This window comes from Ideonella sp. (genome assembly GCF_041287625.1).
In the GTDB taxonomy this organism is placed as follows: Bacteria; Pseudomonadota; Gammaproteobacteria; order Burkholderiales; family Burkholderiaceae_C; genus Ideonella.
Genome location: NZ_JBGGNH010000027.1, coordinates 169489 through 225612 on the forward strand (window position 1 = coordinate 169489; position 56124 = coordinate 225612).

Genomic DNA, 56124 nt, shown 5'->3' on the forward strand with positions numbered 1-56124 from the left:
GCAGGTCGACCTGATGCGCTGGGGCCACGCGATGAGCATCCCGGTGCCCGGCCTGCGCAGCCAGCCCGCCCGCGAGGCGCTGCGCCTGGCTGGCGGCCGCGTGCGCTTCGCCCATGCAGACCTGGCCGGCTATTCGGTGTTCGAAGAAGCCTTCACGCTGGGCTGGCAGGCGGGTCGCGGGCTTGTGACGGCTGCGCGCCTTGCGTCACCCCGCTGACGTGCTGAAGAGAGGCGATGGGTCGGCCGAATCGCGCGGCACGGGTGTCGGCTAAACGCAGCAGCATCCGCCAGCGGTAGGATGCGGGCGAGGTGCACATGGCGCAGCGCGGTTGGAGTCGTCGGCAGATCTGTGTGGCGGGGGCAGTGCTTGGCACTGCCGCGTCCTCGCGGGCGCGTGCCACCGGCGGGCCCTTGCGGGTGCTGGCCTGGCCAGGCTATGCCGAGCCGGAAGTGGTCGCTGCGTTCGAGCAGCGCAGCGGCGCGCGGGTCGAGCTCAGCCTCGTCGATTCCGACACCGTGCTGTGGCAGCGCCTGGCCCACAACCGCGCGCAGGATTTCGACGTCTTTGCCGCCAACACCGCCGAGCTGCAGCGCTACATCCGCCAGGAACTGGTGCTGCCGCTGGACATCAAGGCGCTGCCCAACCGCCGCCGCCAGTTGCCGCGCTTTCGCGACGCCGCCACGCTGCCCGGGCTGGTGCAGAAAGGCCGGCTCTACGGCGTGCCCTATGCCTATGCCGAGATGGGCCTGATCTATGACAGGGTGCGTTTGCTGGACCCGCCCAGTTCCATCACCGCGCTGTGGGACGAGCGCTACCAGGGCAGGGTGCTGGCCTACAACGATGGCTCGCACAACTTCTCGCTGGCGGCGCAGGCGCTGGGCCTGAAGAACCCGTTCCAGCTCAGCGAGGCGCAGTGGCCCAAGGCGGTGGACAGGCTGATCGCGCTGCGCCGCAACGTGGCCGGGTTCTATACCCAGCCCGAGGAGTCGGTGGCCATGTTCAAGCGCCGCCAGGCTTGGCTGATGTTCGCCAACTACGGCAGCCAGCAACTGCAGCTGGTGCGCCAGGCCGGGCTGGACGTGGGCTACGTGATCCCGAAGGAAGGCGCGCTGGCCTGGCTGGACTGCTGGGCCGTGACCCGTGGCGCACGCGAGCCGGCGCTGGCCCATGCCTGGATCGACCACCTGCTGGAGCCCGAGCCCTCGCGCCTGCTGGTGACGCGCCAGGGCTTGGGCTGCACCGTGCAGGCTTCGCCGGCGGAGCGGCCGGGCGACAAGCTGCTGTGGCTGGAGCCGGTGGAAAACGAGGAGCGCCGCAATGCCTTGTGGGCGCGCATCGTCTCGGGCGACCGGGCGGCCCGGCTGTTGGCGCCATGACGGCAGAGCCGTCACCGCAAAGCGAGACGGCGGCGCTGGCGTCGCCCGCGGTGCTGCAGCCGCCGGCTTTGCCATCGGGGCTCAGCACGGCCGAGTCGCCACCGTCCGCTGCCGCGCCGCCCCGGCCATCGCGCCTGCGCCTGGGCATTGCCGGCCGGCTGGCGCTGGTGCTGGCGCTGGTTGGGCTGTGCGCCGCGGGGCTGACCGGCTTCTACGCCTACCAGGCCAGCCGCAGCCTGCAGGTGGTCTCGGCACGCAACGAGCTGCTCACGTCCACCCAGGTGCTGGCGCGCCGCATCACGCAGACGCGCGAGGAGATCACCCGCAACCTGCAGGTGCTGGTCAACCACCCGGCCACGCTGACGGTGCTGCAGCATGGCGACGCGGCCGATGCCGAGCGGCTGGCTTCGTTGTTCGGCGGCGTGATGACGGCCAATCCGTCCTACCTGCAGCTGCGGCTCATTTCCGCCAGCGAGCATGGGCTGGAGCGGGTGCGCATGGACCGCCGCGGCGCTTCGCCCGTTCGCGTGCTGGGCGATGCGCTGCAGGAAAAGGGCCACTACGCCTACGTCGCCGAAACCCTGCAGATGCCGGCCGGCGCGACCTACCTCTCGCGCATCACCATCAACCATGAGAGCGGCACCGCGGCCGGCTATGACCAGCCGGCGCTGCAGCAGGCCATGCCGGTGATCGACGCGGCGGGCAAGGCGATTGGCGTGGTCGTCGTCAACGTGGACCTGAACAGCATGTTCGCGCTGCTGGCGGCCGACCTGCCCGAGGCCTTCACGCTGTACCTGGCCAATGGCGGTGGCGACGTGCTGATCCATCCCGACAGCAGCAAGACCTTCGGCTTCGACCGCGGCCGCCGCGTGCTGCTGCAGGACGAGTTCGCCGCCACCGCGCCGGTGGTCAACGGGCACAGCGAGCACGTGGTGTTCGATGTCGATGGTGACGCCCAGCCCGGCGGCCCGCCGCAGGCCGGCCTGGTCGCGGCCTTTGTCGCGCTGCCGCTGGAGTCCCCGGCCAACGAGAACCGGCTGGTGCTGGGCCTGGCCCAGCCACTGGCACAGGTGCTGGCCCAGTCGCAGCCGCTGGGCCAGGCCATCACCCGCATCGTGCTGGGGCTGGGGTTGGTGTCATTGCTGGTGGCTGCGGCGCTGGCGCAGGCGCTGACCCGGCCGATCAATGCCGTGTCGGAGGCCGCGCGGCGTTTCGCGGCCGGCGAGGCGCCGGGCGACCTGCCGCTGCGCCGCAATGACGAGATTGGCTCGCTGGCGCGCCGTTTCCAGCAGATGCAGGTGCAGATCACGCGCCAGCTGGCCGACCTGAAGACCAAGCAGCAGGAGCTGGAGCACCTGTCTCACCACGACATGCTGACCGGCCTGCCGAACCGCCGGCTGTTCCAGGACCGGCTGGCGCACGCGCTGGCCCAGGCCAGGCGCAACGGTGAAGCCGTCTGCCTGCTGTTCATCGACCTGAACGACTTCAAGCAGGTCAACGACCAGCACGGCCACGATGCCGGCGACGTGGTGCTGCAAGTCATCGCCCAGCGCCTGCACGCCGCGATGCGCCAGGCCGACACGGTCGCCCGCCTGGGCGGCGACGAGTTCGTGGTGCTGCTGGACACCTCGGCCCACCCGCTGCACGTGGCGCTGATCGCCGAGAAGCTGCTCGACGAGATCCGCCTGCCAGTGCCGCATGGCGCCAGGCAACTCCGGGTCGACGCCAGCATTGGCATCGCCCGCTACCCGCACGACGGCGAAACCGCCAGCGACATCATGGCCAACGCCGACCGTGCGATGTATGCCACCAAGACGGCAGGCGAGGGCGGCTATCGGTTTTTCTCGGTGCCACTGGAGTGAACAAGGTTGGCGCCGCTGGATAAGCTGCGCAGCTCATTCCAAATCCATCAGGAGATCCTCATGCGTTATCGCCGCCTTGGCCGCGCCGGCCTGCAAGTCAGCGAGCTGTCGCTGGGCTCGTGGGTCACGTACCACAACCAGGTCAATGTGAATGCCGCCGTCGAGATGATGGCCGCAGCTTTTGATGCCGGCGTCAACTTCTTCGACAACGCCGAGGCCTATGCCGCCGGTGAGAGCGAAACCGTGATGGGCCAGGCGTTGAAGAAGCTGGGCTGGCACCGGCTGGACTATGTCGTCTCGACCAAGTTCTACTGGGGCCTGCCGGGCCAGCATGGCGGCATCAACCGCAAGAACACGCTGAACCGCAAGTACCTGATGCAGGCCATCGACGGCTCGCTGCAGCGTTTCGGGCTGGAACACCTGGACCTCGTCTATTGCCACCGGCCGGACCCGAACACGCCGATCGAGGAGACCGTGCACGCGATGAGCGACATGATCACCCAGGGCAAGGCGCTGTACTGGGGCACCAGCGAGTGGAGCGCGGCCGAGATCCGCGCGGCCTGGGACATTGCCGAGCGGCATCACCTGCACAAGCCGGTGGTCGAGCAGCCGCAATACCACCTGTTCCACCGCCGCAAGGTGGAGCAGGAGTACGCCCGGCTCTACGACGACATCGGCCTGGGCCTGACGACCTGGAGCCCGCTGGCTTCGGGCCTGCTCACCGGCAAGTACAGCGCCGGCGTGCCGGCCGACTCGCGCGGCGCCTTGCAGGACATGGGTTTCCTGCGCGAGGGCCTGACCGATGCCGCCAAGAACGCCGCGGTGCAGCAACTCGCGCCCATCGCCGCCGAGCTCGGGGGCACCACCGCGCAACTGGCCATCGCCTGGGCGACGAAGAACCCGCACGTCAGCTCGGTGATCACCGGCGCCTCCAAGGTTTCGCAGCTGCAGAGCAACCTCGGCGCGCTGGCGGTGGCGGACAAGCTGACGCCGGAGGTGATGGCGCGCATCAACGAGCTGACATCCCAACTCGCCGACTGAGTCGCCTCAGCGGTTCAGCGCGTCCAGTCGCTCGACAGTGCCAACGTCGGTCCACGGTCCCGTCCACAGGCGGGCGCCGAGGCGGCCGGCGGCAATCGCCGCGTCCAGCCTGGGCCGCAGCGCGAGCCGTGTGCCGGGTGCAATGTCGCTGAACATCGCGGGCCGGAACAGGCCGACGCTGGCCCAGGTGTAGCGCTCGGGCGCGTCGGCCACTGCCAGGCCGGCGGCGCTGATGCCGAAGTCGCCGTGCGGATGGTGCGGCGCGTTCGGCACCAGCCAGAGTTGGGCGTCCAGCGCGCTGCTGGCGAAGGCCGCCACATCGGCCGCGTCAAACGGAAAACCGGGCAGGAACACATCGCCGGAGACGACCCAGAAGGGCTCGTTTCCCTGCGGCGCCAGGAGTGGCAAGGCCTTGGCAATGCCGCCTGCGGTTTCCAGCGCGCCGCCATGGTCGCGGCCTTCCATCGAATGGTGCAGCGTGAGGCCCCAGCGGCTGCCGTCGCCCAAGGCGGCCGGGAACTGGTCTTCCAGCCAGGCGGTGTTGACGACCACCTCGCGCACGCCGGCGGCGGCCAGCGCTTCGAGGTGCCATTCGATCAGCGGCTTGCCGCGCACCTGCAGCAGCGGCTTGGGCGTGGTGTCGGTGAGTGGCCGCATGCGTTCGCCGCGGCCGGCGGCGAGGACCAGCGCGCGCGGCGCAACGGTCGCCAGATTCACTGCAGCACCATGAGCACCGCACTGCCCGGGCCGATGCCGGCCTTGACCGTGCAGTCGCTGACCTCGGGTGCCTTCACTGCGCCGCCGCCTTCACCGCTGGTCCGCCAGACCTGCGTCTGCGCAATCTTGCCGCAGTGGCCGCTGCCGCCCTGCAGGCGGGCGCTGAGCTGGTGGGATTCGTCGCTGCTGTTGCTGATCATCAGGTAACTGTTTTGCGGCGTCTGGAATGCGGTGGCGACCAGGCCGGCGGGCAAGCGGCCTTGCACCGCCGCGATCTTCGCACCGGGCGGCAGCGGCGCGACGATGGTCTGCAGTGCCTGTGCGACCGGCCGGCGCTGGCCGTCTTCGCTGAGCATGCCATGGCCTTGCGTGCCCCAGTTGAAGTCCTTCAGCTGCCAGTAGATCAGCGCGCTGGCGCCGTTGTTCAGCAGCAGCCCGGCCTGGGCGATGGCGCTCAGGCCGTACGCCGGCTCGGTGACCGCGAAACTGCGCGCGCCGACCTTGGCCTTGCCGTCCTGCGCGCCGAATTCGGTGATGACGATGGGACCGAAGTGGCCGCGGCCGAGGAAGCTGGCCATGCCGGGCTGGCGCGGGTCGCTGAGCAGCTCGGGGTTCTCGTAGACGTGGGCCGAGATGTAGCCCAGGTCGTCGGTGGCCTTGGCCTGCTGCAGCGCGCCGATGTAGTGGTCGAACTGTTTCAGGTTCACGCCAGGCCCGGCGATCTTGACCTCGCCCAGGCCGTTCTGCTGCATCGCGGCCCTGGCGGCCTGCACGAGCCGCGCATAGTCCTCGCGGGTGTAGAGCGTGCTCCAGGCGCCGTGCGGTTCGTTGGTCAGTTCCACCGCGTCCGCCGTGATGCCCAGGCCGCGCAGGTAGACCATCTGCGCGGTGACCAGGTTGGCGTAGTCCGCCACCCGCGCCGGGTCGGCGAAGGTCGAGCGGTCCTTGGAGCCGCTCTTGCGCTGCGCGTCGTAACGGGCCCAGGGCTCAGGCATGCGCCAGAAGATCAGGTGGATCTGGATGCCCAGCTGCTTCATCTGCTCGCCAAAACGCGTCAGGCGCTGGCGCTGCTGTTCGCTGTCGTTGGCCTTGATCAGCTTCAGCGCGTCCTGCACCGACATGCCGGGCCGCAGCTGGTTCAGCAGGATCTTCGGCGCCAGGCCCACGCGCACGTAGCGTGCATGCAGGTCGCGCAGCATCTGCATGCTTTGCTCGGGCTTGTTGTCGTTCAGCCAGACCTGCGCGCCAAAGCCGAGGTAAGGGTGGGACTGGCCGAAGTCGAAGCTGGCGTCGGCCTGGGCGGCCAGGGCCGCGCTGCCTTGGGCGGCGAACAGGCCGCTCAGGGCCAGCGGCAGCAGTTGGCGAAAGGCGGTACGGGGGGAAAGCGTCATGGCGACTCCTGGAGCGCAAATGGGAAGCCGGCGCCCGACTGCTGCGCCACCATCCGGCAGTCTAGGCGGCCAGCGGGCCTGCGCGTGTCGGACGACGACGCACTTGCATCTGGCGCCTCAGCGGCTGTCGCCCCGGTGCAGCCGCTGCAGCGCTTGCTGCGCCGGCCGGAACACCGCGATCAACGCTGCCATCAGCGCCTCGGCGCGGGCGCTGTTGTCCTGGCCCAGGTTGCAGACGTAGACGTCCAGCGTCACCGCGCCGAGTTCGGGCCAGGTGTGCACCGCGAGGTGGGATTCGGCCAGCAGGATCATGCCGGTGACGCCTGCGGGTGCGCTGCTGCCTGGCAGTGGCGTGAAGCGGTGGAACAGCTCGCCGACCGGCTGCAGGCCGGCCGCCAGCACCGCGGCGCGGCAGTGCGCGCGCAGGGTGTCAGGGTCGGTCATCGCGGCTGCACCGGCAGGGCAGCCGCGCAGGTCGGCGGTCAGGTGCAGGCCGTGCATGGGGCCTGGATTATCCAGCCCCGCTAAAATCCCGGCTTTCGCGGTTCAGCGCTCCGTCAAATCGGGAGTCCACCGCGTCGTTTCCAGGCCCAGCAGTGCGCTCACCAAGGCGCCAAATGGCCCGCCGCTGACCCCGGCGCTCCTTGCATTTCCCCGGCCCTTCCCCCGACACGGACCCAGCATGCCCCTCGACACCTCCCCCGCCAGCGCCCGTACCGAGCACCCCCAGATGGCCAACGCGATCCGCGCGCTGGCGATGGACGCGGTGCAGCAGGCCAATTCCGGCCACCCCGGCGCGCCGATGGGCATGGCCGAGATGGCCCAGGCCCTGTGGGGCCGCCACTTGAAGCACAACCCGAAGGCGCCGAAGTGGGCCGACCGCGACCGTTTCGTGCTGTCCAACGGCCACGGCTCGATGCTGCTGTACGCGCTGCTGAACCTGACCGGCTACGCGCTGCCCATCAGCGAACTGAAGAACTTCCGCCAGCTGCACAGCCTGACCCCGGGCCACCCGGAAGTCGACGTGACGCCGGGCGTGGAAACCACCACCGGGCCGCTGGGCCAGGGCATCACCAACGCGGTGGGCATGGCGCTGGCCGAAAAGCTGCTGGCGGCCGAGTTCAACAAGGACGACCTCAAGATCGTCGACCACCAGACCTATGTCTTCATGGGTGATGGCTGCCTGATGGAGGGCATCAGCCACGAGGCCGTGGCGCTGGCCGGCGCCTGGAAGCTGAACAAGCTGGTGGCGCTGTACGACGACAACGGCATCTCGATCGACGGCCCGGTCGCGCCCTGGTTCATCGACAACACCGCCCAGCGCTTCAAGGCCTGCGGCTGGAACGTCGTCGGCCCGGTGGACGGCCACGACGTCGGCGCGGTCGACAAGGCGATTGCCACCGCCAAGGCCAGCAGCGACAAGCCCACGCTGGTCATCTGCAAGACCGCCATCGGCAAGGGCTCGCCCAACCGCGCCGGTACCGCGAAGGCCCACGGCGAACCGCTGGGTGGCGACGAGATCAAACTGACCCGTGAAGCGCTGGGCTGGCCACACGAACCGTTCAGCGTGCCGGAAGACGTGCGCGCCGCCTGGGACGCCACCGAAACCGGTGCCGCGGCCAATGCCCAGTGGGACGCGCGTTTCGCCGCCTACGCCGCAGCCTACCCAGAAGCCGCTGCCGCGTTCACCCGCCGCATGGCCGGCGAGCTGCCGGAGAACTTCGCCGAGATCGCGGTTGACGCCGTGGCCTCTGCCCACGACAAGGCCGAAACGGTGGCCAGCCGCAAGGCCAGCCAGATCGCGCTGGAATTCTTCACCGCCGCGCTGCCCGAGCTGCTGGGCGGTTCGGCCGACCTGACCGGCTCGAACCTCACCAACACCAAGAGCACACCCGCGCTGCGCTTCGGCAAGGATGGCGAGCCGGCCCGCAACGAGCTGGGCCAGCTCGGCCGCCACATCAACTACGGCGTGCGCGAGTTCGGCATGGCCGCCATCATGAATGGCGTGGCGCTGCATGGCGGCTACATCCCCTACGGCGGCACCTTCCTGACCTTCAGCGACTACAGCCGCAACGCCATCCGCATGGCCGCGCTGATGAAGCTGCGCGTGGTGCATGTGTTCACGCACGACTCCATCGGCCTGGGCGAAGACGGCCCGACCCACCAGTCCGTCGAACACGCGGCCAGCCTTCGCCTGATCCCGAACCTGGACGTCTGGCGCCCGGCCGACACGATGGAAACGGCTGTCGCGTGGACCATGGCGCTGGCCAACAAGCACCGCCCGAGCGCGCTGCTGCTGTCGCGCCAGAACCTGCAGTACACGCAGAAGGTCGATGCCGACGTCATCACCCAGGGCGCCTATGTGCTGTCCGAGCCGTCCGACATCGGCATGAAGAAGGCCGCCCAGGCCGTCATCATCGCCACCGGCTCCGAAGTCCAGCTGGCGATGGCCGCGCAGGCCGAACTGGCCAAGGCCAAGATCGCGGTGCGCGTGGTGTCCATGCCCTCCACCACCGTGTTCGACCGCCAGCCCATGGCCTACAAGCTCTCGGTGCTGCCGGCCAAGCTGCCGCGCATCGCCATCGAAGCTGGCGTGACCGACGGCTGGTGGAAGTACGGCTGCGCCGCGGTTGTGGGCCTGGACCGCTTCGGCGAATCCGCCCCGGCCGGTGTGCTGTTCAAGCTGTTCGGCTTCACGCCCGAAAACGTCGCGCTGACGGTGCGCAAGGTGCTGGGCAAGTAAGCCGGTCAAGATCCCGCATTCCTTTCTTTTCCCTCTCGTTTCCTTCACGGCTTTTCATCAGACCAGGAGACTCTCATGACCATCAAGGTAGGTATCAACGGCTTCGGCCGCATCGGCCGCATGGTGTTCCGCGCTGCGGTGCAGAACTTCGCCAGTGACATCGAAATCGTCGCCATCAACGATCTGCTGGAGCCGGACTATCTGGCCTACATGCTGAAGCACGACAGCGTGCATGGCCGCTTCAAGGGCGAGGTCGCGGTCGACGGCAACACGCTGATCGTCAACGGCAAGAAGATCCGCCTGACTGCGGTGAAGAACCCGGCTGAGCTGAAGTGGGACGAGATCGGTGCCGACGTCATCATCGAATCCACCGGCCTGTTCCTGACCAAGGAAACCGCCGAGGCCCACCTGAAGGCCGGCGCGAAGAAGGTCATCCTGTCGGCGCCTTCGAAGGACGACACGCCGATGTTCGTCTACGGCGTGAACGACAAGACCTACGCCGGCCAGGCCATCATCTCGAACGCCTCGTGCACCACCAACTGCCTGGCGCCGGTCGCCAAGGTGTTGAACGACGCCTTCGGCATCAAGCGCGGCCTGATGACCACGGTGCACGCCACCACCGCCACGCAGAAGACCGTGGACGGCCCGTCGAACAAGGACTGGCGCGGTGGCCGCGGCATCCTGGAAAACATCATCCCGTCGAGCACCGGCGCTGCCAAGGCCGTGGGCGTGGTGATCCCTGAGCTGAACAAGAAGCTGACCGGCATGTCCTTCCGCGTGCCGACTTCCGACGTCTCGGTGATCGACCTGACCGTCGAGCTGGTCAAGGAAGCCAGCTACGAAGACATCTGCAACGCGATGAAGGCCGCGTCGCAAGGCGCGATGAAGGGCGTGCTCGGCTACACCGAGGACAAGGTCGTCTCGACCGACTTCCGCGGCGAGCCGATGACCTCGGTCTTCGACGCCGACGCCGGCATCGCGCTGGACAAGACCTTCGTCAAGGTTGTGGCCTGGTACGACAACGAATGGGGCTACTCGAACAAGTGCCTCGAAATGGTCCGCGTGGTGGCCTGATATTTCAGGCAATCGCAAAAAGCCCCTTCCGAGGGGCTTTTTTGCGGGCGCTGCAGACGCAATCAGCAACGAGTCGTTTACTTCGAAACGTCTAGACTTCACCCTCTTTTGCCGCGGCACGCTGCTGCCCTTAGCCGGATGACTGCCATGAACCACACGGGTTGGACGAACTGGACACACAAGGCCTGGCTGGCCTGCTCTGCGGCGGTGCTGCTGGCGACGGTTGCGGCGCTGCCGGCCCAGGCGGCCGAGCAAGGCGTGCCGCGCGGCGTCGGCGCTGCGGCGCTGGCAGACACCGGGCGGGTGATCGTCAAGTTCAAGAGCGGTGCCGGCGTGCTGTCGCGCAGCAACATTCTCTCGGCCAATGCGACGGCCAAGGCGGGCCCGCAGGCCGCCTCCACGCTGGCCACGCGCCTGGGCATCGCGTCGCTGGCCGACGGCCGTGTGATGAGTGATCGCATGCAGATCATGACCTCGAGCGCGATGGGCAGCCAGGCGCTGGCGGCCAGGCTGGCGGCGGACTCGGAAGTCGAATGGGCCGTGGTGGACGGGCGCCGCCGCGTGCTGGCCGCACCGAACGATCCGCTGTACCCCAGCGGCCTGTCGTCCAATGTCAATTCGCTGGCCGCCGGGCAGTGGTACCTGCACGCACCGGACAGCACCGTCAAATCTTCCGTGAACGCCGAAAACGCGTGGGCGCTCACGCAAGGCAGCAGCAGCGTCGTCGTGGCGGTGCTGGACACCGGGATTCGCCCGGACCACCCAGACTTTGCCGGCAAGCTGCTGAGCGGCTACGACTTCGTCAGCGACACGGCCACGGCCAACGATGGCGGTGGCCGCGACAGCGACCCCAGCGACCCTGGCGACTGGATCACCTCGGCGGAAGACGCTTCGGGCACCTTCAAGGGCTGCGGCGCCGAAAACAGTTCGTGGCACGGTACCCAGACCGCTGGTCTGATCGGGGCTGCGACCAACAATGCGACCGGCATGGCTGGCATGGCGCCGAATGTGCTGCTGTTGCCGCTGCGTGTGCTGGGCAAGTGTGGCGGCTACGACTCGGACATCATCGACGCGATGCGCTGGGCCGCCGGCATCTCGGTCAGCGGTGTGGCGGACAACACGCATCCTGCCAAGGTGATCAACATGAGCCTGGGCAGCTCCGGCAGCTGCACTGCCGCCTATGAAGACGCGATTGCCGACGTCACTGCCAAAGGCGCCACCATCGTGGTCGCCGCGGGCAATGACGGCCTGGCCGTCGGCACGCCAGCCAACTGCGCGGGCGTGATCGCCGTCGCCGGCCTGCGGCACGCCGGCACCAAGTCCGGCTTCTCGGACCTGGGGCCGGAAGTGTCGATTGCCGCACCGGCAGGCAACTGCGTCAACGCGTCCGGCGCCTGCCTGTATTCGATGCTCAGTACGACCAATTCGGGCACGCAGGGTCCGGGCACCAACACCTATTCCGACGCCATCAACTACGCGCTGGGCACCAGCTTCTCGGCACCGCTGGTGGCAGGCACCGCGGCATTGATGGTGTCCATCAACCCCAGTCTGACGCCGGCAGCGATCCGCTCGCTGATCCGCAGTTCGGCGAGGACCTTCCCGACCACCGCTGACAGCGGCGTGGCGGCCTGCACGCAGCCAACCTCGACCGAGCAGACCGAATGCACCTGCACGACCGGTACCTGCGGCGCCGGCATGTTGGACGCCGGCGCGGCCGTGGTGGCCGCCCAGAATGCGAACTCGCAGCCGGTGGCCGTGATGTCGCCGTCCGCCGTGTCGGCGGCCATGGGCTCGACCGTGACGCTGACCGCGGGCAGCAGCCTGCTGCCCGCCGGCCGCACCATTCAGACCTATCTGTGGCAGGTCACCGGCGGATCGGCGAGCATCGCCTCGGCCACCGGCCGTGCGCAGGCGCTGGCCACCACGTCAAGCAATGCCAGCGTCACCTTGACGGCGCTGGATGAGGGGGAAACCACGGTGCAGCTGACGGTGACCGACAGCTCCGGCGCTTCGTCGGCCGCGGCTGCGCAGACGCTGGCGGTGTCCGCGGTGGCGCCGGCGGCGGCCATCGCCGTCGACATCGGCAGCCCCGAAGTGGGCGATGCGGTGACGCTGAGCGGCACGGGTTCTGCCGCTGCAGGCAGCGCAACCATCGTGTCGTATGCCTGGTCGCTGGTCGGTGGTTCGACCATCGCCACGCTGCAGGGCAGCACCGGCGCCCAGGTGGACCTGCAAGGCAATGCCGTCGGCTCCGTCACGGTGCAGCTGACGGTGACCGACAGCAATGGCCTCACGGGCACCACCACCCGCACGGTGACCTTTGCCAAGGCCAGCTCGTCCGGTGGTGGTGGTGGCGGCGGTGGCGCTGCCGGCTCGCCCGTCTGGGCCGCGCTGCTGCTGCTGATCGGCCTCGCCCTGCCGCGCCGACGCGCGGGCCGCTGAGCCAACAAAGTCCTGTTGAAGGGGCGGTGCGGCCGGGCAGGTCGCGCCGCCCCTTTGTTTTGGCTTCAGCCGGCCGATATCCCGACATCTGTCAAAAAACACGATGTCGGGGTTGTGCATGAGTGGAAGTCGACGCTGTGCGGCGGGCTGGGCCCTGGCCGGGTTGCTGCTGATGGGTTTGTCTGCGGGGTCGCAAGCCGCCAACACGGCGCTGCCGGTGCGCGGCTTGATCGTGCGCGGTCTGATCGTGCAGTTGCGCGACGCGCCTGCGCACCAGGCGATGCTGGACGCGCCGGATGCCCAGGTCGCCAACTCGGCTGGGGGGCCGAGCGCGGCCGAACTCAAGCGCGCCGATGGCCTGCGCTGGGCCAGGCTGATGGGCGCGACCGGGCTGACGCGGCAGGCCAGTGCGCCCAGCCTGCAGCCGGTGGGCCGCGCGGCGCAGCGCCTGCGCTGGGACACCCCCCCTGACGCGGCCACGCTGGCGCGCTGGCAAACCTTGCTGGCCGCCCGGCCCGAGGTAGCCTGGGTCGTGCCGGACACCTTGGAGCCGCGCCTGCAAAGCGAGCCGGCCGTGCCGGACGATCCCTTGTTCGCCGGCCAGGACCAGCAGTGGTGGCTGCAGCCCGTCAGCGGCAGCAACAGCCTGCCGCTCGCAGCCCGACTGCGCGGCGTGCCAGGCGTGCAGACCGCCTGGTCACGCAGCACCGGCGACGCCGGCCCGGTGATCGCCGTGCTGGACACCGGCCTCACGGCCCATCCCGAATTCGACAGCGCCCGCTTGCTGCCTGGCTACGACATGGTCTCGGACTGGGACGCCAGCGCCGGCCGCGGCTATGCCAATGACGGCGACGGCCGCGACGCCGATCCGGCCGACCCGGGCGACTGGGTCGACAGCGCGGACCAATCGGCCGACGCCGGCCGCTTCGGCAGCTGCAGCCTGCAAGGCAGCAGCTGGCACGGCACGACGGTGACCGGCATCATTGCCGCGAGCAGCAACAACGCGCTGGGCGTGGCCGGGCTGAACTGGGGCGTGCGCATCCTGCCGGTGCGCGTGGCCGGCAAGTGCGGCGCGACCGTCAGCGACATCGTCGACGGCATGCGCTGGGCCGCCGGCCTGCAGGTCTGCAAACGCTGGACCGATGGCAACACGGCCAGCGGTTGCGCCGAATGGGCGCCGGTCAACCCGACGCCAGCGCGTGTCGTCAACATCAGCTTCGGCGGTGCCTCGGCCTGCAACGCGGCCTACCAGGGCGCCATCGACGAACTCTGGGCACTGGGCGTGCTGGTGGTGGCCGCTGGCGGCAACGACCACGCCAGCCCCAGCCGGCCGGCCAACTGCCAGCACGTGCTGGGCGTGGCCGCGCTGAACCGCGATGGCTTCAAGGCCAGCTATTCGAACTTCGGCAGCGCTTTGGCGCTGGCCACGGTGGGTGGCGACGACACCAGCGGCCGATGGGGTTCGCTGCTGGCCGACGGCGGGCTGCTGACGCTGGGCAACAGCGGCAGCACCACGCCTGGCCTGCCCGGCTACGGCCGGCACACCGGTACCAGTTTTGCGGCCCCGGTGGTGGCGGGTGTGGCGGCGCAGATGCTGTCGCTCGCGCCAACGCTGGATGCAGCCGGGCTGCTGCAAGGCCTGAGCGCCAGCGCCAGACCGCACGTGGCCTCGTCGCTGATGTCGGTTTGCAGCGCAGCCAATCCTGGCCGCTGCGTCTGCACCACCGCCACCTGCGGCGCCGGCATCCTGGATGCCGACCAGGCGCTGCGCTATGCGCAGCTCACCACGCAGTCACAGGCCTACCAGGCCCCGAACTGGGCCGCGGTGCAGATCGACACCAGCGAGCTGCGCGCCGCGGCGGCGCTGGGCCAGGACCGCGAGGCCGCGACCAGCGAAGACGGCGCGACCAGTGGCGGCACCGGCAACAGCGCTGGCAGTTCATCGGCCGGTGGCGGTTCGTTGGACGGGCTCGAACTGGCAGCGCTCGCGACACTGCTGCTGTTGCAGGCGCTGGGGCAGCGGCTCAAGCCGGCGCGCAAGCGCTCCAGGGCGCCGCCGCCTTCTGAGTCCTGAGCTTGCCGGCCTGCTCGGCCGTCAGCGTCTCCACGCGCAGCTGGTGCTGGACGACGGGTTCGATCAGCGCGACCACGCGTGCGGTGCGCACGCCGCGCTGCTGCAACTGGTTCAGCCGGGCCTCGGCTTCGGGCTGGGTGTTGAACTGGCCCAGCGTCAGCCCCGGGCTCAGCGAGGCGTGGTTGACCAGTTCCTCGTGCGGCAAGCGCAGCCGGCGCACTTCCTCCAGCTTCTTCTGCAGCGCATCGGCGTCGGCAAACCGTCCCATGTAGACCGCCCAGCGGCCGGGCAGCTCGCGCCGGATGTCGACCCAGCCGTCGCTGCGCAGCCCGAGTTGCTGCAGCTGGCGCGTCATCTCGCCATAAGCCTGGTCGCTCAGCGGGCCGGCCTGCAGGCAGGCAGCGCCTGCCGCGGCAGTTGGCACCGCGCTGGCGCTGGCCGGTTCACTGGCGATGGTGGCCGCTGACGCAGCAGTTGTTTCGGCCGCCGTTGACGCAGCGCTTGCCGGTGCCGAAGCTGCGCCGTTGGACAGCAGCTGCAATGCTTGCGGGTTGACCTGGCGCGCCAGCCGTTCGGGCTCGCGCTGTGGGTCCAGCGCATGCAGGCCCAGCTTCTCGGCGATCAGCGGTTGGGTCCAGGCCCAGACGGCCAGGTTGGCCACGACGAGCAGGACCAGCAGCCAGCGCAACATCGGCGGGGCGGGCGCTTCAGCGTGCCGGCGCGGCCAGCGGACGCACGCTCACCTCGCCGCTGACGATGCGCTGCACCTCGCCCTGGCAGCGCACCAGCAGCGCGCCGTCCTCGGCCACGCCCAGCGATTCGCCTTCGGGGCATGCGGCGTCGGTGGTGCTCACCGCATGGCCGCGCAGCAGGTCGCGTTGGGCGTAGGCGGCCGAGATGCCGGCAAAGCCGTCACGTTCGAAGTCCAGCAGCCGTTGCGCCAGCCTGGGACAGATGCGCGCGAGCGCCTGGGGGGCCGACAGCTCGGCCTCGAATTCGCTGACCGAGGCAATCGCGTCCGGCACGTTTTGCGGCAGGTGCAGCGGCCTCAGGTTGATGCCGATGCCGATCACGGCAAAGCGCTGTTCTCCCACCTGCAGGGCCTCGATCAGCACGCCGCCCAGCTTGCGGCCGCGGCCCGGTGCGTCCACGCGCCACAGGTCGTTGGGCCACTTCAGGCCGATCTCCTGTCCGCCAGCGTCCAGTGCCTCGGCCGCCGCCACGCCCACCGCCAGCGACAGGCCGGACCAGTCGGCGCGGTGGATCGGCAGGCTGAGCGAAAAGGTCAGCGAGCTGCCGGGCGCCGATTCCCAGCTGCGGCCCAGCCGGCCCTTGCCCTGGGTCTGCTGCACGGCAACCAGCAGCGAGGGCGCCAGGTCGTCGGCCCGCAGTTCACGGCCCTGGGCCTTCAGTGCAGCGTGGCGCAGCCGGTCCATCAGTGCCTGGTTGGTCGACTCGATGTGGTCCACCACCTCGATCGACAGCTCGGGCAGCATGGGCAGCAGCTGTTCCCACAGCGCGTGGATGCCCCACAGGCTGTGGCGGTCGGCCGGGTTGGGCGCAGGAGGCGGCGGGATCAGCGGGGCATCGGTCATGGGCGGGACGCCTTCTGGCGCGTCTTCGGGCTCAACATCGTGCCACGGCAATCGGCTGCGCCGCAGCGGCACTCGTAGCGTTTTTTCAGCTTCGGGGTGTAGCGCTCGTCGATGGTCAGGCCGTAGTCGTAGAACAGCTCTTCGCCCGGCGCGATCGGCCGCAAGGCCTTGATGAAGACGCGGCCATCCTGCTCGTCGGCCTCGCAGTTCGGGTCGCAGGCATGGTTGATCCAGCGCGCGGCGTTGCCGCCGTACAGCGCGTCGATCACGTTGCCGCCTTCGATCTGGAAGTAGAAGGTGTGCTCGGGGTTGAACGGGTCGTGCGGGTGGCGGCGCAGCGCCTCGGGCCAGTCGATCACCTGGCCGGTGTATTCGATCAGGCGCTCGCCCGGTTCAATGGGCTGCAACGCGAAGACCCCTTTGCCGTGCACACCACTGCGGCGGACCTGGATGCGCCGCCCGTCCGGCTTGGCCTTGGTCTTGGCGACAGGGTTGTTGGCGGGCTTGGCTTGCGTGCGAGGCTTCATTGGGTACATTGGAATCATGGGCGTGCGCGCGTGTACACGTGCATACGCATGTACACACAGGCGCGCGAGTCGCCGGATTGTAGGCACGGCCGAATCCGGCCCGAGTGGAAATCGAAGAACACATGAGCAAGTCACTGATCATTGCGGAAAAGCCCAGCGTCGCGCAGGACATCGTGCGCGCGCTGACGCCCGTCTCCGGCAAGTTCGAAAAAGCCGCCGACCACTTCGAGAACGAGCAGTACGTCGTGACCTCGGCGGTTGGCCACCTGGTGGAAATCAAGGCACCGGAGGAATACGACGTCAAGCGTGGCAAGTGGAGCTTTGCCAACCTGCCGGTCGTGCCGCCGCATTTCGACCTGGCGCCGATCGACAAGGCCAAGGCCAGGCTGCAGGCCGTCGTCAAGCTGGTCAAGCGCAAGGACGTGACTTCGCTGATCAATGCCTGCGACGCGGGCCGCGAGGGCGAGCTGATCTTCCGGCTCATCGTGCAGTACGCCGGCACCGCCAAGGCGCCGATCAACAAGCCCATCCAGCGCCTGTGGCTGCAGAGCATGACGCCGCAGGCCATCCGCGACGGCTTCGACAAGCTGCGCTCCGACCAGCAGATGATGGGCCTGGCCGACGCCGCGCGCAGCCGCTCCGAGGCCGACTGGCTGGTCGGCATCAACGGCACGCGCGCGATGACGGCCTTCAACTCGCGCGACGGCGGCTTCTTCCTGACGACGGTCGGCCGGGTGCAGACGCCCACGCTGTCCATCGTGGTGGAGCGCGAAGAGAAGATCCGCAAGCACGTGGCGCGCGACTACTGGGAAATCAAGGCCGGCTTCGGTGCCGCCGCCGGCGACTACGAAGGCAAGTGGTTCGACCCCAAGTACAAGAAGGACGACCCCGCCGGTGGCGGCGCGCTGGCCGAGATCCCTGTCTCCGACCGCCGGCCAGACCGGCTCTGGAACGAAGCCGAGGCCAAGGCGATTGCCGATGCGGTGCGCGGCCTGCCCGGCGTGGTCACCGAAGAGGCCAAGCCCAGCACCCAGAGCAGCCCGGGCCTGTACGACCTGACCACGCTGCAGCGCGAGGCCAACTCGCGCTTCGGCTTCAGCGCCAAGACCACGCTGGGCCTGGCGCAGGCGCTGTATGAAAAGCACAAGGTGCTGACCTATCCGCGGACCGACTCGCGCTACCTGCCCGAGGACTATGTGCCGGTGGTCAAGGAAACCTTCCAGATGATCGCCACCGAGGACCTGCCCGGCCCGCTGCAGGCGCTGGCCCAGCATGCGAGGAAGGGCTTGAAGGAAGGCTACGTCAAGCCGCTCAAGCGGGTGTTCGACAACACCAAGGTCTCGGACCACTTTGCCATCATCCCGACGCTGCAGGCCCCGAAGGCGTTGACCGAGGCCGAGGCCAAGCTCTACGACATGGTCGTCAAGCGCTTCCTCGCGGTCTTCTACCCGGCGGCCGAATACATGGTCACGACCCGCATCACCAAGGTCAAGACCGCCGCCGGCCCTGAGCATGCGTTCCAGACCAACGGCAAGGTGCTGGTGAACCCGGGCTGGCTGGCCGTCTATGGCAAGGAAGCGCAGGACGAGGATGCGAACCTGGTGGCAGTGCAGCCGGGCGAGACGGTCAGCAACGAAGGCGTGAACCTGCTCGCGCAGCGCACCAAGCCGCCGGCGCGCTACACCGAAGCCACGCTGCTGAGCGCGATGGAAGGGGCAGGCAAGATGATCGACGACGACGAGCTGCGCGAAGCCATGGCCGAGAAGGGCCTGGGCACGCCAGCCACGCGCGCGCAGACCATCGAAGGCCTGATCCTGGAAAAGTACATGCTGCGCGAGGGCCGCGAGCTGGTGCCCACCGCCAAGGCCTTCCAGCTGATGACGCTGCTGCGCGGCCTGGGCGTGGAAGACCTGACCAAGCCCGAGCTGACCGGCAACTGGGAATTCCAGCTGGCCGAGATGGAGCAGGGCAAGCTCTCGCGCGAACAGTTCATGAAGGCGATTGCCGACATGGCCGAACGCATCGTCAAGAAGGCCAAGGAATACGACCGCGACACCATTCCCGGCGACTACGCGACGCTGAAGACCCCCTGCCCGAACTGCGGCGGCGTGGTGAAGGAAAACTACCGCCGCTTCACCTGTACAGGTACCTCTGGCGATTCAGAAGGATGTGGGTTCTCGATCACCAAGATACCCGGCGGCCGCAGCTTCGAGCTGGCCGAAGTGGAGCAGTTCCTGGCCGACAAGAAGATCGGTCCGCTGGAAGGCTTCCGCTCCAAGGCCGGCTGGCCGTTCACTGCCGAGCTGAAGCTGGCCTTCGACGACGAGACCAGGAACTGGAAGCTGGAGTTCGATTTCGGCGAAGACGCCAAGGCCGCCGAAGAAGGCGAAGCGGTGGACTTCAGCGACCAGGAGCCGCTCGGCGCCTGCCCGAAGTGCAAGGGCAAGGTCTACGAGCACGGCAGCAACTACGTCTGCGAACACGCGGTCAGCGCGCCGGTGACCTGCGACTTCAAGACCGGCAAGGTCATCCTGACCCAGCCGGTCTCGCGCGAGCAGGTCCACAAGCTGCTGACCACCGGCAAGACCGACCTGCTGGAGAACTTCGTCTCGAACAAGACCCGCCGCAAGTTCAAGGCCTTCCTGGCCTACGACAAGAAGGAAGGCAAGGTCAGCTTCGAGTTTGAACCGCGCGCGGCCAAGCCGCCGGCCAAGAAGGCCGCCGCCAAGGCATGACGCCAGCGGCATGACGCTGGCGATCCTCTACAAGCTGCTGGCCATCGTGCTGGTGGTGGCGCTGGGCTGGATCGTCGGCCGCTTGCGCTGGCTGGGCGAAGGCACGGCCGACAACGATCCGGCGCGCATCCTGTCCGCCGCGGCCTTCTACCTGTTCGCACCGGCGCTGTTCTTCCGCACCACCGCCCGGGTGGACCTGGCGCACCTGCCCTGGGCCATGCTGGCTGCGTTTTTCGTGCCGGTGACCGGGCTGATGCTGGCGGTCTACGGCGTGCAGCGGCTGCGGCGCGAGCGCAGCGGCCTGGCCGTCGCGGCGCCGGCGGTGCGCGCCGTCACCGCGACCTTCGGCAACTCGGTGCAGATCGGCATTCCGCTGGCCGCAGGCGTGCTCGGCGAAGCCGGCCTGGGCCTGCACCTGACGCTGGTCAGCGTGCACGCGCTGATCCTGCTGCTGGTCTGCACCACGCTGGTCGAGCTGGACCTGGCGCGCGCGAACGCCAAGGCCGACGCCCACCTCGGCCACGTGCTGCTCGGCACGCTGCGCAACGCCATCATCCACCCGGTTGTGCTGCCCGTGCTGGCGGGCCTCGCCTGGAACCTCGCCGGCTGGCCGCTGCCCGAGGCGGTGGACGAAGTGCTGCGCATGCTGGGCTCGGCCGTGGTGCCGCTGTGCCTCACGCTGATCGGCATGTCGCTGGCCTACCTGGGCCTGCCCAAGCGTCTGGACGGTGCCATTGCCGTCAGCGCGCTGAAGCTGCTGCTGCAGCCGGCGCTGGTGCTGGGACTCGCCCACTGGGGCTTCGGCCTCACCGGCACGCCGCTGGCCGTGCTGGTGCTGCTGGCCGCCTTGCCGGCCGGCAGCAACTCGATGATGTTCGCCCAGCGCTACCGCACGCTGGAAGCCGAGACCACCGCGGTCAACGTGCTGTCCACGCTGGCTTTTGTCGGCACCGCACCGCTGTGGCTGGCGCTGCTGGCCAGGCTGGGCTGAACCCGAGCGGCCGTGGCCGGGGATAATCCCGGCATGACCCCGCACGACATTCCCGCCTACATGGACCACCTGGGCGTGGCGGCGCGCGCCGCCGCGACCGCGATGGCCAGCGCCGGCACCCGCGTGAAAAACGATGCGCTGAGCGCGTTGGCCCGCCTGCTGCGCGAAGCCGGCGAGCCGCTGGCCTTGGCCAATGCCAAGGACATCGCCGCAGCCGAGGCCGCCGGCCTGGCCGCGCCGATGGTCGACCGCCTGCGCCTGACGCCCAAGGTCGTCGCCACCGTGGCCGAAGGCTGCGAACAGCTGGCGGCGATGCCCGACCCGGTTGGCGAGATCACCGGCGTGAAGCGCCGGCCCAGCGGCATCAGCGTGGGCCAGATGCGCGTGCCGCTGGGCGTGTTCGGCATGATTTACGAGAGCCGGCCGAACGTGACCATCGAGGCCGCGTCGCTGGCGATCAAGAGCGGCAACGCCTGCATCCTGCGCGGCGGCTCGGAGGCCATTCATTCGAACCTGGCGCTGTGGCAGCTGGTGCAGCGCGCGCTCTCCGAAGCCGGCCTGCCGCCCGAAGCCGTGCAGCTGGTCGAGACGACGGACCGCGCCGCGGTGGGCCGCCTGATTGCGATGCCTGAATACGTGGACGTGATCATCCCGCGCGGCGGCAAAGGCTTGATCGCGCGCATCAGCGCCGAGGCCAAGGTACCGGTCATCAAGCACCTGGACGGCAACTGCCATGTGTATGTCGATGCCGAGGTCGACCTCGAACAGGCATTGGTCGTGACCGACAACGCCAAGACGCAGAAGTACAGCCCGTGCAATGCCGCCGAGTCGCTGCTGGTGCATGCGGCGTCGGCCGCGGCCTTCCTGCCGCAGATCGGCGCGATCTTCGCGGCCAAGGGCGTGGAGATGCGTTGCGACCCTGCGGCCAAAGCCATCCTCGCCGCCGTTCCTGGCGCCAAGCTGGCCGACGCGACCGAGGCCGACTGGGCCGAGGAATACCTGGCGCCCGTCATCAGCGTGAAAGTGGTGCAGGGCCTGGACGAGGCGATTGCCCACATCAACCGCCACGGCTCGCACCACACCGATACGATCCTGACGACGAACCACCCGAACGCGATGCGCTTCCTGCGCGAGGTCGATTCGGCCAGCGTGATGGTCAACGCCAGCACCCGTTTCGCCGACGGTTTCGAATACGGCCTGGGGGCCGAAATCGGCATCTCGACCGACAAGTTCCACGCCCGCGGCCCGGTGGGCCTCGAAGGCCTCACGTCGATGAAATGGGTCGTGCTGGGCCAGGGCGAAATCAGGACTTGATGCCATGAGCGAGCCATCTTCCCGCCATGCCCTGGTGCTGTTTTCCGGCGGCCAGGATTCCACTGCCTGCCTGGCCTGGGCGCTGTCGCGTTTTGCACGTGTCGAGACGCTGGGCTTCGACTATGGCCAGCGCCACAAGGTGGAGCTCGAATGCCGGCAGGTGGTGCGGCGCGAGATCGCTGCGCAGTTCCCGCAGTGGGCCGCCAAGCTGGGTGACGATCACCTGCTGGACCTGGCGCTGCTGGGCCAGATCTCCGACACGGCGCTGACCGATGCGCGCGCCATCGAGCTGCAGGCCAATGGCTTGCCCAATACCTTCGTGCCCGGCCGCAACCTGCTGTTCCTGACCTTCGCCGCGGCGCTGGCCTACCGGCGCGGTGCCTCGGTGCTGGTCGGCGGCATGTGCGAGACGGACTACTCCGGCTACCCGGACTGCCGCGACAACACGCTCAAGGCGATGCAGGTCGCGCTCAGCCTGGGGCTGGACACGCCGATGACGCTGGAAACCCCGCTGATGTTCCTGACCAAGGCGCAGACCTGGGAGTTGAGCGACCAACTGGGCGGCGAGAGGCTGAACGAGTTGATCGTCGAGCACACCCATACCTGCTACCTCGGTGACCGCAGCCAGCGCCACGCCTGGGGCTACGGCTGTGGCCAGTGCCCCGCCTGCGAGTTGCGGGCCCAGGGCTTTGCCGCCTGGCGCGCCAGCCTGGGCGCGGCCACATGAGGGCGGCCTGGCGGGCGCTGCTCGAACCGGAGGCCTGGCAAGGCGTGTTGGCGGCATCGGATCCGGCCAGCGAGCCGGCAGCCAGCGCTGCCTGGCCGAACTGGCTGCAGCTGACGCATGTGGGCCATGTGGGCAGTTGGCTGCTGGAGCTGGCGCTGATCCTGGTGATCGCCTTCTGGATGGTGGGGGCCTACAACCGGCTGATGCGCCTGCGCAATGCGCTGGGCCAGGCCTGGGTGCAGATCGACGAATTGCTGGTGCGCCGCGCCGCTGCGCTGGACATGTTGCTCGCCGCTGTGCGCGAGCCGCTGGCCGATGAGGCCGGCAGCCTGCAGGTGCTGATGCAGGCGCAGGAGCGCCAGCGCCAGGCGGCCCTGGCCATGCGGCCCAGGCCTTACCGCATTTCGCTGGTGGCGGCCTGGGTGGCGGCCGAGCGCGACATGGCGTCCCCGATGGCGCGGCTGCATGCCTTGCTGGAGCAGCAGCCGACGCTGGACGAGCAGCCCGGCGTGCATGCCTCGCGCCAGCAGCTGACCGAGCTGGCCGCGCGGCTGGTCTATGCGCGGCAGTCCTTCAGCGACGCTGCAGCGGCCTACAACCAGGCCTTGACCGAGTTTCCGACCCGGCTGCTGACCCGCCTGTTCGGTTTTCGCGCCGCGGCCAGGCTCTAGCCCGGGCAGCGGCGCGTCAGGCCTGGCCCATCATGGCCGCGGTGGCGACCATCTCGTCGAACAGCGCGGCCATCGCGGCGCCGGACACGGTGTACGGGTCCAGCGTCGCGGTTTCGGAGTACTTGAGCAGCAGGCCGGGATTCAACCGGGTCAGGTTCACCATGCCCATGGCCCAGCCGGCGAAATGCCGCTCGGCGATCTCGGCATAGTTCAGCAGCACGACCTGCTTGTGGCGCGGGTCCACCGCAATGCGGTGGTACAGCTTGTTGACCGCGTCGCGGCCGCCTTCCAGCGTCTGCACGAAGGTGCCGTGCGCAAAGCACAGCGCACCGGTGATGCCTTGCGCCGGATTGGTGGACCGGGCCTGGTGCAGGATGCTGGTCAGCGCTTCCTGGTCCATCTCTGCCGTGGCCCGGCTGGCATACATCAGTCGCACAAGCATCGGGGTTCACCTCTTCTTGGACAACAGGGACAGGAATTCGCGCCGCAGGTTCGGGTCCTTCAGGAACGCGCCCCGCATCACGCTGTTGGTCATGGCCGTGTCATTGTCTTTCACGCCGCGCCAATGCATGCAGAAATGATCCGCTTCCATGACGATGGCCAGCCCGTCGGGCTTGACGCGCTCCTGCAAGGCGTCGGCCAGCATGATCACCGCCTCCTCCTGGATCTGCGGCCGGGTCATGATCCAGTCGGCGATGCGGGCGTATTTCGACAGGCCGATCAGGTTCGAGTGTTCATTCGGCAGCACGCCCACCCAGATCTTGCCGAGGATGGGGCACATGTGGTGCGAGCAGGCCGAGCGCACCGTGATCGGGCCGACGATCATCAGCTCGTTCAAGCGTGAGGCATTCGGGAATTCGGTGACCGGCGGCATCGGCTGGTAGCGGCCACGGAAGACTTCCTCCAGGTACATCTTGGCCACGCGGCGGGCGGTGTCCTGGGTGTTGTGGTCGCTCTCGGTGTCGATCACCAGCGCCTTCAGCACCTCGGCCATCTTGGCGCTCACTTCCTCCTTCAGTTCCTGCAGTTCACCCTCGCGCAGGAAGTCGGCGATGTTGTCGTTGGCGTGGTAGCGCCGCCTGGCCTGGACCAGGCGATAGCGCACCCGCTCGGACACCGGCAGCGCGGCCAGCGCTTCGTCTTGCAGGATGGGCGCACCAACGCGCGGGCTCTTGGGTTCGGCCATGCCGGGGGTCCTTGCGTGGTTCTATGACCTGCGCATTGTCGGCCAGCGGCTGCCGCATGGCGTGTGCAGGGTCAGCCCGCGGCAATCTTCTGGATGGGTCGGGTGGTTAGACTGCCGCGGGTGAACCCTGTCCATCCCTCTCCTCCGTTGTCCCGCCTGCTCGAACTGTGTGCCGACGCGGTGCAGGCCGTGCGCGCCGGCCGCTCCCTGACCGACGTGCTGGCCGGCGTGCAGCCTGCTGCACGGCCGGGCACCCAGGCGCTGGCCTTTGCGGTGCTGCGCCGGCTGGGTGCGGCCACCGCGGCCCGCGCCGTGCTCGCCCCGCGCAACCCCCCGCCCGTGGTGGACGCACTGCTGGTCTGTGCGCTGGCGCTGCTGTGGCCGGACGACTCGCCGCCCTACCCGGACCACACGCTGGTCGACCAGGCCGTGACCGCGGCGCGCCACAAGGTGCCGGCGGCAGCCGGGTTCATCAACGCGGTGCTGCGCCGCTTCCTGCGCGAGCGTGCCGCGGTGGTGGCGCAGGCCGAGCAGCAGCCCGAAGGCGCGTGGAACCACCCTGCGTGGTGGATTCAGAAAGTGCGCCACGACTGGCCGGCCGATTGGCAGGCGCTGCTGGATGAAGCCCAGCGCCGTCCACCGATGACGCTGCGGGTCAACGCCCGCCGCAGCAGCCGCGAGGCCTACCTGCAGCAACTGCAGGCCGCCGGCATCGCGGCCGACCCGGTCGAAGGGCCCGGCCTGGAACACGCGCTGGTGCTGCGCCAGCCCTGTCCTGTGGACCGCCTGCCGGGTTTTGCACAGGGCCTTGTGTCGGTGCAGGACCTGTCAGCCCAGCGCGCGGCGCCGCTGCTGCTGCAGGACTGGGCGGGCGGTTTGCCCGCCGGGGCCCATGTGCTGGACGCCTGCGCCGCACCCGGCGGCAAGACGGCGCACCTGCTGGAGCTGGCCGAGCTGGACCTGCTGGCGCTGGACACCGACGCCGGCCGCCTGGCCCGCGTGGACGATGGCCTGCGCCGCCTGGGCCTGCAGGCCCGCACCCGTGCGGCCGATGCGCGCCAGGTCAGCCAGTGGTGGGACGGCCGGCCGTTCGACGCGATCCTGCTGGACGCGCCGTGCAGCGCCTCGGGCATCGTGCGGCGCCACCCGGACATTCGCTGGCTGCGCCGCGCCGACGACATCCAGGCGCTGGCCCGCATCCAGGCCGAACTGCTGGACGCGCTGTGGCCGCTGCTCAAGCCTGGTGGCCGGCTGGTTTATGCAACCTGTTCCTTGTTCAAGGACGAAGGCATCCGGCAGATCGACGCATTTTTGCAACGCCATTCGCTGGCGCCCGGGGTCATCGCGCCCCTGTCGCCCGGTCACCTGCTGCCGCTGCCGGACAATGCAAAGCATCCCCCGTCGGCCTCGCTGGCTGACGGTTTTTACTATGCCTTGCTGCAACGGCCCGCTGCTGCCTCTGACTGAATGCCGATGGGTTTTGAATGGATGTCCGGCCTGGCAGGCCGCGGCCTGATGCACACGGCTGCGGCCTGCGTGCGCGGGCTGCTGCTGGCCATGTGGCTGGGCTTGCTGGCCAGCGCGGCGGGGGTGCGCGCCCAGGGCATCGAGCTGCCGCAGCTCTCGCTCAGCCGGCAAGAGGGTGGGCTGACGCTGGACTTTGAAGTCAAGCTGGCACTGAGCCGCGCCACTGAAGACGCGCTCCAGCGCGGCGTGCCGCTCTATTTCACCGCGTCAGCCCAGGTCTTTCACCCCCGCTGGTATTGGCGCGACGAGCGTGTGGCCCGCGCCACCCGCACCTGGCGCATCTCCTACCAGCCGCTCACCTCCAGCTGGCGCGTCAGCTTCGGTGCGTTGAGCCAGAACTACCCCAGCGCCGAAGCCGCGCTGGCGATGATCTCGCGTGCCACCCGCTGGCGCATTGCCGAACCCGAGCAGATCGACCCCAGCGAGCGCTATTACGTCGAGTTCAGCTACCGGCTGGACAGCAGCATGCTGCCGCGCCCGCTGCAGCTGGACCTGGCGGTGCAATCCGACTGGCGGCTGTCGGTCGAGCGCACGCTGAAGCTCGACTGAGCCCTTGATCGAGCCCTCCGCCACGCGCCTTGCCACCCGACCCGCGATGAAAAACTCCGTGCGCCTGGGCTGGGGCCTGGCCACGCTGGTGGCAGCGGGCCTGGGCCTGGTGCTGGCGGTCGTGCTGTCGTTGGTGGTACAGGGCCCGCTGGGCTATGGCGGCCACTTCGTCTGGCTGTTCTGGGTCAATGTGGGCGTGGCCGGCGTGCTCGCGCTGGTGCTGCTGGCGGCCGCCATACGGCTGGTGTTCCGGCTCAAGGCCGGCAAGTTCGGCAGCCGGCTGCTGATCAAGCTGGCCGGCATCTTCGCGCTGGTCGGCGTGCTGCCGGGCGCGCTCATCTACACCGTCAGCTACCAGTTCGTCTCGCGCAGCATCGAGGCCTGGTTCGACGCCAGCGTCGAAAGTGCGCTGGACGCCGGCCTGGCGCTGGGCAAGGGCACGCTGGAAGCGCTGGCCTCGGACCTGGTCAACAAGACCCGCGCTGCGGCCGACCGGCTGGCCGAGGTGCGCAGCAGCGACCCGGCCCTGCTGCAACTGGAACGCCTGCGCGAGCAGCTGGGCGCCACGCAGGTGGCAGTCGTCAACGGCAATGGCCAGGTGCAGAGCAACGCCAGCGCCACGGCCGACCTGGGCATCGAGCGGCCGTCCCCGGCGCTGCTGCGCCAGGCCAAGGCGGTGCAGTCGGTCAGCCAGGTCGAAGGCCTGGAGGACGACGGCACTGCGGCCGCCGGCCTGCAGCCGGCCCAGGTGCGCGCGCTGGCGCTGATTCCAGATGCCCGCATCAGGCTCTCCGGCGAGGCCGATCGTTACCTGATGGTGCTGCAGCCGCTGCCCACCGCGCTGACCAGCAATGCGCTGATCGTGCAGGCCGCCTACCGCGAATACCAGCAGCGCCACATCGCGCGCGACGGCCTGCGCCGCATGTACATCGGCACGCTGACGCTGGCGCTGGTGCTGTCGGTCTTTGGTGCGGTGCTGCTGGCGGTGGTGCTGGGCAACCAGCTCGCGCGGCCGCTGCTGCTGCTGGCCGACGGCATGCGCCAGGTCGCGCGCGGCGACCTGACCGCCAAGCAGGTCTTCACCTCCAACGACGAGATTGGCGAGCTGACGCGCAACTTCGCCCACATGACCGAGCAGCTCGGCAGCGCCCGCCAGCAGGCCGATGCCAGCCTGCGCCAGCTCGAAGGCGCACGCCTGCGGCTGCAGACCATCCTCGACAGCCTGACCGCCGGCGTCATCGTGTTCGACCGCGACCACCTGATCGACACCGTGAACCCTGGCGCCACCCGCATCCTGCGCGCGCCGCTGTCCGTCTTCGTTGGCCGCAGCCTGGGCGATGTGCCCGGCATGACGGATTTTGCCGCCGCGATCCACCAGCGCTTCGAGCAGCACCAGAGCAGTCCGGAAGACGGCGAGCGCGACCATTGGCAGGAGTCCTTCGAGCTGCGCCAGAGCGAGCGCGAAGGCGGCATCACGCTGCTGGTGCGTGGCGCGCTGCTGGTTGGCGGTGCGCGGCTGGTGGTGTTCGACGACATCACCGAGGTCGTCTCGGCGCAGCGCAGCGAGGCCTGGGCCGAGGTTGCGCGGCGCCTGGCGCACGAGATCAAGAACCCGCTCACGCCCATCCAGCTGTCGGCCGAGCGCCTGCAGCACAAGCTCGAATCCAAGCTTGAGTCGCCAACGGACCAGGCCATGCTGGTGCGCTCGGTGGCCACCATCGTCAACCAGGTGCAGGCGATGAAGCAGCTGGTCAACGAATTCCGCGACTACGCGCGGCTGCCGGCGGTGCGGCTGCAGGACACCGACCTGAACGCGCTCGTCGCCGAAGTGCTGGGCCTGTATGGCGACGACCAGGAGCGTGGCCGCCTGCAGTCCCGCTGCGCGCCGGCGCTGCCCCAGGTGCGGGGCGATCCGACCCAGCTGCGCCAGGTCATCCACAACCTGGTTCAGAACGCCTTGCAGGCGCTGGCCGGCCGCGAAGGCGGCAAGGTCTGCGTCGAGACCGAGATCGCGCGCCATGAAGACGGGCGCGTGCGGGCCGTGCGCCTGAAAGTGGCAGACAATGGCCCGGGGTTCAGCGACAAGGTGTTGAAGCGCGCATTCGAACCCTACGTCACCACCAAGAGCAAAGGCACTGGCCTGGGACTTGCGGTGGTGAAGAAAATTGCCGACGAACACGGCGCACGCGTTCGCATCGTCAACCTGCCCCCCCAAAATGCAGGCAGCGATGCGCCGTCGGGTGCGCAGGTTTCGCTATCATTTTCCAGCTTCATTGAACAGAAGGATCCTCCAGCGCATGGCCCGGCCCACCCACCCGTCGCCTGAACGCTGTCCCGGACATCCATGGCAACGATACTTGTAGTCGACGACGAGATGGGCATCCGTGCCTTGCTGTCGGAAATCCTCACCGATGAAGGGCACGCCATCGAGCTGGCCGAAAACGCCGCCCAGGCCCGTGCGGTGCGCGAGCGCCTGCGGCCGGACCTGGTGCTGCTCGACATCTGGATGCCCGATGTCGACGGCATCACCCTGCTCAAGGAGTGGGGCGCCAGCGGCCAGTTGACGATGCCGGTGGTCATGATGAGCGGCCACGGCACCATCGACACCGCGGTCGAGGCCACCAAATACGGCGCCATCGCCTTCCTCGAAAAGCCCATCACGCTGCAAAAGCTGCTGCGGGCCGTCGAGCAGTCGCTGGCCCGCACGCCTGCACGCCCGCCGGCCCCGGTCGGCGCACCCACCGCCTACCGTGGCGAAATCGGGTTGACGGTGGAGTCCGCCATGACCGGCGGCATCGGCCTGCCCACGCTGCCGGTGGACCTTGGCCCGCAGCCCGAACAAAGCTTCGACCTCGACCGCCCGCTGCGTGAAGCCCGCGACGCCTTCGAGAAAAGCTACTTCGAGTTCCACCTCGCCCGCGAGAACGGCTCAATGACCCGCGTCGCCGAAAAAACCGGCCTCGAACGCACCCACCTCTACCGCAAGCTCAAGCAGCTCGGCGTCGACCTGACCCGCAACAAACGTGGCAGCATGGCCTGAAGCCATGCTATAGTGTCTGACTTCGCTGATCGCACATCAACACGCTTGATTGCCCCAGCAAAGTGATTGGCCTGGTAGCTCAGTTGGTAGAGCAGCGGATTGAAAATCCGCGTGTCGGTGGTTCGATTCCGCCCCAGGCCACCAGGAACGCTAAGCCCTTGATTCTTAACAGGATCAGGGGCTTTTTGCTTTCCGGAGCATGCCTAACCCGCTTGGATTGGTACACCAGGCAGGTACACCGTGGCATCAATTCCCACTGCGTCTAGACTCGCTGGCACCCGCATCCCGCGTCGTCGTTCGTTCATGGCTCAGCCGTTCAAGCATCCCGCCTCCGGCATCTACTATCTGCGCCGCAAGGTGCCTCCCGAATTGAGGGCGTCTCTCGGGCGTGAGTTCAAGCAGTCACTGAAGACCCGCGAGCCCGCGGAGGCCAAGGGGCTGTTTGCAGAAGCTTGGGCCAAGTCGGAAGCAGCCTTCGCATCTGCGCGAGCCCAGCTTGCCGGCATCGAAGTGATCGACAGGGCAGATGCGTACCAACTGGCCGCGAGGTGGTTCAGGGAGGAGCAGGAGCGGATTGAGCGGGCAGGCGCGTTCGCGGAAATGCTCGTGGAGGGCTCTAGAACGCTCTGTGAGCGCGGCGATGAGGCGGGTGAATGGGTGACCAGCTACCTCACTCTTCGGGAGGCTGCGGAGCAGGACATCGGGCCGCCGGACGACGATTGGGCGGCGCTGGTCGCGCCCCACATCGCCACGTCACTGCGTCAAAACAATCTGCCCCGGCCTGCCCCTGGTGGTCTGGCGGCTGAGCTTCTCAACGCGGCATTCCTAGAGCACCTACACAAGCTCTCCGAATGGGCAATGCAGCGATACGACGGTGTGTATGCCGCCCTCGGTGTCAATGTAGCTCCGGTCCTTCCCCTGCGCTCTGAACAGAGCAAGCCTACACGGCCAAGGGCAATCAAGCTCATGGCTCTCTTTGGCTTGTATGCAGAGGACAAGACCCTCAACGATGGCGACACGCGGGCGACTCGCAAGACCCTGGCGAGCTTTCAGGCGACGGTGCAGCGCTTCACAGAGTTGATGGGCGACTTGGACGTCACTGCTATCAACCGCGAGGTTGTAGCCCGGTATCGTGCCGAGCTTGCTCGCCTGCCTGCCAAGGGGGAGGGGACTCGGGGACTCAATGCTTCTCAGCTGATAGCAAAGGCCGAGAAGGAGGGGCTGCCGCGTCTGTCTGAGCCGACGATCCGCAACCACATTCGAGCGGTGTCGGCGGTGCTGAGTCATGGTGTGCGGCTGCAGCGGCTTACCGAGAACCCAATCATTGCTGGGGGCGTCGGTCGTAGTGCGGCCAAGGCTGCCACACGCCGAGTGGCCGGAATCAGGCGGCGCAAGGACTATTCGCCTGATGAACTGCGGGCCATCTTCACTAGCCCTGCCTTTACGGAGACAGATTGGGCACCGCCGCGTGCTGCGTTCGGCAAGGCTTGGTACTGGCTGCCGCTGTTGCTGTACTACACCGGAGCACGCAGGGAAGAGCTTGCGCAGCTGAAGGCATCCGATGTCAAGAAGTCGCCTGATGGCATCTGGCACCTGAACATCCTTGCGGCAGAAGACGAGGAGGACGGTGGCCGCGGGGTCAAGACTGAAGGCAGCCGGCGTTTGCTTCCGCTACACCCGGACTTGGTCAAGCGAGGGTTCCTGGACTATGCATCGTCGTTGCCGACAAAGGGGCAACTCTTCCCGGACTTGAAGCCAAGCCCCAGTGGCTACTTTGGTGCGAACTTCGGCAAACGGTGGGCGGTATACCTGAAAGAGACTGTGAAGCTGGATAGCTCAGTCAGTCCCATTCACGGATTCCGCCACACCTTCAAGACGCTATCCCGCGATGTTGGCATCCCTGAAGACGTGCATGACGCGATCACAGGCCATGCGGGAACCGGAGGCATTGCTCGGGACTATGGCTCTATGCCGCTATCCCGGATGGCTGAAGAACTAGCCAAGTTCCCGCTGGTACCACGATAGGTTGGAAGCGTCCTTGCCTCTCCGACTGCGGTAAGCCTCTCACGAGATTTGCTGTACGGAGAGAGCGAAGAGCACTCTCTGAGGAGCAGATCAGACGGCTAGTCTTCAAGCTTCTAGTAGGCCTTCTTGGGATCCTACTGTTCGAGGTCCAACTCCCTTCTGCCTCTCGGTCTATTCAGTCCGACTGGCCTGCTGGCTTCCAGGTTTTCTAAGCCGTCCCGCCCTGCACCAACCTCCAGGGCATCTGAGGGCTTGGGCCTTTCCGGAACCTAGGGCCTCACGGGCTCTCACTTCTTCCGAGCTTCCGAGCTTCCGAGCTTCCGAGCCTGGAGGGCCTCCAAGCTTCTTTCCGGGGGGGGGGGGGGCTCTCTGGGGGGGGGCTATAGAGGGCTTCTGACTTCGGCAGGCATAGATGCACGAACAAGTACGCGGCTCGGTCCCTCTGTTAGTAGGGTACCGAAAGTTCGCTGTGATGGCTTGCGGGCGTCGGGGGGGGGCTTGATGTGGGGGCATCGCACCCGCTGCCTCGGATGGAAGAAAAATTTTTCGCTTTGCAAGGCCGAATGGCGGACCCGCTTCAATTGCTTGGTGTTGTCCCAGTCGGTGCATTGCTTTGGCCGAAAGCGTCAATGCAGCCTAATTAAGGTCGCCTTGCGCGCTCCGACAAATCTGCCGGGGCAGGTAACCCTTTGATGTCGAAGATGACCACGAATATCACAACGACAATCGCGAGCAGGATATAGGTTGCAATATTCCCTTTTTTTTCAGAAGCGTTGAAGGCTTTACTTGCCTTGGACAGCAGAAGAAAGAAAATAGAGGCGACTCCGCAGAACACCATGAATTTTATGCCATTGAGCATCTGATTAACCGTCGTTGCGCTTGTGAGTAAGCAGCCTGTACGCGAAGAACATCAGTGCTAGGCTCATCAGAGCCAGTGTCGCTCCGGGGAGTGTCAATAAAATCCGTGTATTGAATGGAAAGACACCAATCCCAAGAAGTGCCAAAATCAAGGCGCCTAGAATCTTCAAGATTTGCTCTCCTGCGTAAATCGTTTAAAACTATCTGTTTGCTTGCTGGGTGGTATTTTTCTGAGCATCTAGTCAGCGTACGTCCCCACTAAGTTGATGTCGCAAAGTGCCAAGCTGACCATTTCCTTCTTTAGTTCGATCAATGCAAGGTAGATGTGATTTGCCACCTCTGGTGAGCATTCGTAGGCGATCTTTTCAGGCCGGCCCTGGTTGGAGATGCATACTTCTGCTGTGCTCCCCTGTGGGGTATGGTTTGTATAAATATTAATGTGCTGTGTCACTAAGGTTTTCTCATTGGCTGTGCCGTGCAATGCTGGAATTGGCGGCGGCAATGAAGGCCGAGTCCACAAACATGGCACTCACTGAGATGGGCGTCTGTTGGTCCCTTCGGAACACCGTCAAGTCTAGCAATGAAATCTAAAGGTTGTAGTCCTAAAGATTGCGGATTGGTCCACTGCCGCGGTGGGCGTCTCAAACACATCCGACTTCGGGGCAGCAGTCCTTTTCGCGCGCAAGGCGGTAGGCCTGACCCAGGAAGACTTCGATGAGGTGTCCAGCCGGGTCTACGTCAGCGCGCTAGAGCGAAAGATCAAGAAGCCAACTCTCCCCAAGGTTGATGCGCTTGCGGGGCGAATGGGCTTGCATCCCCTGACCGTGTTGGCCCTTGCCTACTGTGTGCATCCCGGCGATCAAGGCGAGGTCGAAGAGTTGCTTGCGATGGTGCAGCAACAACTTCTAGCCTTGACCGAGCGTTGACTTACGCCCGCGCGCTGCAAGAACTTTTGCAAGAACCTCGCGATGAGGGGATGGCACGCGGTCAGAGTTCTTGCAGAAGCACGCAACCTTGCCGCTTCGTCTAGACCTCACGCCCATGCGCTTCAGGGCGATGACGAGGATCCTGGCTGGCTTGTGTGACTTGGATAAGGCATCCCGCAGTCGGCGAGCGCCTACCGCTCGGCCGGCGCAACACGGTTGTAGCTTGGCTGGTACCTTTAATTGGTACACTCATGAACATCCGCAAGACTTCAAAACTCTGCTGATTCATAGGGTTAGGCTTCTGAGGTGTCGTGTCGGTGGTTCGATTCCGCCCCAGGCCACCAGGAATGCCAAGCCCTTGATTCTTAACAGGATCAGGGGCTTTTTGCTTTCCGAAGCAGGCCTGTGCCGCGCGTGCCTTCCGAGCACAGGCGAGCACGGGCCGTTGCCCCGGCGCGCATGAAGATGTCGGGATCAACCAGCAAGGCGCTTCGCTGCCTCTTGCATCCCGTCAAAAATCGCGTCTGCCACCCGGGCGGCAAATCCCTTCGGCAAACCCGCTCCGACCTCCGCGATGACCGCCGGTGTTCGCGCGACGATGTCTTCGATCAGGTGGTCCACTTCCCGCCCATCTTCCGTCAGCACGCCATGCCGCCTGCCGAGCGCCAGCCAATGTCGTCGCAGGATGTCGCGCATCTTCCAGTGCTCGTTGGTTGACCGCACGGCCATGGCCATCCTGGCCTTGAATGGTGAGAGGTGCGATGACCCCTTGCCCAGCACCGGGTACGCCGACAGCACGTCGTACCGCGGTGTCAGCTGGTAGCGGCCGCCGGGGCGCAGGAACAGGCTGAAGTTCTTGGCGTGGCCGTCGGTGGCGCACAGCATCCAGAAGAGCAGTTGCGCCTTGAAGAAGGCGCGACGGTCCTGCTCGCGGGTCATCGAGCCATCGAGCACATCGAGGATGCGGTCCATGCCCGGTCCGCCGTCTGCCTCGTACTTTGCTTCGGGCGGCGCGCCGGTGGCCTGGCACATGTCTTCCTGCGGCAGTCGGATGAGGCGGTTCTCCCCGGAAGGATGCGTCCACCAGGCGCGGTCGAAGCGCTCGACGACCAAGGCCTTCACGTCCTCGAACTGCAGCGGGTGGCAGGTCGCAACGGGCAGCCCGAACTCTCGCAGGATCAAGGAGCACAGCCACTCGTTCTCGACCGAGTCGTGCATGTCGAGCTTCATGCCGCCGATGAGGCCCAGCGGCAGCTTGAAGATGTGCGTCGTAGGTGTGCTGCCGCGTGGGAGGCACCACTGGCCGTCTTGCAGCAGCAGGGCCGTCTTCTCCTGGGCGCCGGCAATCGAGATGCGGAAGTCGTCGTCATCGCCGCCCCAGCCCATGGCATTCATGGTGGTGGTCCCGCGCAGGACTTGGGCGACTTGTGCCTCGCTCAGGGACTCGGCCTGCAGAGGCGAGGCGCCGGTGGAGCTTGCGCCCTCGGGCAGGATCTCCAGCGCACCGACGCAGTCCCGACCGATCTCGGCCAGCAACTCGAACGCTCTGGTTGATCCGGTGTTGAAGCGGCGCGCCAGCCGCTCCCGGATGTCCTTGCTGTCGGGCAGCAGGTTCTCGAAATAGGCGCGGACCTTGTCGCCACGGTGCGGCGCATTGCCTGGCGTGAAAGGCAATGACAGGGACAGCGGGCGCCCTTGCTCGGACTGGGTCCAGGCCGCGTCGTACTGAAGGGTGTCTGGCGCGTTCGGCGCCAGGCTCCAGTTGCCGACGTAGGCCCCGTTCATCCAGAGGCCCAGCGTTCGGGTGTGTGAGCGGCGCCCCATGGCTTACCAGGCTGGCTTGTCGGTAGCGGCGCGCTGACCAGGTGGGACGGGTGCCGGCGTGGGGGAGGGCTTCCCGAGCGCCAATTCGACGCCCAGGATGTTGAGTAACTTCAGCAAGCGTGCGGCGCCCACCTTGTCGGCGTTGCGCTCCATTGCCGAGTAGGTCTGTTGGGAGATACCCAGGCGCAGGGCAACCTCGCCCTGGGTGAGGCAGGCTTCCTTTCGGAAGGCCTGCAGCAGTGAGGGCAGTTGCTCGGCGGTGCGTACGGTGAATTGGGCCATACAGGCTGAATGCTGTAAATTGACAATACAGGCTTTGATACGTGAATCGAGCTTACGCGCTAGAAGCTGTATTTGCAATCTACTGCTTGTGGGCTGTTTTCCTCGGGACCTGCCCAACGGCCAGAGCCGCGCGAGGTTGGCTGGCATCACGCAGCGCGGCTGCCAGTCACAGGAACTCGCGCTTCATCTTCGCGGCGTCATCGGCCAGCTGGGTCAGCCGCGCGGCCTGTCCCACGATGAAATCTCGCAACTGGGCTGCGAAGGCACGCTCGGCCTCGTCGATGTACTCGGGGGCCTGCGCCTGCAGCGGGGCATGCTCGGTTGCGAGTTTGGCGAACCGCCTTGCCTCGCGTTTGAGGAGTTGCCGGTCCACCCCGCAACGCTGCGCAAAGTCCGCCAACGCAAACGCCGTCACGTCTTCCAGCCTGAATGCATCGCCCCAGGCCATGGCCAGCTCATGGTCGATGCCGGGGTACTGAACAACGCTGACCAGGTCATACCAGGGAGCCGGCTCCAGGCCCTCGCGATGGACGAAGAACGAGAAGTTCTTGCCGTGAGCATCGCTGTTGCCAATCAGGAACTGGAACAGGGACCACCTGAGCAAAGTCATGCGCGCTGCAGCCTTGTTCACAGTTTGTTCGACCCGGTGGAAGAGGACCTCGAAGCTCACGCCGTCGCGAACGTGGCGCACATGCTCGCCGCTGCCGAGGTTGCGCTCGTACTTGTAGGTCGACGGCAGGTCCGATGCCTGGCAGGCGTCGATGATGTGCAGTCGCTGGACGACAGCGCTGGCTTTCACTTGCGATGCGATGCGGTCAAAGCGTCGCACGAGCAGTACCGGCCGCGGTGTCCTGCAGAGGGTGACATCGGCCACTGGCAACTTCATGCGCCGGGCAAGCGTCATGCAATAGTGTTCGTTGACGACGAGATGTGGCGTCAGCTCCCGTTCGGGCTCGGGCTTGAGGATGTGTGTGGAGGCCAGCGGCGGCTCGACGAGGAACAAGCGACCGCCCTCATCCAGCGGCAGGTCGAGGTAGACCATCAACTTGTCCTGCACGCCCGCGATGGACATGCGGACCTTGCCGTCCCATACGGCCAGAGGCATCAGGTCGCGCTCAGCGAGCCGCTTGTCGAGTTCATCGAGTGCCACCTCTCGCGGCGGTGTTGTTGCGATGGCCGGGGGAGCTTGGTCCGCTGGCCAAAAACGGAACGCGCCCGTGGTCTCCGCGCCGAGGGCGCTGATGAGCGCGTAGATGTTCGACTTCGATACGTGGAAGGTCGAGGCGGTGACGTCGAGCGCACGTCCCTCGGGCAGCAGGTTCTCCACGAAGCGCTTCACGGCTCCGGCGGCGTAGCCGGCAGCGGGAGGGCGGAAGGCAAGCGCAGGCGACAGCGGAAACGCGCCTGGCTTGGCCACCCATGCCGCGTCGTAGTCCAGCGACCATTGGTCGTGCAGGGGCACGTGCCTCAGCGTCGCCGCCTTCTGGCCTTCGGCCCAAAGATTCAGTGCGTGGTGCGCGATGACCGTTGGGATGCCGAATCCGCTCATCACTGCTCGGACCCCTCGTTGCCAAGCTCCCGTGCCACCTCCACTGCAGGATGGCCTTTGGGGCCCAGCATCAGCGCGAGGCCCAGGCTGTCCAGCACGGTCAGCAGCTTGTCCACCCGTACGGAACCTTTGCCATTCTCCAGACGGGACAGCAGATCCACGGAGACGCCGCTCAGCGAAGCAGCATCGTCAATCCTGAGCGATTGCTCGCGGCGGCGAGCGCGTATGGCGGGGCCGAGGTCCGCAGTGGAATTGATGCGCAGGATGTCATTGGTGGCAGGGATGCGCAACATTTCGGAATTCCAAGAATTCTGCGTTTAGAGGCGAGCTACAGGATTTATTTCTGTAATTCCGAAATAGTACGCCCATGAGCCTCCACTGAAAAGGAATTCCTGGAACTCCGAAATACGGTGTCGCCGACGCTTGTTGAAGGCCGAAAAGCTGAAATTCCGAAACCATCGGCTGTATTTGCCGCCCAGTGCGGCGCGGCTCAGTCGATGAAGCCCGCCAGTTCATCTGGCGACCCTGTCGGAAACGACGCCTTCAAGAACTCCAGGAAGGTCGATACACGGGCGCTCAGCAGCCGGCGAGAGGGGTACAAGGCCCACAGCGCAATCTCCGGGCCTTCGACGTCGCCCCAGCACACCAGCCTCCCGGCGGCCAGATCCTTGGTCACCAGAGAGATCGGCACGCGCGCCACACCGACGCCCGCGCGAACGGCGTCCCGCACCATGAACAACGAGGCAAGACTCAAAGCGGGTCTCACGGTGATGCGCTTCTGCTTGCCAGACGCGCCGGTGTACTCCCAGGAAGATGTCGCGGCGCCGAAGCTGCCGCCTCGCATGACGGCTGGCACCGTCGCCTGGCCTGCAGGTGGCTTGAGTTGCGGACTGGCGACCACAACCAGGCGATCCCTCACGATGATCCGCCCCACCAGCCTCGCATCCGCGTCGGGGTTGACGCGGATCACGAGGTCGTAGCCTTCCTCCACCATGTCCACCGCCCGGTCCTCGGTGGTGACCTCAAGGCGGATCTCGGGGTACTGCAGCGCGAACCTGGCTGCGAGCTTCCCCATGGCGGCCTGCGAGAAGAGCAGCGGCGCGCTCACCCGCAAGCTGCCTCGCGGCGTCGCGCCGCCCGACGTGATCGCCGCAGCTGTTTCGTCGATTTCGAGCAGCAGCGCCGAAGTCCTCTCGTACAGGGCGCGTCCCTCTTCGGTGAGTTTCAGCGCCCTCGCGCCCCGCTCGAACAACCGCAGGTTGAGGCCGCTTTCCAGATCTGCCACGCGCCGCGACAGCGTGGCCTTTGGACGACCCGATTCGCGCGCTGCACGCCCCACGCCCCCGTGTCGGGCAACCAGGTTGAAGTCAGCCAGCGCAAGCAAATCCATCTGTTCCACCCATGAGACGAAGTGTCCAAATATAACGGCTATCGGCCTTCATGAGGAACGAAGAAGATCTGGTCTCGCTTCAACCACACACGGAGTTTTTCATGACCATCCTGATCACCGGCGCCTCTGGCGCCATCGGCCGCCAAGTCGTTCAGCAACTCGTGGACCGGGGCGCCGCCGTGCGGGCACTCGTCCGCGACCCGGCCAAGACCCAGTTCCCTGCCGGCGTCGAAGTCGTTCAAGGTGACCTGCTCGACGTCGAGTCGCTGCGTCGAGCCTTGGCCGGCACTTCCACGCTGTTCCTGCTCAACGGCGTGGTTCCCGACGAGTTCACGCAGGCCCTGGTCACGCTCAACCTGGCGCGCGACGCCGGCATCGATCGCATCGTCTACCTGTCGGTGATCCACAGCGACAAGTACCTGAACGTGCCCCACTTCGCCGGCAAGTTCGGCGTGGAGCGGATGCTCGAGCAGATGGGCTTCGGCGCCACCATCCTGCGGCCTGCGTACTTCATGCAGAACGACCTCACGGTCAAGGACGTCATCACCGGCTACGGCGTGTATCCGATGCCCATCGGCAGCAAGGGCCTGGCCATGATCGACACGCGCGACATCGCGGAAATCGCGGCCCTCGAGCTGCTGCGCCGCGAACAAGCACCGGGGTCGCTGCCGCTCAGCCGGATCAACCTCGTGGGCCCGGACGCGCTGACGGGAAGCGACGTCGCCGGCATCTGGTCGGACGTTCTGGGTCGCCCGATCAACTACGGCGGCGACGACACCGCAGGCTTCGAGAAGAACCTGCTGAACTTCATGCCGGGCTGGATGGCCTACGACATGCGCTTGATGAGCGAGCGTTTCCTGACCGAAGGCATGAACCCCGACGCCGGTGACGTCGAACGCCTGACGACGCTGCTGGGCCGGCCGCTGCGCTCCTACCGCGCCTTCGTTGCCGAGACCTCGGCTTCGGCCTGAGCTGCCACCTCCGAAGAACGCCAGGTCTTTGGCACAGAGCAGAACGCATCTCTGAAAGGAACACCGAAATGAAAACCACGCAGAACACCATCCTCATCACCGGCGGCGGAACCGGCATCGGCGAGGCGCTTGCGCATCGCTTCCATGACCTCGGCAACACCGTGATCATCGCGGGCCGGCGCATGGAAACGCTGAAGAAGGCGGTCGGGGACCGGCCGCGCATGCACGCGCTCACGCTTGACATGGACGACCCCGTGAACGTCGCGGCGTTTGCGGAGAAGCTCATCAAGGACTTCCCCGAAGTCAACGTGCTGGTCAACAGCGCCGGCATCATGCGCATGGAGCCTGGCCTGGACAAATACCGAGACCTGAGCGATGCCGAAGCCAGCGTCACCAGCAACCTGCTCGGGCCCATCCGCCTCACGAACGCACTGATCGAGCACCTGACCCGCCAGCCCGATGCGGCCATCGTCAATGTGAGTTCGGGTCTCGCCTTCGTGCCCCTGGTCATTGCGCCGACCTACTCGGCGATCAAGGCAGCGATCCACAGCTACACCGTGTCGCTGCGTGCGGTCCTCAAGGACAGGGTCGAAGTGATCGAGTTGGTGCCGCCCGCGGTGCAGACGGACCTGACCCCTGGCCAGAAGACCAATGAGCGCTTCATGCCGCTCGACACATTTGCCGATCAGGTCATGGCGATCTTCCAGCAGACGCCCACGCCGCACGAGATCCTCGTGGAAGGTGTCGACTTCATGCGCAACGCCGAGAAAGAGGGCCGATTCGACGATGCCGTGGCGGCCATCAACCCGTTTCTACCAAAGCGCTGAGGCGCTCCTTACGCAGCTCGCGCCCAGCGACGTGCGCCGCGCGCTCCCGTGGCGAGCGACAAAGGTTCAAGTCGAAGACTGCAGGCAAGTTCAGCATGTTCCGCGCATGGGACGAGCCGTCCAAATTTGACGGCTATCGGAACGAAATGGGAACAACGACCATCGAGGCCTGTTTCAACAAACCGGAGTTTTTCATGAGCACTCACATCGCCACCGGCGGATCGCCGGCCCGTCCCAAGCTTCTGGTTCTCGGTGCCACTGGGAAAACCGGTCAGCTGATCGTCAGGCAGGCGCTCGCGCGCGGACATCAGGTGCGCGCGCTGGTGCGCTCGCCGGAGAAAGCCAATGGACTGGAGGGCGCGGAAATCATCGTTGGAGACGCGCGTGACGAAAGCGCACTGCGCAAGGCCCTGAAGGGCATTGATGCGGTCGTGAGTGCGTTGGGTACGCCGGCCAGCCCGTTCCGGGAAGTGACGCTGCTTTCGACCGCGACCCGCTCGCTGGTCAATGCGATGCAGGCGGAAGGCATCACCCGCCTGGTCTGCATCACCGGCATGGGTGCGGGCGACAGCGCTGGACACGGAGGCTTTCTGTTCGACCGTGTGATCTTTCCCGCTCTTCTGCGAAAGGTCTACGCCGACAAGAACCGTCAGGAAGCCGTGGTCCGGAACAGCGGGCTGGAGTGGGTGCTGGTACGGCCATCGGTGTTGAACGACAAGGCAACTCGGCCTGCCGTCCGCGCACTGACGGATCTTTCTGGGTTCCATGGCGGCAGCATCGCGAGAGCCGACGTCGCCAGCTTTGTGCTTGACCAGGTGCAAAGCGATGCCTGGCTGCATCGCACGCCGCTGATCTCGTGGTGATGGCACGCATCTGGGATAAGGCGCTCGATGGCAGCGGCGCGCGGTGTGCGTTTCAGGAAGGGCCAACGGCCTCCAGTGGCCGCAGGGTCAAACCTGCAGCTCAGCCCGCGTGGGCAGGCCGTCGCAGTCTCCCGGGAATTGAACGACGCGCGCCCCGATGGCGCAGCCGCGTTGCGCCGCCGCTTCCAGCGTCAACCCCTCGAGCAGCGCGCTGACGACGCCAACCGCGAAGCCATCGCCTGCACCCACGGTATCGACCACTCGCTGCACCCGGACGCCTGGGACGTGTGCGCGAAGTCCCTGCTGGTTGGCGCAATAGGCGCCGTCCGGGCCCAGCTTGACCACGACGGCTCCTGCGCCCAGCGCCAGGTAGAAAGCGGCGATGTCGTCGGGCTGTGTTCGGCCTGTCAGCAGCTGCCCTTCCGCCAGGCCGGGCAGCACCAGGTCGCTGATGGCCGCGAAACCGTTGATGGAGCGGATCATCTGCTCGCGGTCCGGCCACAGGCGCGGGCGCAGGTTCGGGTCGAACGACAGGCTGCTGCCCTGCTTGCGCGCGCGCTCGGCGAGCCTTTGCGTCAGCTCGCCGCAGCCAGGCGACAGCGCGGGCAGGATGCCCGTGAGGTGCAGGTGGCGTGCCCGGGTGCCGTCCAGGCGGGCGAGATCCCCTGCGTGCATGCGGCTGGCCGCAGAACCGCGGCGGAAGTATTCGATCTGCGGATCGGTGCCGTCCGCTTCGAGCGACTTCAGCATGAAGCCGTTGGAGCTGCCTTGATCGACGCTCGCGAAGTCCGCGACGATGCCTTCGCGCTGAAGGACTTCGGCGAGGAAGCGACCGAAGGCATCGTCGCCCAGCCGGGTCAGGTAGCCGACGCGCAAGCCGAGGCGCGCCAGGCCGATTGCCACATTCAACTCCGCCCCGGCGCTGAACCGGCGGAACCGCTCGACGGCATGCAGGCTGCCTGTCTCCTCTGCCGCCAGCAAGACCAGCGCCTCGCCAGCGGTCAGGACGTCCAACGTTGCGCTGGCGCTCACATCACGGCCCCGAGTTGCCACGGCACGAATTCGTTGTGGCCAAGGTCGTGCTGCTCGCTCAGCGTGTGCTGTCCCGAGGCCGTGGCCAGCATGAGCTGGAACAGGCGCTCACCTGCCTGCGCGACATCCAGCGTGCCGTCGACGATCTCGCCGGCATTGAAGTCCATGTCCATGCGCATGCGTTCGAACATCGGGGTGTTGGTGGCCAGCTTGATGGACGGCGTGGGCTTGCAGCCGTAGGTTGAGCCGCGCCCGGTGGTGAAGCAGATCAGGTTGGCGCCGCCGGCGACCTGGCCGGTGGCCGAGACCGGGTCGTAGCCGGGCGTGTCCATGAACACCAACCCGTGCGCGGTGACCCGCTCGGCATACTCGACCACGTCCATCAGCCCGGTGTTGCCGCCCTTGGCGACGGCGCCGAGCGACTTCTCGAGGATGGTGGTGATGCCGCCTGCCTTGTTGCCGGGCGACGGGTTGTTGTTCATGTCGCCGCCGTTCTTGCCGGTGTAATCCTCCCACCACCGCAGCCGGGCCATCAGGCGTTCGGCGATCTCGGGCCGCGCGGCGCGCGCCGTCAACAGGTGCTCGGCGCCGTAGATCTCGGGCGTCTCCGACAGGATCGCGGTGCCGCCATGGCGCACGAGCAGGTCGACTGCAGCGCCGAGCGCGGGGTTGGCGCTGATGCCTGAATAGCCGTCCGAGCCGCCACACTGCAGGCCGACGACAAGCCGGCTCGCGGGCAGCGTCGTGCGGCGGGCGGTGGCCGCGAGATCCAGCATCTCCCGCACGATGGCCTCCCCCTTGGCGATGGCCTCGCGGGTGCCGCCTGCATCCTGGATGGTCATCGTGCGCAGCCGCCCGGGAATCGCCGCGAGCCGCGGGTCGACCAGGCCGTCGACCTGGTTCACCTCGCAGCCCAGCCCGATGATGAGCACGGCCGCGAAGTTGGCATGGGCAGCGTAGCCGCGCAGCGTGCGCTGCAGCAACTCGATGCCCTCGCCGCTTCCGCTCAGGCCGCAGCCGCCGCCGTGGGTGATCGCGACGACGCCGTCCACGCCCGGCCACTCGGCCATCGCAGCGCCCGAGAATGCCTTCTCGATGGCCTTGCACACCGTCGCGGAGCAATTGACGCTGGACACCACGCCGACAAAGTTGCGCGTGCCGACACCGCCGTCTGCGCGCAGGTAGCCCTCGAAGGTGGCGGGCACCTCCACGGGCCGGGTCGGCACGTAGGCATGGCCGACGCCATGCAGCGGATGCGAGTCGCCCATGTCCAGGTTGTGCACGTGCACATGCTCGCCCGCGGCGATGGGCGCGGTGGCCGTGCCGATGACTTGGCCGTACTTGCGCACCACGGCGCCCGCTGCGATGTCTGCGAGCGCGATCTTGTGGCCCGCGGGAATCTCGTTGCGAACCGCCATCAGCACGGCGCGGGCCACGGCGACGTTGTCGTCCGGATGCAGCACCAGCACCGCCGGAGCCTGGGTCTCAGCCGACATGGCACACCTCCGCCCCGCCGGGCACCGTTCCCATTCGTTTCATGACGGATCCTGATTGGTTGGGCCGGACGACGCGATGGCGCCGAGCAGCCAGGGTTGGGCAAGCGCCGGCGCGTGCTCGCGGGCCGCCGCGACCACGGGCGCCAGGCGGCGCGCCTTCTTCTGGTCGTGGTTGCCCGCGATGTCAGCCAGGCGATGCGCAAGAAACGGGTTGAGCAGCCGCTCGCGAACCTCGTCCCGATAGGCCGGCGCGGCCGGGCCCTGACCCAGGGCGTCGAACACCGGCAGCACCTCATCGGTCCACACGCCCTCCAGCGTCAGACGCCACGCGGCGACATGCATGGCCTCCAGCACCGTGCGTCCGGCCGGCTGGCCCTCGCGCAGCCAAAGCTCCGCGAGCACCGTGTGCGCCAGGTTGAGCAGCCAGAGCTTGAGCCGCTCGAACTGCTCGAGCGCATCGGTTGCGACGATGGCGGGATGGCTGCAGGGAACGATCAGCCCGGCGGTTCGCTCGATCGCCCACAGTGCATAGGGCTCCGCGATCGCCCCGGCCGGCGCCAGCGGCGCCGACACGATCCGGTCGACCAGCGAGTTGCCCCAGACCAGATGACCGCGCAGCCAGTCCTCGAACGCCGCCGGCAGCTGCCAGGCCCTGGCAAGGCCGGCGACCAGTTCGCGCAGGCGGTCGCCGTTGCGCGACACCAGTTCGCACGGCAGCAGGCTCAGCGCAGCCTCCGGTTGGGCCAGCCAGCGGTCGTGCAGCAGCACCAGCAGTTTGGCGGGAAACGCCTGCGGCGCGGCGGCGTCGGGCGCGGCAAGGCCGGGGCCGTCTGCGTCGGCAAGTTGCCAGCCCGCGTCGCCGGTGTTCGAGACCACGACCTGCACGCCACCTTCGGCCAACTCGCGGCGCACGCGGTGCCATTGCGTGGTGGTGCTCAGTGCCGCCTTCACGGCGTGGCAATGGCACAGCTCATCGACTTCCCGCCCGTGCATCAGGCCCTGGAGCCGCACCGGGTAACCGCGGCCCTCGGCCAGCGCCGCGACGCGCGCCGCGCCCTGCGCGCTGCCTGTCGTCTGCACGACGGTGATGCCGCCCAGCGCCTGGCCGGCGTCCAGCGCCTGCGACACGAACAGGTCCACATGCGCCTGCAGAAAGCGGCTGGTGCCGAACTGGAGAATGGGATGGCCGAGTGGCATCGTCAGGCGCTCAGCATTCGATGATGGCCTTGATGACGCCCTCGGCCGGATCGAGCAGGCGCTCGAATCCGGCAGGGACGTTCGCCAGCGCCAGCCGGTGCGTGGCCAGTGCCGCGTCGGGCACCAGGCCTGCGCGCATGGCCGCGAGCACCGTCTCGAAGTCCTCGGTCGTTGCGTTGCGGCTGCTCAGCAGCGTGGCCTCGCGCTTGTGGAATTCCGGGTCCGAGAAGGCGATGTTGCCCTGCACGATGGAGACCAGCACATAGCGCCCGCCATGCGCGATGAAGCGGAATCCGCGCTCCATCGCCTTGGCGTTGCCGGTGGCATCGAACACTGCATCGAAAAACTCGTTGTCGGTCAGCCGGGCCAGTTCTTCCGTGTCGCCGTCACCCACAGTCACCGCTGCGTCAACGCCCAGGTGCGTGGTCGCGAAGTCCAGGCGGTCGCGCCGCGTGTCCAGCGCCGTCACGCTGGCGCCGCGCAGCTTGGCGAACAGCATCACGGCGAGCCCGATGGGACCTGCGCCGGCCACCAGCACGCGCTGGCCGGCCACGATCTCGCCACGGCGCACCGCGTGCGCACCGATGGCCAGGAATTCGAGCATCGCTGCCTGGTCCAGGTTGACACCGGTCGCAGCGTGCACGAACCCGGCCGGCACGCACAGCAGCTCGGTCAGCGCGCCGTCGCGATGCACGCCGAGCACCCGGATGTCGGTGCAGCAATTGGTCTTGCCCTGCCGGCAGGCGATGCAGTGGCCGCAGGACAGGTAGGGCATCACATAGGCCGGATCGCCGACCTGCAGCGGGCTTGCCGGATCGGTCTCCTCGACGATGCCGGAGAACTCATGCCCCATCACCCGCGGATAGTTCAGGTAAGGCTGGTTGCCCGTGAAGATGTGCAGGTCGGTGCCGCAGATGCCGACTCGCTTGACGCGCAGCATCACCTCGCCGGGCTGGCGCACGGGGCGCGGGCGGTCTTGGGCGACGAGGCGGCCAGGGGTTTCGCAGAGGACGGTGAGCATGAGGGGGTTCAGAGTCGGTAGAGGGCGGCGGCATTGCCGCCGAAAAGCGCAGCGCGGTCGGCGTCCGAGGGCGCAGGATCGACGGCGTCGATCAGCGCTTCGGCCATTGCGCGCCATGCGGTGTAGTCGCTCGCCAGCCGAAGCACTGGCCAGTCGCTGCCCCACAGCAGCCGGTGCGGACCGAACAGCGTCCACACCGCCTGCACGAAGGGCTGCAACGCCCCGCGCCCGGCGCCCGGGGCGGCCTCGGTGAGCAGGCCGGAGAGCTTGCAATGCACGTGCGGCAGCGCGGCCAGCCGCGCCATGTCCGTGCGCCATGGCGCCAGCGTGCCGCGCGCGATGGACGGTTTGGCGGCGTGGTCGACGACGATGGCGAGCGTCGGATGGGCGGCGGCGAAGCTGTGCAGCGACGCGAGGTGCCGCGGCATCACCAGCGCGTCGAACACCAGGCCGTGGCGTGCCATCGCGGCAGCGGCAGGCGCCAGCGCGGGGTCGGCAATCCAGTTGTCGTCGGGCAGGTCCTGCAGCATCGGGCGCAGGCCCTTGAGCAGCGGGTCCCGGGCGAGCGCCTCGATGGTGTGGGCCGCGTCAGCGGCCTTCAGGTCGGCCCAGCCGACCACGCCGCGCACGAAGTCGGTGCTGCGCGCGGTTTCGAGAAGAAAGGCGGTGTCTTCTGCAGTCGGCAGCGACTGCACCAGCACCGTCGCGTCGATGCCGTTCTCGCGCAGCAGCGGCGCGAGGTCCTGCGGCCCGAAATCACGGTGGATGGCGTGCAGTTCCGCCGGCGGCCAGGCGCCGGCGCGATCCGCCATGCGCCAGAAGTGCTGATGCGCGTCGACCCTCATGCGGCGCTCCCGGCGGGGCAGGGTGACTGCGGGTCGACCAGCCCGCGTTCGCGCAGGGCGTCCCACAAGGCCGTGGGGATGGCACGCTCGAACCACGCGACGTTCTGCCGCACCTGCGCAGCGCTGCGCATGCCGCAGAGCACTGCGGCGACGGCAGGATGCGCCAGCGGGAACTGCAGTGCGGCGGCCTCCAGCAGCACGTCGAATTCGGCGCAGGCTGCGCGCAGCGCTGCCGCGCGGGAGAGCGCGGACTGCGGTGCGTCCGCGTAGTCGAATTTCGCCTGCCCGGCCAGCAGGCCCGAATTGAATGGCCCGCCGACGACGATCGCGGTGCCGGCCTTCGCACACTGGTCGAGAAAGCCCAGCGCGCCTTGCTCCAGCAAGGTGTGGCGGCCTGCGAGCAGCGTGCAGTCCAGGTGGACTTCGCCCATCGCGTCGCGCGCCACCGCAGCCTCATTGACGCCCAGGCCGATGGCGGCCACCCGGCCCTCGGCGCGCAGTTCCTCCAGCGCGCGGAAGCCGCCGCCGCGGGTCAGCGCCTCCCAGTGCCTGTCGTGCTGCTCACCATGCGTCATGCGGCCGATGTCATGCACCAGCAGCATGTCGATGTGGGCGAGTCCCAGGCGCTGCAGGCTGTCGTCGACCGATCGCAGGATCGCGTCGCGGCTGTAATCGAAGACGGGACGGAATGGCAGCGGATCTGCCCATCCATCGTCCAGGGGCGCGACGCCCGGGTCTGGCCGCATCAGCCGCCCGACCTTGGTGCCGAGCACGAACGCGTCGCGCGGGCGTTCGGCCAGAAAGGCGCCGACCCGCCGCTCGCTTCGCGTGTAGCCGTAGAACGGCGCGGTGTCGAAGTAGCGCAGCCCGGCCTGCCAGGCCTCTGCCAGCGTCTCTTCAGCATCGTGCGCGCTCACCGGCGCGTAGAGCCCGGCAAGGGCCGAGGTGCCCAGGCCGAGCGCGCTGAGTGCGAGGCGGCCGCCGGCAATGGGTCGAAGAGCGCTTGCTTGCATGGCGATGTGGAGACCGGGACCGGGCGCGCGGTGCGCGCCGGGTCCGGCAGTTCAGTAAAGGACGTTCTTGGCTTCGGGCTTGTCGACGTTGCCGCGGGTCACCAGCACCACGCCGGTGTCGCGGAACTTGGGCACCTGCTTGCCGGCGATCACCTCGGCCAGCGTCTTCACGCCGAGGTAGCCCATCTGGTACGAACTCTGCACGGCGGTGGCCACGAGCGTGCCGTCGCGCACGAACTTCTGCAGGTCCTCGTTGCCGTCGAAGCCGATGGCGACGACCTTGCCGGACTTGCCGCTTTGCACCAGCGCGCGGCCCATGCCGACGGCGGTGGGTTCATTGGCGCCGAAGATGCCCTTGAGGTCCGCGTTCGAGGCCAGCACGTCGGTCGTCTGGTTGAGCGCGGTCGCCATCTGCGACTGGGAGTAGAACGGGCCGACGACCTGAAGCTTGGAATGCGCCTGGAGGTATTCCTTGAAGCCGCCGACGCGGCCGACCTCGGAGCCGGCACCTGCGACGTAGGACATGATGGCGACCTTGCCGGTGGTGCCGACCTTGGCGATCATTTCCTTGGCGCACATTTCGCCGGCAGCTTTGTTGTCGGTGGCCAGGAAGGACTGGTAGTAGGCCTTGCCGGCATCCGACACCATCGAGTCGATCAAGACCACCGGGATCTTGGCCTCCCAGGCTTTCTTCAGTGCGGGGACCAGTGCGTCGGGGTCGGAGGCGGCGAGCAGGATGCCGTCGACCTTGCGATTGACGGCGTTCTCGACCAGGTTCACCTCGTCGGCCACGGCCGATTCGGATGCCGGACCTGAAAACGTCATGGTGTGGCCCTTGCCCTCCTTGATCGCGGCTTCAGCGCCCTTGTTGACGTTCTGCCAGAAGTTGGAGTTGGTGGTCTTGACGATCACGGCGATCTCGCCGGCGCAAGCGCCAATGGATGCGAGCGCGAGCGAGCTGAGCAGCAGCAAGCGGGGAAGTCTGCGGTTCATGGTCTGTCTCCTGTCGATGTTGTGGTGGGGCGGTTCGAGAAGGCCTTGCGGCCGGGGCAACGTCATCGGCGATTGCGCATCTGGTCGATCCAGACGGTCAGAAGAATGACCAGGCCGATGATGATTTGCTGGGTGAACGCCGAGACGCCGTTCATGTTCAAGCCGTTGCGCAGGATGCCGATGACAAACGAGCCGATCATGGTTCCGGAGATCGTGCCGACCCCGCCGATCAGCGAGGTGCCGCCAATCACCGCGCTGGCGATCGCGTCGAGTTCGTACATCACACCCTCGTTGGGCTGCGCGGTGACCAGGCGTGACATCAGCACGCAGCCGGTGAGGCCGGCGAGCGCGCCGGACACCACATACGCGAACATCACGACCCGTCCGACGTTGACGCCCGACAGCCGCGCCGCCTCGGCGTTGGAGCCCACCGCGTGGATGTGGCGGCCCAGCGTGGTGCGGGTCAGCAGGATGCTGGCGATCACCGCCAGCACGATCATCAGCAGCACCGGATAAGGGATGCCGGGGAAGACCACGTCCGGAAAGCCGCGTGCATCGAGCTTGACCACGCGCCACAGCGAGCCGTTGCCGAGCTCGCCGAAGGCGTCGCCCAGGCCCGAGATGGCGCGCGCGCCGGTGATCTGCAGCGCGACGCCGCGCGCCACGAGCATCATGCCCAGCGTCGCGATGAACGGCGGCAGCTTCAGCCGCGTCACCAGCAGCCCGTTGATCGCGCCGCACAGTGCGCCCACCATGATGCCCAGCGTCATGCCCAGCGGCACCGACATCCCGGCCTTCACGGCAAGCGCTGCGACGACGCCCGACAACGCCAGGATCGAGCCCACCGACAGGTCGATGCCGCCGGTCAGGATCACATAGGTCGCGCCGATGCCGAGATAGACGATGGAGGTGACCTGCAAGGCGACGGTCATGCCGTTGCCGAGCGTGAAGAACGAGTTGCTCGTGGTGGAGAACACGACCACGAGCACCAGCAGGCCCGCCAGCGCCGCGAATTTCTGGATGAGATCCTTCTGTCTGTCGTTCATGGTGCAGTGGTCTGGAGCGTGGGAGCGTGCGTCGCCGTTGTCGACGAACGCACGGAGGCGTGGTGCATGATTTCTTCCTGGCTGGTGGCGCGTGTCTCCAGGATCTTGGTCAGCGAGCCTTCATGGAAGACGCAGACCCGGTCGGTGAGACCGAGGATCTCCGGCAGCTCCGAGCTGATCAGCACCACGCCGATGCCGTCGGCGGCGAGCTTGTCCATCAGTTCGTAGATCGCGTACTTGGCGCCCACGTCGATGCCGCGCGTGGGTTCGTCGAAGAAGATCACGCGGGAATCGCGGAACAGCCATTTCGCAATGACCACCTTCTGCTGGTTGCCGCCCGAAAGCAACCTGGCGACCTGGTCGGCCGACGGCGTGCGGATGCCCAGCGCTTCGATGTAGCGCCGCGCCGCAGCAGTCTCGTCGGCGAAGCGGATGAAGCCAAGGCGGCTGGAGATGGCCCGCATGTTGGCCAGCGTGACGTTCTGGGCGACCGTCATCTTCACCGCCAGGCCATGCGCCTTGCGGTCTTCGGACAGGTAGGCGATGCCGTGGCGGATCGCATCGATGGGCGAGCGGATGTCCAGCTTGCGGCCGTGCAGCAGCACCTCTCCGGCATCGACCGGGTCGGCGCCGAACACCGCGCGCGCGACCTCGGTGCGGCCTGCGCCGATCAGCCCGGCAAAGCCCAGGATCTCGCCGCGTCGCAGCTCGAAGTCGACAGGGCCGAACGCGCCCTTGCGGCGCAGGCCGCGTACCGCCAGCACGGTCTCGCCGCCGCGTTGGCGTGTCGGCGCAGGGAACTTGTCGTCGAGCGCGCGGCCGACCATCAGCGAGACGATCTCGTCGATGGACGTGGCCGCCAGGTCCATGGTCGCGACGTAGCGACCGTCGCGCAGCACCGTGACGCGGTCGACGATCTCCGCCATCTCGTCCAGCCGGTGCGAGATGTAGACGATGCCGACGCCAGCGCGCTTGAGTTCGTGGATCACCTTGAACAGCTGCGCAGTTTCGGTGTCCGTCAGCGAAGAGGTCGGCTCGTCCATGATCAGCAGCTCGGCGTTCATGGACAGCGCCTTGGCGATCTCGACCATCTGCTGCTGGGCGACCGACAGGCCTGCCACCGGCGCATCGGGCCGGATCGTGATGCCCAGCCGGTCGAGGCAGGCCTGCGCGCCGGCGCGCTGACGGGCCCGGTCAACGAACGGCCCGCGGCGCGGTTCCCGGCCGAGGAAGATGTTCTCCGCGACATCCAGGTGCGGCACCAGGTTCAGCTCCTGGTGGATCATCACGATGCCCTTGGCCTGCGCAGCCTGCGTCGAGCCGAAGCGCATCTCTTCGCCCTCGAAACGGAGCTGGCCTTCATCGGGCGCATGCATGCCGCTGATGATCTTCATCAGCGTCGACTTGCCGGCGCCGTTCTCGCCGCAGACGGCGTGCACCTCGCCGCGCCGGACATCGAAGCTGACGCCGGCGAGCGCGGTGACGTTGAGGAAGCGCTTTGTCACGCCACTCAGTTGGAGCAACGGCGGCAGCACGGACGAACCAGGGGAAGACATCAGCGAGGTCAGGAAAAATCGAAGGCTTGAGAATTGGTAAAGCCAATTTGCCACAAAAACGATTTGGCCTGACCAGTACAAACCCCATCCTGTCCCCGGGGCGCCGTGAGCGAGACTGGCGCGGGCGTGTCGGGCCTGCGCCTGGGTGGCAGGCGCTTCCCGCCGCTGGTCAGGCCAATTCCTTTCAAGAACTTTCTGAATGCCTTCCTCTTCCCGTACCGTCGATGCGCGCAGGTCGTACCAGCAGGTGGCCGACCGGATCCGCGCCGTCATCCAGGACGGCGCGTTCAGCGTCGGTTCGCGGCTGCCGCCGGAGCGCGAGCTCGCGCTGCAGCTGGGTGTCTCGCGGCCGTCCCTCCGCGAGGCCCTGATCGCGCTCGAAATCGACGGTCGGGTCGAGATCCGCATGGGCTCGGGCGTCTATGTCTGCGCGCCGCCCGCCGCGGTCGAGCACGGCACGCCGGCGCTCGGCGAAAGTGCCATCGAGCTGATGCAGGCGCGCGCCGCGCTCGAAGGCGCCGTGATCACGCTGGCCGCGGCTCGCGCCACGCGTGCCGGTCTCGACCGCGTTGCGGAGAGCCTGCGGGCGATGCGACGCGAGCACGCACGCGGGCGCACACCAGTCGACGCAGACCGGCGCTTCCATCTGAGCATCGCCGAGATGGGTGGCAACTCGGTGCTGGTGCGGCTGGTCGGCGAACTGTTCGACGGCCGCCACAGTCCGATCTCGTCGCACATGCGCGGACGGTCCGAGAACGTGCACACCTGGACCACCGCGCTGCAGGAACACGAAGCCGTGTACCACGCGTTGGAGGCGCGCGACCCCCAGGCGGCGGCCGCTGCAATGTTCACGCATTTGCGCGCGTCGCAGGAGCGCTGGCTCGCCGAGCCCTCCGCGGCGCACGAACCCACGCCGCCATCGAACATCCCCGACACGGACCCGGCCTGAAACCTCAGGGCCAGGATGCCGGCGCTTGTCTCGCGCTCAGGCAGCCAGTGCGTGCTGCTGCAAGCCACCTTGCGCGCGCGGCATGAACGCCGGCACACGCCACGCGCCGGTGTCCGCCGCAGCCACCGTCGGTTCGGGCAGCAGGCCGCGGGCGATGGCGATGTTGGCGGCTTCGGTGCGGGTGCTGGCGTCGAGCTTGGCGAGGATGGCGCGCACGTGGGCTTTGACGGTGCCGGCGGCGATGGCCAGGCGGTTGCCGATGGTCTTGTTGCAGCAGCCTTGGGCCAGCAGGGTCAGCACGTCGTGTTCGCGCGAGGTGAGGGCTTCGGTGCTGAGGCTGTTGGCGAGTTCCTGCGCGGCGACCGGGCAGAGGTAGCGCCGGCCTTGGGCTGCGGCGCGCACGGCGCTTTGCAGCTCGGCCAGGCTGCAGCCGCTGGCGACGTAGCCGAGCACGCCTTTTTCCATTGCGCGCTGGATCTCGAATTCGCGCGGCTTGCCGGCCATCGCGACGATGCCGGCGCGGCCGGGGTTGTCGAGCTGCATGGCGGCCTGGTGGTCGCAGACGATGACGCGTGCGCCGCGGCCGTGTTCGACCAGCGCGGAGGCCGTGGTGTCGACCGACACCTCGAATTCGGGCACCTGGCCCAGCGCGGACATCAGGCCCATCGCGAGGATGGGTTCGGTGTGCTTGACGACGACACGTTGGGCAAGGGCGGCGAATTGGGGCATGGCTTTTTCCTGAACAGTGATGAGATGTCTGAGTCCTTGATCAGGATCGTAGGGACTGTGTCGTCTCCAGGCTGTACACAAAAAGAGGTAGCGCTGCTCGAAGGGCGCGCGCGCCGGGTCAGGGGTCCAGGTCGATGATGCCGCGGCGCAGCGCGATCATCACGGCCTGCACCCGGTCCTTGGCTTCGAGCTTGGCCAGGATGTTTTTCATGTGGACCTTGATGGTGCCTTCGGTGATGCCCATCTCGGCCGCGGCCAGCTTGTTGCGGCCGCTGTTGGCGACCATGCGCAGCACCTCCATCTCGCGCGGCGAGAGCGGCTGCTGGCCGGCGTGCGCGCCGATGGCGGCGGCCATTGTCGGCGGGATGAAATCCTGGCCCTGGTGGGCAGCGCGGATGGCGCTCAGCATCTCGCCGCGGATCATCGTCTTGAGCAGGTAGCCCTTTGCGCCGGCGCGCAGCGCGCGCACGGCCTGCGCGTCGCCGCCGTAGGTGGTCAGCACGACGATGCGCGCGTCCGGCGCCTCGGCGCGGATCGCTGTGATCGCCTCGATGCCGTCCATGCCGGGCATCTGCAGGTCCATCAGCGTGACGTCGGGCCGGTGCTGGCGGAAGGCGTCTACCGCGGCGCGGCCATCGTCGGCCTGGGCGATCACGGTCATGTCGTCTTCGGCGTCCACCAGGCCGACGATGCCGGCGCGCACGACCATGTGGTCATCGGCCACCAGCAGGCGGATGGGCGCAGCGGGCTGCGGGGCATCGTTCATCGATTGTCTTTCTCGGGGTTGCTTGCGCGGTGCACGTCGAGCAGCTTGTGCAGCCGCTGCAGCGGCGCTGCCAGCCAGCGCGGCAGCGTGCGGCGAAAGAGGCGTTGCGGCCGCAACTGCAGGCGGACCTCGGTGCCACCGGCCTCGCGGCGGCCGATGTGCAGGCTGCCGCCGATGCGCACCGCGCGTTCTGTCATGCGCATGATGCCGCAGTGGCCGGGCCGGGGTGGGCCGGCGAGGGCCTGAACGTCGATGCCGCGGCCGTCGTCTCGCACCACGAAGGCCAGCGACTGGCGTTGGTGGTGGACTTCCAGCGCGACCCGACCGGCGTGTGCGTGCCGGCAGGCATTGGCCAACGCCTCACGGGCGATGTAGAAGACCTCGCGGCGGATGGCCGGCCGCAGCGGCGGCAACTGCGCATCGCCGTGGAAACTGAACTGCACACCGTGGCGCAGCGCCAGGTCCGCGCCCAGGCGCACCAGGGCCTGGACCAGGTCCGGCTCGTCGGCGCCGAGGTCGCCCAGCTCGGGCAGCCGGTCGCGTGCGCCGGCAATGATGGCGTCGGCATCGTCGAGCAGGGCTTCGAGCTGCTGGCGGGGTGCCTCGGCCGGCGGCAGGCGGCTGGCGATGACCTGCAGGTTCAGCACCAGGCCCTGGGTGCTCTGCAGCAGGTCGTCGTAAAGCGCGACGGCAACCCGATCGCGCTCGCGCAGCCTGTCCTCGCGGCGGGCCTGCCGGCGCCGCCGCCGCCGCCGGCTGTGCCAGGCCAAGGCCAGGCCGAGCACAGCAAGCCCCGTCGCGGCGCTCCACGCCAAAGCGGGCGAGCCGGGCAGGGCGCTGGACAAGGGCCCCACCTGCAAGGCGGCACCCACTGCGTGGCCAGGCAACAGGGAGCAGGCGACCAGGCGCTGGGAAAGCCGTGGTCGGGGCGATCGGGATCGGCTCGCCGGACCGTGTCTTTCTTGAGGCATGGAAATGGAGGTCGCAGGATGTGGGCACTGTAGGGAGCGCCGCCGGAAAAGCGATATCCAAAAAGAGGTACGGCCGCCTGGTGGCCACGCTGCCTGGCCAGATGGCAGAGCCTGCGCTGCCTCCGACGGGCGAGTCGGGCTCGGCAGACCGCCCGATGCCGTTGCAGCCCGCCAGGCCTCCAATGGGTGCTTCGCAGAAAAGGACTCACATGACCACCCCCCTCACGCCCGAAGCCGCGCCGGTGTCCCAAGCTTTCGGCAGCCTTGCCGACGTGCGCATCGGCCTGCCGGCCGACGTGCGCCATGCCAGCGTGGCCGCGCTCAACCGCCTGCTGGCCCACACCATGGCGCTGCGCGACCTGTACAAGAAGTCCCACTGGCAGACCGCCGGCCTGGTCTTCTTCGAGCTGCACCAGCTGTTCGACAAGCACTACGAAGCGCAGGTTGAGCTGATGGACGCGCTGGCCGAGCGGGTGCAGACGCTGGGCGGTGTGGCGCATGCGCTGGCCGGCGACGTGGTCAGCGAGTCGCGCCTGTCGCGCGCGCCGCGTGGCATCGAGTCCGCGCACCACCAGCTCGAGCGCCTGCTGGACGCACATGAGTTCGTGCTCGGCGAGGCCCGGCCGCTGGCGCGCGCCGCAGCCGAGCTGGGCGACGACGGCACCAACGACCTGATCGTCAGCCAGTTGATCCGGCTGCACGAGCTGCAAAGCTGGTTCGTCTGGCGCCACATCTCGCGGCCGGCCTGAGTTGCGCCGCTTTTCCGGCGAAAAGCAGGATCGCCGGGATGCAACAGTGACTGCCGAAGGGGGTGGCTGCACCTCTCCCATTTGGGCGATGCGGACCTGCTGCAGGTGGGTGGCGCGGGGCCTGTGACGCGCCGAGGCGCCTGGGTGTGACTATGCTGCCGGCTGTCTCCCGTGGCCCTGGCCGCGGACCGTCACCCAGCCGTTGCCGCTCCTTCCATGTTGTTGGTCTTGCTGCGGTCGCCCGGCCGCCGTGCGACTGCCCGATTCGTGTTGCTGTGCCTGGCCTGGCTGAGCGCGTGCCTGGCCGGCATGGCGCAGGCCCAGCCGGTGGGCGCCGCCGGTTTCGACGACCTCGGCCACACGATGTACGCGCCGCGCCAGGGCGCTCCGAGCAACGTCGACGCGCTGGCCCAGACGCCCGATGGTTTTCTCTGGCTGGGCACTTCCGAGGGCCTGTTCCGCTTCGACGGCCAGCGCTTCCTGCCCTACCGCCCGCCCGGTGGCCAGGCACTGCCGGATGCCGACGTCACCCAACTGCTGGCCCTGCCTTCGGGCGAGCTGTGGGCCGGCACGCGCTTCGGCCACGTCTATGCCATTCGCGATGGCCAGCTGAAGCAATATGGTCCGGCCTCCGGGCTGCCGGCGCACTCCATCTTCGGCCTT

51 protein-coding genes and 1 tRNA gene (2 of these 52 cut by a window edge) are annotated in these 56124 nt (G+C 67.6%); 26 read left to right on the forward strand and 26 right to left on the reverse strand.

Annotated features, from left to right (window positions below; genetic code table 11):
* The 4 genes from ACAH41_RS10730 to ACAH41_RS10745 all read left to right on the forward strand — a co-directional run.
* Nucleotides 1–217 carry the final stretch of an FAD-dependent oxidoreductase gene (locus tag ACAH41_RS10730; RefSeq protein WP_325656275.1) on the forward strand. The gene continues 1337 nt to the left of window position 1, outside the view, so only the last 217 of its 1554 coding nucleotides appear in the window; its start codon lies off the left edge, out of view; its stop codon occupies nt 215–217.
* Nucleotides 218–363: 146 nt separating this feature from the next.
* Nucleotides 364–1377: an extracellular solute-binding protein gene (locus ACAH41_RS10735; RefSeq protein ID WP_325656277.1), complete on the forward strand. Its 1014-nt coding sequence runs from the start codon at nt 364–366 to the stop codon at nt 1375–1377.
* Nucleotides 1374–3239: a diguanylate cyclase domain-containing protein gene (locus ACAH41_RS10740; RefSeq protein ID WP_325656279.1), complete on the forward strand. Its 1866-nt coding sequence runs from the start codon at nt 1374–1376 to the stop codon at nt 3237–3239. The genes ACAH41_RS10735 and ACAH41_RS10740 overlap by 4 nt, the downstream gene beginning before the upstream one ends.
* Nucleotides 3240–3299: 60 nt before the next feature.
* Complete coding sequence (locus ACAH41_RS10745) at nt 3300–4280, forward strand: aldo/keto reductase (RefSeq protein WP_325656282.1); 981 nt, start codon at nt 3300–3302, stop codon at nt 4278–4280.
* A gap of 6 nt (nt 4281–4286) precedes the next feature.
* Here ACAH41_RS10745 and murU read toward each other — a convergent pair whose 3' ends face one another.
* The 3 genes from murU to speD form a co-directional block, all read right to left on the reverse strand.
* Nucleotides 4287–4997 carry an N-acetylmuramate alpha-1-phosphate uridylyltransferase MurU gene (gene murU, locus ACAH41_RS10750; RefSeq protein WP_325656284.1) on the reverse strand — a complete coding sequence of 237 codons (711 nt, stop codon included), beginning with the start codon at nt 4995–4997 and terminating at the stop codon, nt 4287–4289.
* Nucleotides 4994–6388: a hypothetical protein gene (locus tag ACAH41_RS10755; RefSeq protein ID WP_325656286.1), complete on the reverse strand. Its 1395-nt coding sequence runs from the start codon at nt 6386–6388 to the stop codon at nt 4994–4996. The genes murU and ACAH41_RS10755 overlap by 4 nt, the downstream gene beginning before the upstream one ends.
* Nucleotides 6389–6505: 117 nt before the next feature.
* Complete coding sequence (gene speD, locus ACAH41_RS10760; RefSeq protein ID WP_325656287.1) at nt 6506–6889, reverse strand: adenosylmethionine decarboxylase; 384 nt, start codon at nt 6887–6889, stop codon at nt 6506–6508.
* A gap of 181 nt (nt 6890–7070) precedes the next feature.
* Here speD and tkt point away from each other — a divergent pair, with 181 nt between their 5' ends.
* The 4 genes from tkt to ACAH41_RS10780 all read left to right on the forward strand — a co-directional run bounded on the left by tkt (nt 7071) and on the right by ACAH41_RS10780 (nt 14721).
* A complete protein-coding gene (gene tkt, locus ACAH41_RS10765; protein WP_325656288.1) occupies nt 7071–9131 on the forward strand; it encodes a transketolase in 2061 nt (686 codons plus the stop codon).
* Between the two features lie 75 nt (nt 9132–9206).
* Nucleotides 9207–10205, forward strand: coding sequence for a type I glyceraldehyde-3-phosphate dehydrogenase (gap, locus tag ACAH41_RS10770; protein ID WP_325656289.1), 999 nt, complete (start codon nt 9207–9209; stop codon nt 10203–10205).
* Between the two features lie 147 nt (nt 10206–10352).
* Nucleotides 10353–12647, forward strand: a complete 2295-nt coding sequence (locus tag ACAH41_RS10775) for a S8 family serine peptidase (protein WP_325656293.1) — start codon at nt 10353–10355, stop codon at nt 12645–12647.
* Between the two features lie 172 nt (nt 12648–12819).
* Entirely contained in the window at nt 12820–14721 is a 1902-nt protein-coding gene (locus tag ACAH41_RS10780; RefSeq protein WP_370538285.1) for a S8 family serine peptidase, read from the forward strand.
* Here the strand turns inward: ACAH41_RS10780 and ACAH41_RS10785 are convergent.
* The 3 genes from ACAH41_RS10785 to ACAH41_RS10795 are packed head-to-tail and all read right to left on the reverse strand — an operon-like array spanning nt 14672 to nt 16861.
* Nucleotides 14672–15412, reverse strand: coding sequence for an SPOR domain-containing protein (locus tag ACAH41_RS10785; protein WP_325656297.1), 741 nt, complete (start codon nt 15410–15412; stop codon nt 14672–14674). The two genes, ACAH41_RS10780 and ACAH41_RS10785, sit on opposite strands and share 50 nt — an antisense overlap.
* 16 nt (nt 15413–15428) lie before the next feature.
* Nucleotides 15429–16316: a biotin--[acetyl-CoA-carboxylase] ligase gene (locus ACAH41_RS10790; protein ID WP_325656299.1), complete on the reverse strand. Its 888-nt coding sequence runs from the start codon at nt 16314–16316 to the stop codon at nt 15429–15431.
* Nucleotides 16313–16861, reverse strand: coding sequence for an SET domain-containing protein (locus ACAH41_RS10795; protein WP_370538286.1), 549 nt, complete (start codon nt 16859–16861; stop codon nt 16313–16315). Before ACAH41_RS10795 ends, ACAH41_RS10790 begins: the two co-directional genes overlap by 4 nt.
* Nucleotides 16862–16965: 104 nt before the next feature.
* Between ACAH41_RS10795 and ACAH41_RS10800 the strand changes: the two genes are divergently transcribed.
* Genes ACAH41_RS10800 through ACAH41_RS10820 form a run of 5 tightly spaced genes read left to right on the forward strand, consistent with a single transcriptional unit; the run spans nt 16966 to nt 23281 of the window.
* Nucleotides 16966–19578 (forward strand): DNA topoisomerase III, encoded by a 2613-nt coding sequence (locus tag ACAH41_RS10800; protein WP_325656303.1) that lies wholly within the window; start codon nt 16966–16968, stop codon nt 19576–19578.
* A gap of 10 nt (nt 19579–19588) precedes the next feature.
* Nucleotides 19589–20569, forward strand: a complete 981-nt coding sequence (locus tag ACAH41_RS10805; RefSeq protein ID WP_325656305.1) for an AEC family transporter — start codon at nt 19589–19591, stop codon at nt 20567–20569.
* A 33-nt stretch (nt 20570–20602) separates the two neighbouring features.
* The gene (locus ACAH41_RS10810) at nt 20603–21883 is read left to right on the forward strand and encodes a glutamate-5-semialdehyde dehydrogenase (RefSeq protein WP_325656307.1); all 1281 of its coding nucleotides are present in this window, start codon (nt 20603–20605) and stop codon (nt 21881–21883) included.
* A 4-nt stretch (nt 21884–21887) separates the two neighbouring features.
* Nucleotides 21888–22610, forward strand: a complete 723-nt coding sequence (gene queC, locus ACAH41_RS10815) for a 7-cyano-7-deazaguanine synthase QueC (RefSeq protein ID WP_325656310.1) — start codon at nt 21888–21890, stop codon at nt 22608–22610.
* Complete coding sequence (locus ACAH41_RS10820; RefSeq protein WP_325656312.1) at nt 22607–23281, forward strand: LemA family protein; 675 nt, start codon at nt 22607–22609, stop codon at nt 23279–23281. Before queC ends, ACAH41_RS10820 begins: the two co-directional genes overlap by 4 nt.
* Before the next feature lie 16 nt (nt 23282–23297).
* Here ACAH41_RS10820 and ACAH41_RS10825 read toward each other — a convergent pair whose 3' ends face one another.
* Together ACAH41_RS10825 and folE are read right to left on the reverse strand one after the other, a co-directional pair.
* Nucleotides 23298–23723: a BLUF domain-containing protein gene (locus ACAH41_RS10825; protein WP_325656314.1), complete on the reverse strand. Its 426-nt coding sequence runs from the start codon at nt 23721–23723 to the stop codon at nt 23298–23300.
* A gap of 6 nt (nt 23724–23729) precedes the next feature.
* Entirely contained in the window at nt 23730–24467 is a 738-nt protein-coding gene (gene folE, locus ACAH41_RS10830; protein ID WP_325656316.1) for a GTP cyclohydrolase I, read from the reverse strand.
* Nucleotides 24468–24560: 93 nt separating this feature from the next.
* Between folE and rsmB the strand changes: the two genes are divergently transcribed.
* The 6 genes from rsmB (at nt 24561) to ACAH41_RS10860 (ending at nt 31608) form a co-directional block, all read left to right on the forward strand.
* Nucleotides 24561–25934, forward strand: coding sequence for a 16S rRNA (cytosine(967)-C(5))-methyltransferase RsmB (gene rsmB / locus ACAH41_RS10835; RefSeq protein WP_370538287.1), 1374 nt, complete (start codon nt 24561–24563; stop codon nt 25932–25934).
* 6 nt (nt 25935–25940) lie between these two features.
* Nucleotides 25941–26543 (forward strand): DUF4390 domain-containing protein, encoded by a 603-nt coding sequence (locus tag ACAH41_RS10840; RefSeq protein ID WP_370538288.1) that lies wholly within the window; start codon nt 25941–25943, stop codon nt 26541–26543.
* A 46-nt stretch (nt 26544–26589) separates the two neighbouring features.
* A complete protein-coding gene (locus ACAH41_RS10845; RefSeq protein WP_325656323.1) occupies nt 26590–28869 on the forward strand; it encodes an ATP-binding protein in 2280 nt (759 codons plus the stop codon).
* Nucleotides 28870–28887: 18 nt separating this feature from the next.
* Nucleotides 28888–29583: a response regulator gene (locus tag ACAH41_RS10850; protein ID WP_325656325.1), complete on the forward strand. Its 696-nt coding sequence runs from the start codon at nt 28888–28890 to the stop codon at nt 29581–29583.
* A gap of 68 nt (nt 29584–29651) precedes the next feature.
* Nucleotides 29652–29727, forward strand: a tRNA-Phe gene (locus ACAH41_RS10855).
* 159 nt (nt 29728–29886) lie between these two features.
* Entirely contained in the window at nt 29887–31608 is a 1722-nt protein-coding gene (locus ACAH41_RS10860) for a site-specific integrase (RefSeq protein ID WP_325656328.1), read from the forward strand.
* Nucleotides 31609–32248: 640 nt separating this feature from the next.
* On the opposite strand, the gene ACAH41_RS10865 is transcribed toward ACAH41_RS10860, so the two are convergent.
* Nucleotides 32249–32467, reverse strand: a complete 219-nt coding sequence (locus ACAH41_RS10865) for a hypothetical protein (protein ID WP_325654400.1) — start codon at nt 32465–32467, stop codon at nt 32249–32251.
* 631 nt (nt 32468–33098) lie between these two features.
* On the opposite strand from ACAH41_RS10865, the gene ACAH41_RS10870 reads away from it, so the two are divergent.
* Entirely contained in the window at nt 33099–33392 is a 294-nt protein-coding gene (locus ACAH41_RS10870; RefSeq protein ID WP_325654401.1) for a helix-turn-helix transcriptional regulator, read from the forward strand.
* A gap of 474 nt (nt 33393–33866) precedes the next feature.
* Here ACAH41_RS10870 and ACAH41_RS10875 read toward each other — a convergent pair whose 3' ends face one another.
* From ACAH41_RS10875 to ACAH41_RS10895, 5 genes are all read right to left on the reverse strand, one after another.
* A complete protein-coding gene (locus tag ACAH41_RS10875) occupies nt 33867–35216 on the reverse strand; it encodes a type II toxin-antitoxin system HipA family toxin (protein ID WP_325654402.1) in 1350 nt (449 codons plus the stop codon).
* 3 nt (nt 35217–35219) lie between these two features.
* Nucleotides 35220–35498, reverse strand: coding sequence for a helix-turn-helix transcriptional regulator (locus ACAH41_RS10880; RefSeq protein WP_325654403.1), 279 nt, complete (start codon nt 35496–35498; stop codon nt 35220–35222).
* A 166-nt stretch (nt 35499–35664) separates the two neighbouring features.
* Nucleotides 35665–37047 (reverse strand): HipA domain-containing protein, encoded by a 1383-nt coding sequence (locus tag ACAH41_RS10885; protein WP_325654404.1) that lies wholly within the window; start codon nt 37045–37047, stop codon nt 35665–35667.
* Nucleotides 37047–37340, reverse strand: a complete 294-nt coding sequence (locus tag ACAH41_RS10890) for a helix-turn-helix domain-containing protein (protein ID WP_325654406.1) — start codon at nt 37338–37340, stop codon at nt 37047–37049. The genes ACAH41_RS10885 and ACAH41_RS10890 overlap by 1 nt, the downstream gene beginning before the upstream one ends.
* A 197-nt stretch (nt 37341–37537) precedes the next feature.
* Nucleotides 37538–38437, reverse strand: a complete 900-nt coding sequence (locus ACAH41_RS10895; RefSeq protein WP_325654408.1) for a LysR family transcriptional regulator — start codon at nt 38435–38437, stop codon at nt 37538–37540.
* A 101-nt stretch (nt 38438–38538) separates the two neighbouring features.
* Here ACAH41_RS10895 and ACAH41_RS10900 point away from each other — a divergent pair, with 101 nt between their 5' ends.
* The 3 genes from ACAH41_RS10900 (at nt 38539) to ACAH41_RS10910 (ending at nt 41098) form a co-directional block, all read left to right on the forward strand.
* Entirely contained in the window at nt 38539–39408 is an 870-nt protein-coding gene (locus tag ACAH41_RS10900) for an NmrA/HSCARG family protein (protein ID WP_325654410.1), read from the forward strand.
* Between the two features lie 68 nt (nt 39409–39476).
* Nucleotides 39477–40235, forward strand: coding sequence for an SDR family NAD(P)-dependent oxidoreductase (locus ACAH41_RS10905; RefSeq protein ID WP_325654411.1), 759 nt, complete (start codon nt 39477–39479; stop codon nt 40233–40235).
* A gap of 95 nt (nt 40236–40330) precedes the next feature.
* Complete coding sequence (locus tag ACAH41_RS10910) at nt 40331–41098, forward strand: SDR family oxidoreductase (protein WP_325654413.1); 768 nt, start codon at nt 40331–40333, stop codon at nt 41096–41098.
* An 87-nt stretch (nt 41099–41185) separates the two neighbouring features.
* Here the strand turns inward: ACAH41_RS10910 and ACAH41_RS10915 are convergent, their stop codons facing one another.
* The 9 genes from ACAH41_RS10915 to ACAH41_RS10955 all read right to left on the reverse strand — a co-directional run bounded on the left by ACAH41_RS10915 (nt 41186) and on the right by ACAH41_RS10955 (nt 51297).
* Nucleotides 41186–42112 (reverse strand): sugar kinase, encoded by a 927-nt coding sequence (locus tag ACAH41_RS10915; RefSeq protein ID WP_325654415.1) that lies wholly within the window; start codon nt 42110–42112, stop codon nt 41186–41188.
* A 14-nt stretch (nt 42113–42126) separates the two neighbouring features.
* Nucleotides 42127–43626, reverse strand: a complete 1500-nt coding sequence (locus ACAH41_RS10920) for an altronate dehydratase family protein (protein ID WP_325654417.1) — start codon at nt 43624–43626, stop codon at nt 42127–42129.
* Between the two features lie 39 nt (nt 43627–43665).
* Nucleotides 43666–44823 carry a mannitol dehydrogenase family protein gene (locus tag ACAH41_RS10925; protein WP_325654419.1) on the reverse strand — a complete coding sequence of 386 codons (1158 nt, stop codon included), beginning with the start codon at nt 44821–44823 and terminating at the stop codon, nt 43666–43668.
* Nucleotides 44824–44833: 10 nt separating this feature from the next.
* Nucleotides 44834–45844, reverse strand: coding sequence for a zinc-binding alcohol dehydrogenase family protein (locus tag ACAH41_RS10930; protein ID WP_325654421.1), 1011 nt, complete (start codon nt 45842–45844; stop codon nt 44834–44836).
* Between the two features lie 8 nt (nt 45845–45852).
* Nucleotides 45853–46689 carry an amidohydrolase family protein gene (locus tag ACAH41_RS10935; RefSeq protein WP_325654423.1) on the reverse strand — a complete coding sequence of 279 codons (837 nt, stop codon included), beginning with the start codon at nt 46687–46689 and terminating at the stop codon, nt 45853–45855.
* A complete protein-coding gene (locus tag ACAH41_RS10940; RefSeq protein WP_325654425.1) occupies nt 46686–47702 on the reverse strand; it encodes an aldo/keto reductase in 1017 nt (338 codons plus the stop codon). The genes ACAH41_RS10935 and ACAH41_RS10940 overlap by 4 nt, the downstream gene beginning before the upstream one ends.
* A gap of 51 nt (nt 47703–47753) precedes the next feature.
* On the reverse strand, nt 47754–48695 hold the full coding sequence (locus ACAH41_RS10945) for an ABC transporter substrate-binding protein (protein WP_325654427.1): 942 nt from the start codon (nt 48693–48695) through the stop codon (nt 47754–47756).
* Nucleotides 48696–48757: 62 nt separating this feature from the next.
* The gene (locus ACAH41_RS10950; protein WP_325654429.1) at nt 48758–49741 is read right to left on the reverse strand and encodes an ABC transporter permease; all 984 of its coding nucleotides are present in this window, start codon (nt 49739–49741) and stop codon (nt 48758–48760) included.
* On the reverse strand, nt 49738–51297 hold the full coding sequence (locus ACAH41_RS10955; protein ID WP_325654432.1) for a sugar ABC transporter ATP-binding protein: 1560 nt from the start codon (nt 51295–51297) through the stop codon (nt 49738–49740). The genes ACAH41_RS10950 and ACAH41_RS10955 overlap by 4 nt, the downstream gene beginning before the upstream one ends.
* Before the next feature lie 199 nt (nt 51298–51496).
* Between ACAH41_RS10955 and ACAH41_RS10960 the strand changes: the two genes are divergently transcribed.
* The gene (locus tag ACAH41_RS10960; protein WP_325654434.1) at nt 51497–52246 is read left to right on the forward strand and encodes a FadR/GntR family transcriptional regulator; all 750 of its coding nucleotides are present in this window, start codon (nt 51497–51499) and stop codon (nt 52244–52246) included.
* A gap of 36 nt (nt 52247–52282) precedes the next feature.
* Here ACAH41_RS10960 and ACAH41_RS10965 read toward each other — a convergent pair whose 3' ends face one another.
* The 3 genes from ACAH41_RS10965 to ACAH41_RS10975 all read right to left on the reverse strand — a co-directional run bounded on the left by ACAH41_RS10965 (nt 52283) and on the right by ACAH41_RS10975 (nt 54586).
* On the reverse strand, nt 52283–52975 hold the full coding sequence (locus ACAH41_RS10965; protein WP_325654436.1) for a response regulator transcription factor: 693 nt from the start codon (nt 52973–52975) through the stop codon (nt 52283–52285).
* A 118-nt stretch (nt 52976–53093) separates the two neighbouring features.
* Entirely contained in the window at nt 53094–53741 is a 648-nt protein-coding gene (locus ACAH41_RS10970) for a response regulator transcription factor (protein WP_325654438.1), read from the reverse strand.
* On the reverse strand, nt 53738–54586 hold the full coding sequence (locus tag ACAH41_RS10975) for an ATP-binding protein (RefSeq protein ID WP_325654440.1): 849 nt from the start codon (nt 54584–54586) through the stop codon (nt 53738–53740). Before ACAH41_RS10975 ends, ACAH41_RS10970 begins: the two co-directional genes overlap by 4 nt.
* 335 nt (nt 54587–54921) lie before the next feature.
* Here ACAH41_RS10975 and ACAH41_RS10980 point away from each other — a divergent pair, with 335 nt between their 5' ends.
* Both ACAH41_RS10980 and ACAH41_RS10985 read left to right on the forward strand, forming a co-directional pair.
* The gene (locus ACAH41_RS10980) at nt 54922–55461 is read left to right on the forward strand and encodes a DNA starvation/stationary phase protection protein (protein ID WP_325654442.1); all 540 of its coding nucleotides are present in this window, start codon (nt 54922–54924) and stop codon (nt 55459–55461) included.
* 216 nt (nt 55462–55677) lie between these two features.
* Nucleotides 55678–56124 carry the 5' end (the start) of a two-component regulator propeller domain-containing protein gene (locus ACAH41_RS10985; protein WP_325654443.1) on the forward strand. It continues 2664 nt past the right edge of the window, so the window shows 447 of its 3111 coding nt (coding positions 1–447); the start codon lies at nt 55678–55680; its stop codon lies beyond the right edge, outside the window.

Bases quoted from the DNA above. Each gene is read 5' to 3' on its own strand.
- ACAH41_RS10930 (WP_325654421.1), bottom strand. From the start codon at position 45,844: ATGCTCACCGTCCTCTGCGAAACCCCTGGCCGCCTCGTCGCCCAAGAC.
- ACAH41_RS10960 (WP_325654434.1), top strand. From the start codon at position 51,497: ATGCCTTCCTCTTCCCGTACCGTCGATGCGCGCAGGTCGTACCAGCAG.
- ACAH41_RS10970 (WP_325654438.1), bottom strand. From the start codon at position 53,741: ATGAACGATGCCCCGCAGCCCGCTGCGCCCATCCGCCTGCTGGTGGCC.
- ACAH41_RS10810 (WP_325656307.1), top strand. From the start codon at position 20,603: ATGACCCCGCACGACATTCCCGCCTACATGGACCACCTGGGCGTGGCG.
- ACAH41_RS10755 (WP_325656286.1), bottom strand. From the start codon at position 6,388: ATGACGCTTTCCCCCCGTACCGCCTTTCGCCAACTGCTGCCGCTGGCC.
- ACAH41_RS10775 (WP_325656293.1), top strand. From the start codon at position 10,353: ATGAACCACACGGGTTGGACGAACTGGACACACAAGGCCTGGCTGGCC.
- ACAH41_RS10910 (WP_325654413.1), top strand. From the start codon at position 40,331: ATGTTCCGCGCATGGGACGAGCCGTCCAAATTTGACGGCTATCGGAAC.
- ACAH41_RS10925 (WP_325654419.1), bottom strand. From the start codon at position 44,823: ATGCCACTCGGCCATCCCATTCTCCAGTTCGGCACCAGCCGCTTTCTG.
- ACAH41_RS10965 (WP_325654436.1), bottom strand. From the start codon at position 52,975: ATGCCCCAATTCGCCGCCCTTGCCCAACGTGTCGTCGTCAAGCACACC.
- ACAH41_RS10850 (WP_325656325.1), top strand. From the start codon at position 28,888: ATGGCAACGATACTTGTAGTCGACGACGAGATGGGCATCCGTGCCTTG.
- ACAH41_RS10745 (WP_325656282.1), top strand. From the start codon at position 3,300: ATGCGTTATCGCCGCCTTGGCCGCGCCGGCCTGCAAGTCAGCGAGCTG.
- ACAH41_RS10940 (WP_325654425.1), bottom strand. From the start codon at position 47,702: ATGCAAGCAAGCGCTCTTCGACCCATTGCCGGCGGCCGCCTCGCACTC.
- ACAH41_RS10955 (WP_325654432.1), bottom strand. From the start codon at position 51,297: ATGTCTTCCCCTGGTTCGTCCGTGCTGCCGCCGTTGCTCCAACTGAGT.
- ACAH41_RS10920 (WP_325654417.1), bottom strand. From the start codon at position 43,626: ATGTCGGCTGAGACCCAGGCTCCGGCGGTGCTGGTGCTGCATCCGGAC.
- ACAH41_RS10840 (WP_370538288.1), top strand. From the start codon at position 25,941: ATGGGTTTTGAATGGATGTCCGGCCTGGCAGGCCGCGGCCTGATGCAC.
- ACAH41_RS10820 (WP_325656312.1), top strand. From the start codon at position 22,607: ATGAGGGCGGCCTGGCGGGCGCTGCTCGAACCGGAGGCCTGGCAAGGC.
- folE (WP_325656316.1), bottom strand. From the start codon at position 24,467: ATGGCCGAACCCAAGAGCCCGCGCGTTGGTGCGCCCATCCTGCAAGAC.
- ACAH41_RS10880 (WP_325654403.1), bottom strand. From the start codon at position 35,498: ATGGCCCAATTCACCGTACGCACCGCCGAGCAACTGCCCTCACTGCTG.
- ACAH41_RS10825 (WP_325656314.1), bottom strand. From the start codon at position 23,723: ATGCTTGTGCGACTGATGTATGCCAGCCGGGCCACGGCAGAGATGGAC.
- ACAH41_RS10845 (WP_325656323.1), top strand. From the start codon at position 26,590: ATGAAAAACTCCGTGCGCCTGGGCTGGGGCCTGGCCACGCTGGTGGCA.
- ACAH41_RS10945 (WP_325654427.1), bottom strand. From the start codon at position 48,695: ATGAACCGCAGACTTCCCCGCTTGCTGCTGCTCAGCTCGCTCGCGCTC.
- ACAH41_RS10780 (WP_370538285.1), top strand. From the start codon at position 12,820: ATGGGTTTGTCTGCGGGGTCGCAAGCCGCCAACACGGCGCTGCCGGTG.
- speD (WP_325656287.1), bottom strand. From the start codon at position 6,889: ATGCACGGCCTGCACCTGACCGCCGACCTGCGCGGCTGCCCTGCCGGT.
- ACAH41_RS10890 (WP_325654406.1), bottom strand. From the start codon at position 37,340: ATGTTGCGCATCCCTGCCACCAATGACATCCTGCGCATCAATTCCACT.
- ACAH41_RS10790 (WP_325656299.1), bottom strand. From the start codon at position 16,316: ATGACCGATGCCCCGCTGATCCCGCCGCCTCCTGCGCCCAACCCGGCC.
- ACAH41_RS10980 (WP_325654442.1), top strand. From the start codon at position 54,922: ATGACCACCCCCCTCACGCCCGAAGCCGCGCCGGTGTCCCAAGCTTTC.
- ACAH41_RS10935 (WP_325654423.1), bottom strand. From the start codon at position 46,689: ATGAGGGTCGACGCGCATCAGCACTTCTGGCGCATGGCGGATCGCGCC.
- ACAH41_RS10860 (WP_325656328.1), top strand. From the start codon at position 29,887: ATGGCTCAGCCGTTCAAGCATCCCGCCTCCGGCATCTACTATCTGCGC.
- ACAH41_RS10950 (WP_325654429.1), bottom strand. From the start codon at position 49,741: ATGAACGACAGACAGAAGGATCTCATCCAGAAATTCGCGGCGCTGGCG.
- ACAH41_RS10805 (WP_325656305.1), top strand. From the start codon at position 19,589: ATGACGCTGGCGATCCTCTACAAGCTGCTGGCCATCGTGCTGGTGGTG.
- ACAH41_RS10875 (WP_325654402.1), bottom strand. From the start codon at position 35,216: ATGGGGCGCCGCTCACACACCCGAACGCTGGGCCTCTGGATGAACGGG.
- ACAH41_RS10800 (WP_325656303.1), top strand. From the start codon at position 16,966: ATGAGCAAGTCACTGATCATTGCGGAAAAGCCCAGCGTCGCGCAGGAC.
- gap (WP_325656289.1), top strand. From the start codon at position 9,207: ATGACCATCAAGGTAGGTATCAACGGCTTCGGCCGCATCGGCCGCATG.
- tkt (WP_325656288.1), top strand. From the start codon at position 7,071: ATGCCCCTCGACACCTCCCCCGCCAGCGCCCGTACCGAGCACCCCCAG.
- ACAH41_RS10900 (WP_325654410.1), top strand. From the start codon at position 38,539: ATGACCATCCTGATCACCGGCGCCTCTGGCGCCATCGGCCGCCAAGTC.
- ACAH41_RS10895 (WP_325654408.1), bottom strand. From the start codon at position 38,437: ATGGATTTGCTTGCGCTGGCTGACTTCAACCTGGTTGCCCGACACGGG.
- ACAH41_RS10740 (WP_325656279.1), top strand. From the start codon at position 1,374: ATGACGGCAGAGCCGTCACCGCAAAGCGAGACGGCGGCGCTGGCGTCG.
- ACAH41_RS10885 (WP_325654404.1), bottom strand. From the start codon at position 37,047: ATGAGCGGATTCGGCATCCCAACGGTCATCGCGCACCACGCACTGAAT.
- rsmB (WP_370538287.1), top strand. From the start codon at position 24,561: ATGGGTCGGGTGGTTAGACTGCCGCGGGTGAACCCTGTCCATCCCTCT.
- ACAH41_RS10785 (WP_325656297.1), bottom strand. From the start codon at position 15,412: ATGTTGCGCTGGCTGCTGGTCCTGCTCGTCGTGGCCAACCTGGCCGTC.
- ACAH41_RS10795 (WP_370538286.1), bottom strand. From the start codon at position 16,861: ATGATTCCAATGTACCCAATGAAGCCTCGCACGCAAGCCAAGCCCGCC.
- ACAH41_RS10905 (WP_325654411.1), top strand. From the start codon at position 39,477: ATGAAAACCACGCAGAACACCATCCTCATCACCGGCGGCGGAACCGGC.
- queC (WP_325656310.1), top strand. From the start codon at position 21,888: ATGAGCGAGCCATCTTCCCGCCATGCCCTGGTGCTGTTTTCCGGCGGC.
- ACAH41_RS10865 (WP_325654400.1), bottom strand. From the start codon at position 32,467: ATGCTCAATGGCATAAAATTCATGGTGTTCTGCGGAGTCGCCTCTATT.